Origin of the sequence: Lentzea atacamensis (assembly GCF_003269295.1) — a bacterium.
Classification (GTDB): domain Bacteria; phylum Actinomycetota; class Actinomycetes; order Mycobacteriales; family Pseudonocardiaceae; genus Lentzea; species Lentzea atacamensis.
Window position 1 is genome coordinate 222,214 of sequence record NZ_QLTT01000008.1, and the last position, 44,913, is coordinate 267,126.

The 44,913-nt window shown below is 69.2% G+C and carries 42 protein-coding genes and 1 riboswitch (1 of these 43 only partly in view); of the genes, 19 read left to right on the top strand and 23 right to left on the bottom strand.

The genetic code is table 11. The features are described from left to right. Positions 1–724, bottom strand: partial view of a flavin-containing monooxygenase gene (locus C8D87_RS32190; protein WP_233442396.1) — the 5' portion only. It extends 695 nt beyond the left edge of the window; the window shows 724 of its 1,419 coding nt (coding positions 1–724); the start codon lies at positions 722–724; the stop codon falls past the left edge of the window. A 52-nt stretch (positions 725–776) separates the two neighbouring features. On the opposite strand from C8D87_RS32190, the gene C8D87_RS32195 reads away from it, so the two are divergent. Beyond that, entirely contained in the window at positions 777–1,379 is a 603-nt protein-coding gene (locus C8D87_RS32195) for a TetR/AcrR family transcriptional regulator (protein WP_112229501.1), read from the top strand. On the opposite strand, the gene ctaD is transcribed toward C8D87_RS32195, so the two are convergent. Genes ctaD through C8D87_RS32220 form a run of 5 tightly spaced genes read right to left on the bottom strand, consistent with a single transcriptional unit; the run spans position 1,350 to position 13,568 of the window. Beyond that, positions 1,350–3,113, bottom strand: a complete 1,764-nt coding sequence (gene ctaD / locus C8D87_RS32200) for an aa3-type cytochrome oxidase subunit I (RefSeq protein WP_109640271.1) — start codon at positions 3,111–3,113, stop codon at positions 1,350–1,352. The genes C8D87_RS32195 and ctaD overlap by 30 nt on opposite strands. Positions 3,114–3,150: 37 nt before the next feature. Further along, positions 3,151–4,476 carry an esterase/lipase family protein gene (locus C8D87_RS32205; protein ID WP_112229502.1) on the bottom strand — a complete coding sequence of 442 codons (1,326 nt, stop codon included), beginning with the start codon at positions 4,474–4,476 and terminating at the stop codon, positions 3,151–3,153. After that, a complete protein-coding gene (locus C8D87_RS32210) occupies positions 4,477–8,403 on the bottom strand; it encodes an AAA family ATPase (protein ID WP_112229503.1) in 3,927 nt (1,308 codons plus the stop codon). A 57-nt stretch (positions 8,404–8,460) separates the two neighbouring features. Next, the gene (locus C8D87_RS32215; RefSeq protein ID WP_112229504.1) at positions 8,461–9,258 is read right to left on the bottom strand and encodes a slipin family protein; all 798 of its coding nucleotides are present in this window, start codon (positions 9,256–9,258) and stop codon (positions 8,461–8,463) included. A gap of 47 nt (positions 9,259–9,305) precedes the next feature. Beyond that, positions 9,306–13,568 (bottom strand): glycoside hydrolase family 2 TIM barrel-domain containing protein, encoded by a 4,263-nt coding sequence (locus tag C8D87_RS32220; protein ID WP_112229505.1) that lies wholly within the window; start codon positions 13,566–13,568, stop codon positions 9,306–9,308. 134 nt (positions 13,569–13,702) lie between these two features. Between C8D87_RS32220 and mshC the strand changes: the two genes are divergently transcribed. Beyond that, a complete protein-coding gene (gene mshC / locus C8D87_RS32225; RefSeq protein WP_112229506.1) occupies positions 13,703–14,941 on the top strand; it encodes a cysteine--1-D-myo-inosityl 2-amino-2-deoxy-alpha-D-glucopyranoside ligase in 1,239 nt (412 codons plus the stop codon). A gap of 35 nt (positions 14,942–14,976) precedes the next feature. On the opposite strand, the gene C8D87_RS32230 is transcribed toward mshC, so the two are convergent. Further along, positions 14,977–15,648, bottom strand: coding sequence for an isopentenyl transferase family protein (locus C8D87_RS32230; RefSeq protein WP_112229507.1), 672 nt, complete (start codon positions 15,646–15,648; stop codon positions 14,977–14,979). 164 nt (positions 15,649–15,812) lie between these two features. Here C8D87_RS32230 and C8D87_RS32235 point away from each other — a divergent pair, with 164 nt between their 5' ends. Beyond that, on the top strand, positions 15,813–16,388 hold the full coding sequence (locus tag C8D87_RS32235) for an LOG family protein (RefSeq protein ID WP_112229508.1): 576 nt from the start codon (positions 15,813–15,815) through the stop codon (positions 16,386–16,388). Positions 16,389–16,394: 6 nt separating this feature from the next. Here the strand turns inward: C8D87_RS32235 and C8D87_RS32240 are convergent, their stop codons facing one another. Both C8D87_RS32240 and C8D87_RS32245 read right to left on the bottom strand, forming a co-directional pair. Then, the gene (locus tag C8D87_RS32240) at positions 16,395–16,904 is read right to left on the bottom strand and encodes a hypothetical protein (RefSeq protein ID WP_112229509.1); all 510 of its coding nucleotides are present in this window, start codon (positions 16,902–16,904) and stop codon (positions 16,395–16,397) included. Then, positions 16,901–17,080 carry an ATP-dependent Clp protease adaptor ClpS gene (locus C8D87_RS32245; RefSeq protein WP_170166658.1) on the bottom strand — a complete coding sequence of 60 codons (180 nt, stop codon included), beginning with the start codon at positions 17,078–17,080 and terminating at the stop codon, positions 16,901–16,903. Before C8D87_RS32245 ends, C8D87_RS32240 begins: the two co-directional genes overlap by 4 nt. A gap of 98 nt (positions 17,081–17,178) precedes the next feature. Between C8D87_RS32245 and C8D87_RS32250 the strand changes: the two genes are divergently transcribed. Continuing rightward, complete coding sequence (locus C8D87_RS32250) at positions 17,179–18,216, top strand: hypothetical protein (RefSeq protein ID WP_112229511.1); 1,038 nt, start codon at positions 17,179–17,181, stop codon at positions 18,214–18,216. A 61-nt stretch (positions 18,217–18,277) separates the two neighbouring features. Here the strand turns inward: C8D87_RS32250 and C8D87_RS32255 are convergent, their stop codons facing one another. Continuing rightward, positions 18,278–19,981 carry a S8 family peptidase gene (locus C8D87_RS32255; RefSeq protein ID WP_325049737.1) on the bottom strand — a complete coding sequence of 568 codons (1,704 nt, stop codon included), beginning with the start codon at positions 19,979–19,981 and terminating at the stop codon, positions 18,278–18,280. Between the two features lie 498 nt (positions 19,982–20,479). On the opposite strand from C8D87_RS32255, the gene C8D87_RS32260 reads away from it, so the two are divergent. After that, entirely contained in the window at positions 20,480–21,589 is a 1,110-nt protein-coding gene (locus tag C8D87_RS32260) for a S1 family peptidase (RefSeq protein WP_112229513.1), read from the top strand. 46 nt (positions 21,590–21,635) lie between these two features. Beyond that, the gene (locus tag C8D87_RS46300) at positions 21,636–21,887 is read left to right on the top strand and encodes a hypothetical protein (RefSeq protein ID WP_170166659.1); all 252 of its coding nucleotides are present in this window, start codon (positions 21,636–21,638) and stop codon (positions 21,885–21,887) included. 108 nt (positions 21,888–21,995) lie between these two features. Here C8D87_RS46300 and C8D87_RS32270 read toward each other — a convergent pair whose 3' ends face one another. After that, positions 21,996–22,493 (bottom strand): GbsR/MarR family transcriptional regulator, encoded by a 498-nt coding sequence (locus C8D87_RS32270; RefSeq protein WP_233440082.1) that lies wholly within the window; start codon positions 22,491–22,493, stop codon positions 21,996–21,998. 83 nt (positions 22,494–22,576) lie between these two features. Between C8D87_RS32270 and C8D87_RS32275 the strand changes: the two genes are divergently transcribed. Then, positions 22,577–23,464, top strand: coding sequence for an ABC transporter ATP-binding protein (locus C8D87_RS32275; protein WP_112229514.1), 888 nt, complete (start codon positions 22,577–22,579; stop codon positions 23,462–23,464). After that, a complete protein-coding gene (locus tag C8D87_RS32280; RefSeq protein WP_112229515.1) occupies positions 23,461–25,059 on the top strand; it encodes an ABC transporter permease in 1,599 nt (532 codons plus the stop codon). The genes C8D87_RS32275 and C8D87_RS32280 overlap by 4 nt, the downstream gene beginning before the upstream one ends. On the opposite strand, the gene C8D87_RS32285 is transcribed toward C8D87_RS32280, so the two are convergent. Further along, positions 24,989–26,161, bottom strand: a complete 1,173-nt coding sequence (locus C8D87_RS32285; protein WP_109640256.1) for an MFS transporter — start codon at positions 26,159–26,161, stop codon at positions 24,989–24,991. The two genes, C8D87_RS32280 and C8D87_RS32285, sit on opposite strands and share 71 nt — an antisense overlap. Positions 26,162–26,799: 638 nt before the next feature. Here C8D87_RS32285 and C8D87_RS32290 point away from each other — a divergent pair. Next, positions 26,800–27,111 carry a hypothetical protein gene (locus C8D87_RS32290; protein ID WP_211337618.1) on the top strand — a complete coding sequence of 104 codons (312 nt, stop codon included), beginning with the start codon at positions 26,800–26,802 and terminating at the stop codon, positions 27,109–27,111. Between the two features lies 1 nt (position 27,112). Here the strand turns inward: C8D87_RS32290 and C8D87_RS32295 are convergent, their stop codons facing one another. Then, entirely contained in the window at positions 27,113–28,012 is a 900-nt protein-coding gene (locus tag C8D87_RS32295; RefSeq protein ID WP_112229516.1) for a PAC2 family protein, read from the bottom strand. Between the two features lie 48 nt (positions 28,013–28,060). Here C8D87_RS32295 and metH point away from each other — a divergent pair, with 48 nt between their 5' ends. Continuing rightward, positions 28,061–31,600 carry a methionine synthase gene (metH, locus tag C8D87_RS32300; protein ID WP_112229517.1) on the top strand — a complete coding sequence of 1,180 codons (3,540 nt, stop codon included), beginning with the start codon at positions 28,061–28,063 and terminating at the stop codon, positions 31,598–31,600. Further along, positions 31,593–32,249: an HAD family hydrolase gene (locus C8D87_RS32305; protein WP_112229518.1), complete on the top strand. Its 657-nt coding sequence runs from the start codon at positions 31,593–31,595 to the stop codon at positions 32,247–32,249. Before metH ends, C8D87_RS32305 begins: the two co-directional genes overlap by 8 nt. A 47-nt stretch (positions 32,250–32,296) precedes the next feature. Here C8D87_RS32305 and C8D87_RS32310 read toward each other — a convergent pair whose 3' ends face one another. From C8D87_RS32310 to C8D87_RS32325, 4 genes are all read right to left on the bottom strand, one after another. Next, the gene (locus tag C8D87_RS32310; protein WP_112229519.1) at positions 32,297–32,881 is read right to left on the bottom strand and encodes an RICIN domain-containing protein; all 585 of its coding nucleotides are present in this window, start codon (positions 32,879–32,881) and stop codon (positions 32,297–32,299) included. A 168-nt stretch (positions 32,882–33,049) separates the two neighbouring features. Next, on the bottom strand, positions 33,050–33,805 hold the full coding sequence (locus C8D87_RS32315; protein ID WP_112229520.1) for a CbtA family protein: 756 nt from the start codon (positions 33,803–33,805) through the stop codon (positions 33,050–33,052). A 21-nt stretch (positions 33,806–33,826) separates the two neighbouring features. Further along, entirely contained in the window at positions 33,827–34,015 is a 189-nt protein-coding gene (locus C8D87_RS32320; RefSeq protein ID WP_109640378.1) for a CbtB domain-containing protein, read from the bottom strand. Between the two features lie 33 nt (positions 34,016–34,048). After that, a riboswitch (cobalamin riboswitch) is annotated at positions 34,049–34,225 on the bottom strand. A gap of 48 nt (positions 34,226–34,273) precedes the next feature. Further along, the gene (locus C8D87_RS32325; RefSeq protein ID WP_112229649.1) at positions 34,274–34,924 is read right to left on the bottom strand and encodes a (2Fe-2S)-binding protein; all 651 of its coding nucleotides are present in this window, start codon (positions 34,922–34,924) and stop codon (positions 34,274–34,276) included. A gap of 107 nt (positions 34,925–35,031) precedes the next feature. Between C8D87_RS32325 and C8D87_RS32330 the strand changes: the two genes are divergently transcribed. The 3 genes from C8D87_RS32330 to C8D87_RS32340 are packed head-to-tail and all read left to right on the top strand — an operon-like array spanning position 35,032 to position 36,477. Beyond that, positions 35,032–35,295, top strand: coding sequence for a phosphoribosyl-ATP diphosphatase (locus C8D87_RS32330; RefSeq protein WP_109640251.1), 264 nt, complete (start codon positions 35,032–35,034; stop codon positions 35,293–35,295). A gap of 13 nt (positions 35,296–35,308) precedes the next feature. After that, entirely contained in the window at positions 35,309–36,169 is an 861-nt protein-coding gene (gene hisG, locus C8D87_RS32335; protein WP_109640250.1) for an ATP phosphoribosyltransferase, read from the top strand. Further along, positions 36,166–36,477: an antibiotic biosynthesis monooxygenase family protein gene (locus tag C8D87_RS32340; protein WP_109640249.1), complete on the top strand. Its 312-nt coding sequence runs from the start codon at positions 36,166–36,168 to the stop codon at positions 36,475–36,477. The genes hisG and C8D87_RS32340 overlap by 4 nt, the downstream gene beginning before the upstream one ends. Here C8D87_RS32340 and C8D87_RS32345 read toward each other — a convergent pair. Both C8D87_RS32345 and C8D87_RS32350 read right to left on the bottom strand, forming a co-directional pair. Next, a complete protein-coding gene (locus C8D87_RS32345; protein ID WP_112229521.1) occupies positions 36,438–37,055 on the bottom strand; it encodes a phosphoribosyltransferase in 618 nt (205 codons plus the stop codon). The two genes, C8D87_RS32340 and C8D87_RS32345, sit on opposite strands and share 40 nt — an antisense overlap. Then, positions 37,052–37,465 carry a DUF4345 domain-containing protein gene (locus C8D87_RS32350; RefSeq protein ID WP_112229522.1) on the bottom strand — a complete coding sequence of 138 codons (414 nt, stop codon included), beginning with the start codon at positions 37,463–37,465 and terminating at the stop codon, positions 37,052–37,054. Before C8D87_RS32350 ends, C8D87_RS32345 begins: the two co-directional genes overlap by 4 nt. A gap of 42 nt (positions 37,466–37,507) precedes the next feature. Here C8D87_RS32350 and C8D87_RS32355 point away from each other — a divergent pair, with 42 nt between their 5' ends. The 3 genes from C8D87_RS32355 to C8D87_RS32365 all read left to right on the top strand — a co-directional run bounded on the left by C8D87_RS32355 (position 37,508) and on the right by C8D87_RS32365 (position 39,638). Next, a complete protein-coding gene (locus C8D87_RS32355) occupies positions 37,508–38,077 on the top strand; it encodes a TetR/AcrR family transcriptional regulator (protein WP_112229523.1) in 570 nt (189 codons plus the stop codon). Between the two features lie 62 nt (positions 38,078–38,139). Then, on the top strand, positions 38,140–38,805 hold the full coding sequence (locus C8D87_RS32360) for a hypothetical protein (RefSeq protein WP_146771934.1): 666 nt from the start codon (positions 38,140–38,142) through the stop codon (positions 38,803–38,805). Then, positions 38,802–39,638 carry a hypothetical protein gene (locus C8D87_RS32365; protein ID WP_112229525.1) on the top strand — a complete coding sequence of 279 codons (837 nt, stop codon included), beginning with the start codon at positions 38,802–38,804 and terminating at the stop codon, positions 39,636–39,638. Before C8D87_RS32360 ends, C8D87_RS32365 begins: the two co-directional genes overlap by 4 nt. Before the next feature lies 1 nt (position 39,639). On the opposite strand, the gene C8D87_RS32370 is transcribed toward C8D87_RS32365, so the two are convergent. Next, positions 39,640–40,404 carry a thioesterase family protein gene (locus tag C8D87_RS32370; protein ID WP_170166671.1) on the bottom strand — a complete coding sequence of 255 codons (765 nt, stop codon included), beginning with the start codon at positions 40,402–40,404 and terminating at the stop codon, positions 39,640–39,642. Further along, positions 40,401–41,246: a RecB family exonuclease gene (locus C8D87_RS32375; protein WP_109640242.1), complete on the bottom strand. Its 846-nt coding sequence runs from the start codon at positions 41,244–41,246 to the stop codon at positions 40,401–40,403. The genes C8D87_RS32370 and C8D87_RS32375 overlap by 4 nt, the downstream gene beginning before the upstream one ends. Positions 41,247–41,328: 82 nt before the next feature. Here C8D87_RS32375 and C8D87_RS32380 point away from each other — a divergent pair, with 82 nt between their 5' ends. Together C8D87_RS32380 and C8D87_RS32385 are read left to right on the top strand one after the other, a co-directional pair. After that, the gene (locus C8D87_RS32380; protein WP_233440081.1) at positions 41,329–42,447 is read left to right on the top strand and encodes a site-2 protease family protein; all 1,119 of its coding nucleotides are present in this window, start codon (positions 41,329–41,331) and stop codon (positions 42,445–42,447) included. A gap of 15 nt (positions 42,448–42,462) precedes the next feature. Then, the gene (locus tag C8D87_RS32385; RefSeq protein WP_211337626.1) at positions 42,463–43,287 is read left to right on the top strand and encodes a tRNA (adenine-N1)-methyltransferase; all 825 of its coding nucleotides are present in this window, start codon (positions 42,463–42,465) and stop codon (positions 43,285–43,287) included. A 60-nt stretch (positions 43,288–43,347) separates the two neighbouring features. Here C8D87_RS32385 and C8D87_RS47175 read toward each other — a convergent pair whose 3' ends face one another. Both C8D87_RS47175 and C8D87_RS48105 read right to left on the bottom strand, forming a co-directional pair. After that, the gene (locus C8D87_RS47175) at positions 43,348–44,211 is read right to left on the bottom strand and encodes a hypothetical protein (protein ID WP_112229527.1); all 864 of its coding nucleotides are present in this window, start codon (positions 44,209–44,211) and stop codon (positions 43,348–43,350) included. 69 nt (positions 44,212–44,280) lie between these two features. After that, on the bottom strand, positions 44,281–44,913 hold a 633-nt coding region (locus C8D87_RS48105), incomplete at its 5' end, for an Rv0361 family membrane protein (protein WP_233442398.1).

Consider the following 44,913-nt stretch of genomic DNA (forward strand, 5'->3'; position numbering starts at 1 on the left):
AACGCAGAGCGCGATCCCGGATCGCTCGCCGCAGGTGCAGCAACCCGAGCCGCTGCACCACCTTCATCACCGCCGGGTGCCGGAACCCGAAGCTGAACAGCTCCAGGAACCCGAACACGACCGACCGCGGCAGCTTCAGCGACGGCTTCGGCAACACCCAGGGAGCCGTGCGCTGGAACAGGAACAGCTGATCGACGCGTGGCTGGATCTCCGGCACGAACTGCACCGCCGACGCGCCCGTGCCGACCACCGCGACCCGGCTCCCGGAGAAGTCGCGCCACCGCGCGGAGTGGAACACCTCGCCCTGGAACACCGACGCGTCCAGGGGGATCTTCGGCTCGTGCCACGGCCCGGTGGCCGACACCAGCACACGCGCGGAGATGACTCCTGAGGTCGTGGTGACCTGCCAGCGCGACCCGTCCCAGACCGCGTCCAGCATCTCCGTGTCGTACTGCGGCTCAATCCCGAAGGACGCAGCCGTCTCGCGCAGATAAGCCAGGATCTCCGGCTGTCCCGAGAACGCCGCGCTCCACCGCCGTGGCGCGAACGAGTACGAGTACAGCGCCGACGGGATGTCGCACGCGCACCCCGGATAGACGTTGTCCCGCCACGTCCCGCCCAGGGACGACGCCTTCTCGATCACGTGCGCGTCGAATCCCAGTTCGCGCAGCCTGATGGCCGCACCGATGCCCGCTGGTCCCGCTCCGATGACGAGTACGTCCACAGATACCGACGGTATTTCGATTCCAATGGCATGTCAACGTATGCTCCCAGGCATGGCACGGTTGACCCGCGCGGAGAGCCAGGCGCGCACCAGGACGTTGCTGAGCGGGACGGCCCAGAAGCTGTTCCTGCGCGACGGCTACCACGCCACGTCGCTCGAGAAGGTCGCCGACACGGCCGGCTTCTCCAAGGGCGCGGTGTACTCGAACTTCGGCAGCAAGGACGAGCTCTGCCTGGTGGTCCTCGACGCCCTCTACGCCGAGCGCATCACGCGGATCGCCGAGGTCTTCACGACCGGCACCACCATCGAAGAACGCCTCCAGGCCTTCGAGGCCTACGCCGAGACCATGATCGGCGACGCGCCGCGCACGCGGTTCGAGGTCGAGTTCGCCCTGCAGGCGCGCAAGGACCCCGAGCTGCGCCAGGAGCTCGCGCGGCGTGCCAACTCGGTCGTGGACGCGCTGAGGGGCCTCATCGACCACCAGGCCGAGGAGCTCGGCCTGCGGCCCGTGCTGCCCACCGAGAACGTCGCCCGCGCGCTGCTCAGCCTCGGCGTCGGGCTGGGCGTGCAGCGGTTCGTCGACGGTGAGCCCTCGATCAGCGTGCTCACCGACACCATGCGGGTGCTACTCGGTGTCCATCTCCCGATGCGTTGAGGCCAGCGCCTTCTCGGTCGGCTCGTCCTTGCCGACCTCGCGCCTTCCGGGATGCAGCAGGGAGAAGTGCGACTCCTCGCGCATCCGCTCGACCATGTGCGGGTAGTGCAGCTCGAACGCCGGGCGCTCCGACCGGATCCGCGGCAGCTCCTTGAAGTTGTGCCGCGGCGGTGGAGACGTGGTCGCCCACTCCAGCGAGTTGCCGTAGCCCCACGGGTCGTCCTGCGGTGCCGGATCGCCGTAGCGGTAGGACTTGAAGACGTTGTAGACGAACGGCAGCACGGAGGCGCCGAGCAGGAATGAGCCGATCGTGGAGATGGTGTTCAGCGTCGTGAAGCCGTCCGACTCCAGATAGTCGGCGTAGCGGCGCGGCATGCCCTCGTTGCCCAGCCAGTGCTGGACGAGGAACGTGCCGTGGAAGCCGAAGAACGTGGTCCAGAAGTGCAGCTTGCCCAGCGGCTCGTTGAGCATGCGGCCCGTCATCTTCGGGAACCAGAAGTAGATGCCGGCGTAGGTCGCGAACACGATCGTGCCGAACAGCACGTAGTGGAAGTGCGCCACCACGAAGTACGTGTCCGACACGTGGAAGTCGACCGGCGGTGACGCCAGCAGGATGCCGGTCAGGCCGCCGAAGAGGAACGTGATCAGGAAGCCGACGCTGAACAGCATCGGCGTCTCGAACGTCAGCTGTCCCTTCCACATCGTGCCGATCCAGTTGAAGAACTTGATCCCGGTCGGCACGGCGATGAGGAACGTCATCAGTGCGAAGAACGGCAGCAGGATCGCGCCCGTGGCGTACATGTGGTGCGCCCACACTGCCACGGACAGCATCGCGATCGCCAGCGTCGCGAACACCAGTCCTTTGTAGCCGAACAGCGGTTTGCGGCTGAACACCGGGAAGATCTCCGTCACGATCCCGAAGAACGGCAACGCGACGATGTACACCTCGGGGTGGCCGAAGAACCAGAACAGGTGCTGCCACAGGATCACGCCGCCGTTGGCCGGGTCGAACACGTGCGCCCCGAGGTGCCGGTCCGCCGCGAGGCCCATGAGCGCCGCGGTCAGGATCGGGAAGGCCAGCAGGATCAGCACGGACGTCACCAGGATGTTCCAGGTGAAGATCGGCATCCGGAACATCGTCATGCCCGGCGCCCGCAGCGTCACGACCGTCGTCGTCATGTTGACCGCGCCGAGGATCGTGCCCAGACCGGACACCGCGAGGCCCATGATCCACAGGTCCGCGCCGACACCTGGCGAGTGCACCGCGGAGGACAGCGGTGTGTAGGCGAACCAGCCGAAGTCGGCCGCGCCACCCGGCGTCACGAACCCGGCGACGACGGTGATGCCGCCGAACAGGTACAGCCAGTAGGAGAAGGCGTTGAGGCGGGGGAACGCGACGTCCGGCGAGCCGATCTGCAGCGGCAGGATGAAGTTCGCGAACCCGAACAGGATCGGCGTCGCGTAGAGCAACAGCATGATCGTGCCGTGCATGGTGAACAGCTGGTTGAACTGCTCGTTCGACAGGTACTGCAGACCCGGCCGCGCCAGCTCGCCGCGCATCAGCAGCGCCATCACGCCGCCGATCATGAAGAACGCGAACGACGTGGTCAGGTACATGATCCCGATCTGCTTGGGATCTGTCGTCTTGAACAGCGAGAGGAAGTACGACCCCTTCGGCCGTGCGCGCGCAGCCCCGGGATGAGGTACCACCGGCGTTGGCTTGATCGTGGTCATCTCGCCTCCTCGCGTGCCAGGAGCATCGTCCTCCCGGTCAGACGCCGGGGCAATCCATGACCAGCGCCGCCGAGGTCACCGGCACCACCGGAGCACCCGCCGAGATGCCGCTGACCTGCACGTAGTAGGCGCCAGGAGGCAATCCGCCGAATTTGATCGTCATGGTCTCGGAGATCGCCGGGCTGCGTGATTCGACCTGTTTGCCGTTCTCGTCGAGCAGCGCGACCTTCAACGCCCGGCGCGTGGTGTCCTTCAGCTCGATGACGACGTCCAGGTCCTCGCCGGTCATGACCAGGTCGGGCACGATGACCTGCGGTTCCGTGTTCGTGACGTTCCTGGGGACGATCTCCTTCGCGGTCAGGAACGACTCGACGGCGTCCAGGACGGCGGCGTTGTCCTGCAGGGACGTGTGCTGCTCTGTGACCCGGTGCAGCGTGTTCGACGACAACGCGAGTCCACGGCGCGCGGCCCCGACCATCGGCACCGTCGCGTCGCCGTACAGCTCCTCGCCCTCGTACGTGCGGTAGCAGGTCACCCCGCCGTCGGCGATGCGCGCGGTCGTGGCGGTCGGCTGCTTGCCACCGAGGATCGCGTAGGTCCGGTCGGCGAACGAGTCGTTCAACGCGCCGTGGAACGCCATCGCGTCCTCGACCATCTTCGTGTCCAGCTCGGGCAACGTCGTCTCGGTCGTCTTGACCAGGCCGGACGGGCTCTCGATGCACGCGTACTCGGGCAGCAGCTGGTGCAGCGACGGCATCGACCTCGCGAACTCGGTCAGGTCGATCGCGAGCGGCCCGAGTCCTTTGCGGACGCCGTTGACCAGCTGGTCCAGCGCTGCCGCCGCACCGCGGAACGGCGTGCCCATGGTGATCAGCTTGTCGGTGCGCTCGGCCATTCCGCACTGCTCGACGCACCACCGCGCGACGAGGCCGCCCATGGAGTGGCACACGAAGCTGACTTTGGCGTCCGGGCCGAGCTTGTCCAGCGCCTCGTCGACGCGCTTGGCCAGCAGCGCGCCGTTGTAGCGGTTGGACAGGCGCCAGTCGTAGGCGAAGAGCAGCAGGTTGCCCTTCTCGACGGTGTAGCCGAGCGAGTTCAGCCGGCGAGTCACCCGGTCGTAGCCCTTCAGGGGCGTCCAGATGCCGGGGATGATGTGCAGGTCCGACATCAGCGCCACGGGTTCGATGCCGTCACCGGGGTGCTCGTCCCCGATGCCCGGCGGCAGCTTGAGCCGCTGCAGGCTGCGGCCGAGGGTCAGCACGGCGCGCAGGGCGGCCTTGCCGGACACCTCCCAGACCATGCCGTCGGGACCCCTGAGCGTGCTGCCGAGAATGCCGGGCAGGACGACGACCAGATCGCTCATCTAAGACTCCGCTCCCTGAGATCCTTCGGCGAGCTTGCGGATGAGGGTGAGCAGCGTGAGGTTCGCCGGCACCAGGTAGGTCAGCTCGTGGATCCACGCCAGGCGCTGCCCAGCCGCGGGCAACGCGAGCCGCACGTCACCGGCCCTCGCCCTGGCGACCACCTTGTACAGCGCGGCCAGCGGGTGCGGCTCCAGCGCCGTCACGGCCTGGGAGAGCGCCTGCGGGGACGCCCCCGCCGCCAGGCCGCGCAGGATCTCCGCGGTGCGGTCGGGGTTCTCCAGCGCGTCCAGCACGAGGTCGAGCACGTCCGAGTCCTCGTCGGCCAGCAGCAGCAACGCGTGCACCGGCCGGTTGTCCCGGACGTTCTTCAGGACTTCCTTGTCCAGCAGCTCTTCCCGGCGCGTCGCCAGCAGCTCGCGGCGGCGGGCGGGCGCGGCGTCGACGAACTCGTCCGCGAGGCTCGCCAGCAGCCACGGCCGGTAGGCGTGCACCACGCCCTGCTGCTGGGCGGCCGCGCGGCGCGACTGGATGTTCTGGGCCTCGATCAGGCTCGTCCCGTACAGCACCTCGGTGATCGCCACGTCGGCGTCGGTCGACAGCAGCTCAGGGTGGTCGACCAGGACAGCGCGCTCCTCGACGTACGAGCGGGCGAACACCCACTTGCGCGCGGTCTTCAGCAACGTCCGGTCCACCGTCAGCCAGTCCGGTGTGGTGTCCCACGGCCAGGGGCGGCCGGAGTCGTAGTGGCGGCGGGCGATGTCGTGCACGTCGTGGATCGCCTGCCGGGACTGCCCGACGTGCGTGAGCGCCTGGCAGAGCCACCTGCCCGCCGCCGGGTCACCGGGTGACGTCGCCGCGGCCCGCAGCATCAGCAGGGTCGCCAGGTGGGGCCCGGTGAAGTGAGCGGTCACCCGTTCCCACGTCTCGTCGACGATCTCGGGCTGGCCGAGGCCGGCGCAGATCGTGTCGAGCGTGAACAGCGCGGCCGCCAGCGTCGACAACCGGTGCGAGTGCTCCTGCAGCAGGCACACCTCGACCGCTCTCAGCCCGGTCACGAGCGCGTCCGCGGGCTTGCCCGCGTCCCGCTGCCGCCGCATCAGGTTGTGCAGCGCCAGGCCGTGGATCCGCAGGCCGTCCGCGAGGTCCGCCGCCTGCCGCGCGGTGTCGAGCGCCTCGGCCCTGCGGCTGACCATGCTGTAGGCGACGCTCAGGCTCAGCGCCGCGTCCGCGAGCTGCGGGCGGAACGCGGCGTGCCGGCCGAGCGCGCCGCTGATGTCCGCGGCCTGCTGCGTGGTGCGGGCGGCCTCGGCCAGCCTGCCGAGCGTGAGGTGGTCGCGGCTCAGCTCGACGAGTGCGCTGACCAGGTGCGCGAGGAACACGGGGTTCGTCTGCGCGAGGGCGTAGTACAGCTCGACGGCCTGCTTGGAGCGTTGCATCGCCTCGTAGCGCCGGCCGGTTTCGCTGCACCGCGCCGCAAGGCACGTCATCGCGCGGGCGAGCGGAGCGTCGGAGTCGACCGCGGCCACCGCGTCCCTCGCCGTGGACAGCGCCTCGTGCCTGCGCCCCAGCATCGCGTAGACCTCGCTCAGGTCCACCAGCGCGCCGCTCAAGTGCGCCGCGTACGTCGGGTTGTCGGCGCCATGCGTGGTCGTCTTCGCGATGCGTTGCGCGAGTCGCTTGTGTGTGAGGGTCTCCGCTGTCGTCGGTGTCGACGCGACCAGCTCCCGGTACCGCACCACGGCTTCCTCCGCGGGCGCCACCGCTTGCTGGAGCCGTCCGGCCTCGCGGAACCGCTGACCGAGCCGGTTGAGCACGAAAGCCAGGTCCGCCAGGTACATCCGGGTGGTCGGCACGAGCGTGCGGAAGTGGTCGGCGGCCTCCTCCAGCGGTGGGATGGCCTCGTCGCCGCGGCCCCAGTGCGTGAGCTCGCCGGCCGCCGTCGTCGCCGCGAGTGCGATGTCCGGCAACAGCATCCGGTTCAGCATCGCCAGCTCGCGCAGACCGTCCAGCGCACGGGTGCCCGCGTGCCCGCAGTGCCGCCACGCGTACTTCCACAGGTAGCCCGGCACGTCGGGCGGCACCCCGGCGTCGATCCGCTGCCGGTACAGCTCGATCAGCGCGCACGCCACCTTCTCCGCGTCCGGCGCGAACACCGCTTCCCTGCTCGGCGCGAACGGCGGCCGCAGGTGGTCGGCGAACGTCTGGTGCGTCAGCTTGAAGACCGCCGTGCCCTCCTCACCGTCCTGCACGACGTGACGGCCCAGTTCGGTGAGCACGGCGGTGATCTCGTCCCGCCCGAACTCCGTACCGGACAACGCCTTCGCGACCGCGATCCACTCGGTCTCGGGGAAGCCCGCGCCGTAGCTCCACGTCAACGCCGTCAGCAACGCACGTGCGGAAGGCACCTTCGCGAGCTCACGGTCGAACGCCGCGTCCAGCGAGAGCTTCAAGTCGGCGTTGAACTGCCCCCTGGCGTCGGCCAGCACCTGGTCGGTGATCATCCACGCGGTCAGGAACGGCAGCTTCGCCAGTTCGTCCACAGTGGACTGCGGTGCGTCCGGGCCGAGCCGCGCGAGCACGTACTCGCGGACGTCTGTCTCGCTGCCGGCCTCGTCGAGGTTCAGCACCTCGACCGGCGACAGCTCGGTGAGCAGCGGTGCACCACCGGCCACCCGGTGGGCCTGCCGGGTCGAGACGATCACGACGGCGCAGCTCGCGAGCTTGGTCAGCAGCGAGGTGGCGATCGAGAACGACTCACCGCGCGCCTCGTCCAGGCCGTCGACCACCAGCACCGGCGGCGTGGTGAGCGTGCTGACCACGCCGACCAGTTCGGCGGCACCCCGGCGCGGCCCTTCCGGCTCGGGAATCAGGCCCGCGCCCACGAGCTGGCGGCTGAGCAGGTCGGCGACGCGGTCGGCGTCCATCGCGCGGGCGTGCACGGCCGCGTGCACCGAGTCAGGGCCGGGGTCGGCGTGCCGGAACGGCGGTCCCGCGGTCAGCAGCAGGTCCCGTTCGGCCGAGTTGGACAGGCTCACGACCCGGCCGACGACAGCGGACTTGCCGGTACCGGGCGAGCCGGTGACGACCCGCAGGCCGGGGACCCCCGACTTCACCCAGCCCACCACGCGGTCGACCTGGGCGGTGCGGCCGGTGAACCACGACCGGTTGTCCGCCGAGTCGCCACCACGAGCGGCCAGCAACAGGTGCTTCACGACGGTGTTCGCGGCGTAGAGGGGGTTCGGCAGCATCGGCTGAGCGGAGCCGTACTGCATGAAGCGCGGCCGTTGGACGTCGCTGTCCCACGCGTTCAGCAGCGCCGTCCCGACCGCGCCACCGTCGACCAACGCGGTGCGGTCGCTCCAGCGCCGTGCGTCCTCATCGGCCGTGGGGCCGGTACGCAGCAGCTTGCGCAGCTTGCCGCCGAACAGGCCGTCACGGGCTGTCTCGATGCTCGAACACGACACCAGCACGCCCGCCCAGTGCACCTGGCCCGCGAGCAGTTCCTCCTGGACGGCCGCGATCGTGCGGACGGCCTCGTCGAGCTGGGCACCGGAATAGCAGGCGTCGACGATGATGAGCACCTGGTGCGCGCCCGAGGCGGCACACCACAGCGCGAACTCGTGCAGCATGATGCCGTCGACGGCGCCGTCGTTGTCCCTGGCGAGGAGCCGGAGGTTGCCCGCGACCGGGACGGCGTGCCCGCTCCACAACGCCACGAGCGCGCCACCGTCCTGCGGCTGCTGGCGCAACGCCTTCATGTGCGCGCGGATGTCGGCCTCTGCCGGGTCGGCCAGCGGTTCGCCCTCGTACCCCTTGAGCAGGGCGTGCAGTTCCCGCACGTCGCTCACGGCGTGCTGCAGCGGCTGCACCAGCTCGTAGGAGCCGACGCCGATGCCGACGAACCTGCCTCTGACCCTTTCCCGCATGCGTCACAACCCCCTGCCCGGACGTCGTTTCCCGGCAGCGGGCGTTACTCCGTTAACTCACTCGGTCGAATCACGCTCCGTAGTCGGAGGTGACGGTAGTTCGACGTTGGTGTTCTTCTCCAGGAACCTCAGAAGCTCCACCGGGAACGGCAGCACGAGCGTCGAGTTCTTCTCCGCGGCCACCTCCACGATGGTCTGCAGGAGCCGCAGCTGCAGCGCGCCCGGCGTCGCCTCCATGGTTCCCGCCGCCTCGGAGAGCTTCTTGGACGCCTGCAGCTCGCCGTCCGCGGTGATGATGCGGGCGCGGCGTTCGCGTTCGGCCTCCGCCTGTCGCGACATCGAGCGCTTCATGCTCTCCGGCAGCGCCACGTCCTTGATCTCGACCCGGTCGATGTCGATGCCCCACTGCAGCGCGGGCGTGTCGATCATCAGCTCCAGGCCCTGGTTGAGGCGCTCGCGGTTGGACAGCAGGTCGTCCAGCTCGCTCTTGCCGATGATCGACCGCAGCGACGTCTGTGCCACCTGCAGCATCGCGAACCGGTAGTCCTCGACGTTGATGATGGCCTTCGCCGGGTCCTGCACCTTGAAGTACACGACGGCGTCCACGCGCACGGTGACGTTGTCGCGCGTGATGCCGTCCTGCGCCGGCACGGGCAGGGTGACGATCTGCATGTTGACCTTCCGCAGCGTGTCCACGCCCGGAACGATGACCGTCAGCCCCGGCCCGCGCACGGCCTGCTGCAGCTTGCCGAACCGGAACACGAGGCCCTGTTCGAACTGTTTGATCACTCGGGCGCTCATCGCGAGACCGAGGCCCGCGAAGGCGACCACTCCGCCGAGGATTTCCACGACCATGAGACCCCGCCCTTCACCGGCGAATTCCCTTGATCCCACGGTACCTCTCAATTGCAGCTCAGCACCGGGTTCGCCCAGTCCGCGTGGTCCCAGGCGTTGCCGTCACCCCCGTCTGCGATGCGGAACGTCAGCACCGTTGCTCCACTCGTGTCCACGGTGAGCGGGAGCGCCGCGCTCTGCCCGGTCAGGGTGGGGCTCAGGTAGGCCCGCTGACCGTCTTTCAGGACCTCGAACTGGACGCTGCCGCTGCCGTTCGTCTCGTCGTCGACGCCGATCGTGGCGGTCAGCGTCGTGCACTTCCCGCCCGTGTAGACCTGGAACTCGGACTCGGCGTGCGCGCCGACGCCCCTGTCGAACTTCGCTCCCCGGATGCTGATCGGGTTGCCGTCGCCACCGGCGTTCTCGCCGTTGCTGCGGTCGCGTTCGAGCGGGCCCCAGCCGTTGCGCTCGCCGAGGAACTCCAGCGCGGACACCGGGGCCTCTCCCTGCGGCGGGCGCGGCGTGGCGGTGAAGTCCTTCGTCAGGGTCGTGGTCGCCTTGCCCGTGCCGACCTCGACGAACACCGGCCGCGTACCGGTTTCCCCGCCGTCACGCTCGATCGTCACCTTCGCGGAGCCGCCCGTGAGGTCGACGGTCCCGGGGGAGACCGACCAGTGTTCGGGCGCGGTCAGCCTGGCCGTGGTGGTTCCGGGGCACGGACTCGTGACGACCAGCTCGGCCTCCACCTGCTCACCCGGCTCCAGCGCGGTGTCGGTGGCTTTCAGCTCGACGGCGGGCGCGCAGTCGACCCTGTTGCCGAGCTTGCCCGTCGCTGCCTCCTGCGGCGTGAGCGGACGCAGCAGCACGGAGTACGCGTACTCGTTGCCCGCCTCTACCTGGTACTGCGGCAACGGCTCGTGGAACGTCTCGCTGACACCTGAGACGCGGTGGGCCGCGTGCAGGGTCGTCCAGCCGTCGTTCTTCTTGAGCGCGAACGGGTACGGCGCGCGGTCCAGGTCGTCGTACCGCGACACCCGCACGTCGAGGTCACCCGCGACGAGCAGGCCCGCGCGGCCGTCGGACAGCGTCGCCCAGCGCGTGTCCGCGTGGTTGCCGAAGTCCTGCGGCTTGTAGTAGTCGTTGAACTCACGGTCCACAGTGGACTGGTAGACGCCGACCGGGTTGCCTGCCTTGCGGTCGTCGTAGTTCTCGCCGGGCCCGCGGCCGTACCAGGTGAACCTGCCGAAGCTGTCCGGCACCTTGAGCGTGAAGCCGATGCCGGGCAGGTACGCCAGGTCGCGCATCCTGTCCTTCGCCGCGACCCGGTGGCCGACGTGGATCTCGCCGTCGCCGGTGATCCGGTAGGTGAAGGTCTGGCCGAACGACGCGTTCTGCACCGCCTGTGCGGTCGACTTGGCCGTGATGATGGTGTCGGGGCCGTTCTGCGTGACGGTGACGCTCGACGGCGTGGTCCTGAGCCGGTCGAGGCCGTTGTGGTACCAGGAGTTGTCCTCGCTCATGAACTCGTTGGACAGCGAGGCACGCCAGGCGTCCAGTTCCGGGCCGGTCCTCAGCAGTTCGGTGCCGCGCACGCGCATCGACGTGAGCGTGCCGGACCTCTTGCTGACGACGTAGCGGAAGTCCTTGCCGGACACCACGATCTCGGTGTCGTTCTGGGTGGTCGTGAGCTTGCCGCCGGAGCCGGGGGCGTGCAGGCCGGCGATCTGCGCGCCGCCCACCGGGAACTGGGCGATGCCGACGTCGTTCCCCCGCTTGTCGGTCGCGCGAACGGTCAGCCGGCGTTCGGTCTGCGCCTTGAAGTCCGGCAACGTGATCGTGCCCGGCTGGAGCCGGCCGCGGTGCTGGGCGATCGTGCGGCCGTTGTCCTGCACCTGCCAGCGCAGTTCGAGATCGTCGGTGCCGGTGAACTGGCGCTCGCTGGCGATGGTGAGTTTGTTGCCCTGGAAGGAGAAGCGGATGGGGAAGTGGACGGCCATCAGCTCGGTGGTCTCCGGCTGCGGCCTGCGGTCGGCCCACACCACGCCATCGACGCCGCCGGTGCCCGCGCCGTAGGACTCCTTGCGGCCCCTGTCCTCCAGCTTCTCGAAGTCGAGTGCCAGGACGGCGGTCTTCTTCGGGTCCTGCGCGAGCTCGGCGTCGGTCAGGGCGCGGTGGTAGACGCGGACCTGGTCGATCACGCCGTGCGCCATGCGGGTCTGGACGTTCTCCTGCATGGTCTCGGCGTTGCGGCCGATGTTGACCGGCCAGTGCGACCAGTCGATGGTGCCGGTGTGGTTCGTGGTCGCGACCTCCTTGCCGTCGATCAGCAGCCGCAACCTGGTGCCGTCGAACGTGCCCGTGACGCGGTGCCAGTTGTCGTAGAAGTCGGCGGGAACCCGGGCCTCGACCGTGCGCCAGGTGCCGCTGTGGATGAAGAACTGCAGCGTGGTCCGGTTCGCCATCTTCAGCGCGTACTGGTGGTCGCCCTTCGAGATCACGGTGAAGTCACCGGTCCACGCGGCGGGCTTGACCTGGGCGTCGAGCGTGAGGCCGGTGCTGACCTCGTCGAGCCTGCGGTCGCGGTAGACCTCCACGAAGTCGTCGAGTCCGCTGAGCCGCAACGCTTTGCCGTGCGGTCCGTCCACCTGCGACGGTTTGCCGGACAGCCACGTCATGATGCCGTTGGCGTCGTCGGGTGTGGTGTAGAGGGGCAGCGCGATGTTCTGCTCGGCCCAGTCCCAGATGAAGCCGCCCTGCACCTGCGGGTAGGCGCGCACGACGTCCCAGAACTCCTTGAAGTTGCCGAGACTGTTGCCCATCGCGTGCGCGTACTCGCCCATGATGATCGGCTTGGTCGTCGTCCTCGCCTTGGCTTCGAGACTCGCGGGCGAGGGGTAGCGCGGGCCGGCGACGTCCGCGAACGGCGCGTCGCCGTCCGGCACGTTCGGCTGGTGGTAGAGCGGGCGGGTGTCGTTCTTCCGCGCGTACTCGGCCATCGTGTAGTGCGCCTTGCCGAGGCCCGCCTCGTTGCCGGTGTCCCACATGATCACGCTGGGGTGGTTCTTGTCGCGCTGAATCATCGCGACGAACCGGTCCTGGAAAGCGTCCTGCCACTCCGGGCGCTCGGCGAGGCAGTTGTTCGGGCAGCCGTCGTGGTGGTGGGTCTCGACGTCGACCTCGTCGGCGATCATCAGGCCGTTGCGGTCGGCCAGCTCGTAGAAGTACGGGTCGCTCGGGTAGTGCGACGTGCGGACCGCGTTGATGTTGAACCGCTTCATCAGCTCGACGTCTTTTTCCTGGTCAGCGCGGGTGACGTAGCGGCTGCCGTGCGCCGACGTCTCGGCCCGGTTGGTGCCGCGGAACAGCACGCGCTTACCGTTGATCTTGAGCTGCTTGTCGATGATTTCGATCTTGCGGAACCCGACGGGCTGCCTGCCGGTCTGGACGACCTTGCCTCCGTGCAGGAGCTCGATCCGGAGCTCGTAGACGTTCGGGGTCTCGTCGGTCCACTTCAGCGGGTTGCTCACCTTGCCGTCCTGCACGGGCACCTCGCGGCCCTGCGGGTCGAAGAGCCTGGTGCGGACGGTGTGGCCCTCCTGCGGGCCGCCGATCTTGACGTCGGCGGTGAGCGCGGCGTCGCGGTACCGGGCGTCCAGGTCGGTCTTGATCGTGACGTCCGCGAGGTAGGTCCTGGGCGTCGAGTAGAGCCAGACCTCGCGGAAGATGCCGGAGAACCGCCACTGGTCGAAGTCCTCCAGGTGGGAGCCGGAGCCCCAGCGGTGGACCTGGACCCGCAGCGTGTTGCGGCCGGCCTTCAGCCTGCTCGTGATGTCGAACTCGGCGGGCGTGTAGCCGCCCTGGTCGTAGCCGACGTACGCGCCGTTGACCCAGACGAAGTATCCGCTGGTCACGCCCTCGAACCTCACGAGCGTGCGGTCCCAGTCCGCCGGCAGGCCGAAAGTCTTCTCGTAGACACCGGTGGGGTTGACGTCGCGGGGGATCGCCGGCGGGTTGTCCGGGTACATCTCGGTGGGGATGTTGCGGAACATCGGATGGTCGAGGAAGTCGGTCTGCCACGTGTGCGGCACCCGGACCGTGCGCCAGCCGTCCGGCGTCTCTCTGACGTCCTCGGGCTTGTCGAACATCCGGAGGCGCCACTCGCCGTTGAGGCTCAGGCGCCGTTCGGGCTTCAGGTCGGGGTGCGGAGGCTCCTGGTTCTCCCCTGTCATCCTCGGGTTCTCCAGGTACGCCAACGCGTCGAGCGGTTCGGCTTGCGCGGTTGCGGGGGAGAGTGAGAGCGCTACCACCGTGGCTACGACGACACGAAGCATGCCCCTGGACGCTAGGGAGGTGATGACAACGTCGTCAACGAATGTCCGATCTTTCTGTCCGGGTCCGTTCGGGGTGGTCGTCCCAACAGCCGGAAAGTGCACTCCGTCCGGTGGCACGCGTTAGTGTCGGATGTATGCAGACCTGGTCATCAATTCCTGTGCCGCGGGTTCCGGGGGACCCCCGCCCGCTGCGGCTGTTCGACACGGCTACGGGCGAAGTGCGCCCCACGGCGCCGGGAGACACCGCCAGGTTGTACGTCTGCGGCATCACGCCGTACGACGCGACGCACCTCGGCCACGCCGCCACCTATCTGGCCTTCGACCTCGTGCACCGCGTGTGGCTCGACAACGGCCACAACGTGCACTACGTCCAGAACGTCACCGATGTCGACGACCCGCTCCTGGAACGCGCCGAGCGCGACCAGGACGACTGGGTCGTGCTCGCGATGCGCGAGACCGCCCTCTTCCGCGAGGACATGGAGGCCCTGCGCGTCCTGCCGCCCCAGGACTTCGTGGGCATCGTCGAGGCGATCCCCGAGATCGTCGAGGTCGTCGCCAAGCTCCTGGGTGACGGTGTCGCGTACCGCGCCGACGATGCCGAGTACCCGGACATCTACTACTCGCACGACGCCACGGGCCGCTTCGGCTACGAGTCGAACTACTCCTCCGAGGAGATGCTGCGCCTGTTCGCCGAGCGCGGCGGCGACCCGGACCGTCCCGGCAAGCGTCACCCGCTCGACGCGCTGCTGTGGCGGATGAAGCGTCCCGGCGAGCCGTCGTGGCCGTCCGAGCTCGGCGACGGCCGTCCCGGCTGGCACATCGAGTGCAGCGCCATCGCCCACAACCGCCTCGGCATGGGCTTCGACGTGCAGGGCGGCGGCTCCGACCTGATCTTCCCGCACCACGAGTACTCGGCGGCGCACGCCGAGGCGCAGACCGGCCAGCACCCGTTCGCGCGCCACTACGTGCACGCGGGCATGATCGGCCTCGACGGCGAGAAGATGTCGAAGTCGCGCGGCAACCTGGTCTTCGTCTCCAAGCTGCGCTCGCAGAAGGTCGACCCGAACGCGATCCGGCTCGCGCTCCTGGCGGGCCACTACCGCGCGGACCGCCCGTGGACCCGGTCGCTGCTGGACGACGCGCTGGAGCGGCTGGCGAAGTGGCGGCGCGCGGCCGGCCTGCCGTCCGGGCCGTCCGCCGCGGACACCGTCGCCCGGCTGCGTGACCACCTGGGCAACGACCTCGACACGCCCAAGGCCCTCGTGGCGATCGACGCGTGGGCGGACGAGGCGCTGTCGCACGGCGGCTCGGACTCGCACGGTCCGTCGCAGATCCGCACCGCCGTGGACGCGCTCCTGGGCGTGGAGCTCTAACCGGGGCAGACCCGGCTCCGCTCATCGGAGCCGGGTCACTCGTGGTTCCAGCCGAACAGCCGGGTGAACACCTCGTGCTGTTCGAGGCTGTGCTCGTGGTGCACCAGCGCGACGAGCTCGGCCAGCTCGGCCATCCCGGCGTCGTCGACACCGGGGAGGTCCTCGGGGTCGACGCGGTGCTGCTCGCACCACCGCAGCACGGCCTCCGGCCCGTTCACCGACGCGACGAACGCGCGCTGCTCCCTGTGCTGCCAGGCCTTCGCGATCTCGTCGAGCATGCCGTCGGCGATCATCCGCGCGGCCCGTGTGCGCAACCGGTCGAGGTGCGCCCGTTCATCGGTGAGCGGCAGCACGGTTGACGTGAGCTGGAACGGGAACCGCCCGCGGCAGTCGGCGAACCTGCGCAGCAACGAGATGGACCCGCCCTCCACCACCACGTGCTCGTGCGTGCGGCTCAGTGTCTCGACCTTCCGCAGCAGCGCCCACGCGGCCTCGTGCACCGGGTAGTCGCCGTCCGGCACGGCCCGGCGGGCCAGGTGCAGGCGGCCGGGCCCGTCGAGCCGGGCACTGGTGACCGGCAGGTCGAGATAGCACTGGATCCGGTCGGCCACGACGATCGGTGCATTGTTGTGCACATCGGCGATTTTCATTGCGACGTCCGATTTGCCCGCACCGGTGGGACCGACGACGAGATGTACGCAATTCATTGCCCGCTCCTTTGTGGTGGATCTCCCTCCACTTTCACCCGCTGCCGCTGGAGCGCCGCGGAAGTTCAGGCTTTTTCAGAAAAAGTTCAGCGATACTGTCGGGTTCCGCAAGTGATGTCCGTTTTTGCGCATCGTTCCGCTCGGCCTGGTTATAGTGTGGCGTCATGAGAATGTGCGTTTTCTGCGGTTCGTCGGCCGGCCGTGTGCGGCACATGGAGACCGCTGCCGGCGTCGGCAGGGTGCTCGCGGAGCGGGGGATCGAGGTCGTCTACGGCGGCGGCAGGATCGGCACGATGGGGGCCGTGGCCGACGGCGCGCTGAACGCGGGCGGGTCGGTCATCGGGGTGATCCCGCAGCACATGATCGAGTGGGAGATCGCCCACGACGGACTGGCCGAGCTGCACGTCGTCGACACGATGCACCAGCGGAAAGCGCTGATGGCGGACCTGTCGGACGCGTTCGTGGCGCTACCGGGCGGCGCGGGCACGATGGACGAGCTCTTCGAGATCTGGACGTGGGCGCAGCTCGGTCTGCACGCCAAGCCGATCGGTCTGCTCAACACCGGAGGGTTCTACGACCACCTGATCGCGCTGATCGACCACATGGTCGCTGAAGGTTTCCTGAAAGCGCCCTATCGCGAGATGGTTCTGGTTGACGACGAAATCGGGCGGCTGGTAGATCGGATGGCGGAGTACGAGCCGCCGGCGTACGAGTGGGTGGAGGACGCGCCTGTCCAATAAATAGCTTCACTGCCGAGATGTGTCGGTCACGTTAATTTCCGGGAAAGCCGGGCACTCCTGAACCAGGAGTGCTTTCACGAGCTGGCACTGCACCGTCGAGAAAGCCATGACGTACTCGTGATCGGCCTTCCAGAACAGCCGGTAAAGTGACCGGGCCTGACCCATCACGACAATCCACTCGTCGGCCTCGGCGAAGGTGAGCACCCTCGGCCCGGGGCCGGCGCAGCGTGCCCTCACCCGATCGACGGGTGCGGGATCGGCGAGCTCCTCGCGGTACCGCCTCCGGAAGCCCGCCGACAGCCACCATGACGCACCGGCCTGCGGGAGCATCCGGCGTAGCAGCGAAGACCTCCGCACGGCCCCCCACGGATGGCGGAGCCGGAACGTCGCACTGCCCGGCGTGTAGACCTGCACCAGCAGATCGAGCGCCGCCATGAGGCCGGTGACGAACTCCTCGGTCATCTCCACCAGCACGCCGCCGTCGACGGGTTCGGCGCTGAAGGTGCTCTTGCTCACCGAGCTCTCCCGAAGGTCGCGTGCAGACCGGACCGCGTCAGCCGGAACGTGACTTCCTCCGCCGTCTTGCGGTCGTAGGTCCCGACCACCGCGCTACCACTCTCGTGGATCGCCAGCGTCTGGCGTTGTGCCTGTTCCGCGTCGTGGCCACAGGCCTTGCGCAGCAGGTGTTGCACGACGAGAACACGTTGACGTCGTCGTTGTGCACGACGACCTGCCATCTGTCCCCGGAACTCACCGGCAGAGTATGCGCGAAGGCCACAATGGACCGGTGATGGAGGCGGCGAGACGCGATCTGGCGCGCATGCGGGAGTCAGCGGAGGCGTGGCAGGACCTGCGCTACGAGCGCGCCGCGGACGGCCGTGACGCGAACGAGGTGCCGCGCGCGAGGGTGTTGTGGGCGCTGCAGTACGACCGCCGCCCCGGCGACCTGCCGCTGCTGCGGTTCCTGGCCGAGCAGGAAGCCTTGTGCCGCAGGCATTCGCCGTATCAGGGACTCGGGGAGCAGGCCGCGCTGGCCGGTTTCCTGCTCGCCGAGCACCGGCAGGCCGAGGACGTGTGGCGGCAGTGGGAGATCAAGCGCGCCAACTTCGACACCCTGCTCGGCTACGACGTCGAGCACGTGTTCGCCGCCGGGGTGCGTGCCACGATCGACCACCTGCGTGTCGTCGACCACCCCGATCGTGACAAGGCGCTGGAGTACCTGCTCGGCACGGGAGTCGACGAGGAACGCGTGGAGGAGTGGGCGCGGGACAAGCGGGAGTGGTTCCCGGAGGACCCCGCCGACGAGGACCCGCTGACCTGGTTCGACCGGGCGATGCTGGTGGGGGAGAAGGAACTGGCGCGCGCCGAGCTGGACCGGTGGGCGAGTGGCCGCGAGCGGGACGGCAGGACGCTGCGGACGCTCTGCTTCCACCTGATGGAGCTCGATGAGTTCGCTGAAGCGGCGCGCGTGCAACGGGAAAGCCTCGCGTTCGCGGACAACGACTGGGACCGCGCGTCGGCGTGGCAGACGCTGGCCGGTCTCGAACGCCGGGCAGGAGACCACGGTGCCGCGTGGGAGGCGTTGTGTGAGTGCCGCAGAGCGCTCGAGCACGTCGACGGCTGGCGCGAGGCCGGCCTGGGCCGCCAGTTCGTGGAGGAGCTCTTCCTGCTGGCGGGGCAGGCGGAGGGCGAGCTGGCGAAGGAGGCGTTCGCCGAGGCCGAACGGCAGGCGCGCGAGGTGCCGGGGTTGCCACCGGTCGTGTTCGAGGCCGCCGCCGAGGCAGCGCTGAACATCGGTGGCGAGGCCGCGCTGGGGCGGTACCTGTGAAGGAAACCGCCCCCGGGGCGGAAGCACCGGGGGCGGTCTCGTTCAGTCACAACCGGTCGGCTCAGACGTCGAGCGTCCAGTTGTTCAACGTGCCGCTGTCCAGGAACGCCGCGTCGCGCACGCGCAGCGTCCAGGTGCCGTTGGCAGCCTCACCGGAGAGGTTCTTGGTGTAGGTCTCGTTGATGTTGTCGGCCGAACCGCCGGAACGGTTGTGCAGGTTCACGACCGTGCCGTCGGGCGCGACCAGGTCCACCACGAGGTCGCCCTTGTAGGTGTGCGTGATCGAGACCTTGACCGTCGCCGTGGCCGACGCGTTGCCCGCGCAGCCGGAGATGACGATCGTGCTGGTCACGGTCTGCAGGTCGCCGATGGTGACCGGGGTGGAGTTGGTCTTGGCGTCACAGCCGCCACCAACGGCGTTGACCGTCCACGTGAAGGTCGCGGAACCGGTCTTGCCCGCCGAGTCGGTCACCGTGGCGGTCACCGTGGAGGTGCCCGCCGTGGTCGGCGTGCCGGAGATCGCGCCGGAGGCGCTCGCCGACAGACCGGCCGGGAGACCGGAGACGGACCAGGTGTACGGCGCGGTGCCGCCGGACGCCGAGAGCTGGAGCGACACCGGAGAGCCGACCGTGGAGGTCTGGTTACCGGGGTTGGTCACCGACGGGTTGCCCGGCTGTCCACCGAAGAGGGTGTAGAGCAGCTTGTTCGGGGAACCGGTGCCGGGGCTCGTGATCTTGTTCGGGGTCGACGCGCCGTTCAGGCCCGCCCAGACAGCGGCAGGGCTGTCGCTCGGGTGCGTGGCCAGCCACAGCGCCGCGGCGCCCGCGACGTGCGGGGTGGCCATCGACGTGCCGGAGATGTTGTTCGTGGCGGTGTCGTTGGTGTTCCACGCCGAGACGATGTTCGAGCCCGGCGCGAAGATGTCCGTGCAGGTGCCGTAGTTCGAGAACGACGAACGCGCGTCGGTGTTGGTCGACGAGTTCACCGTGATCGCCTCGGCGACGCGGGCCGGGGACGTCGAACACGCGTCGGTGTTCGAGTTGCCGGACGCGATCGCGTAGGTGACACCGGACGAGATGGAGTTGCGGACGGCCGTGTCGAGCGCGGCGGCAGCGCCACCACCCAGCGACATGTTCGCGACCGCCGGCTTCACCGCGTTCGCGGTCACCCAGTCGACGCCGTCGACGACGCCCTGGATGGAGCCGGAGCCCTGGCAGTTCAGGACCTTCACCGCGACGACCTTGGCCGCCTTGGCGAGGCCGTACTGCGAGCCCGCGATGGTGCCGGCGACGTGCGTGCCGTGGCCGTTGCAGTCGGTGTTGTTGCCGTCGCCGGAGGTGTTGGTGCCCCACGTCGCACGGCCGCCGAACGTCTGGTGCGTGGTGCGCACACCGGTGTCGATGACGTAGGCGGTCACGTTGGACGCGGTCGTGTCGTACTGGTAGCTGTTGCTCAGCGGCAGATCCCGCTGGTCAACGCGGTCCAGACCCCACGAAGGCGGGTTCTGCTGGACGTCCATGATCTTGATCTGGGCGTCCTGCTCGACGAACGCGACCTGCGGGTCCGCGGCGAGACGGGCGGCCTGCTTGGCCGTCATCTTCACCGAGAACCCGTTGAGCGCGTGCTGCCAGACCTTGCCGACCTGGCCGCCGTACTTGCTCGCCAAGCCCGGTGCGGCGGCCCTCGACGCCGTTCCGGCCTTGAGCGAGACGATGTAGCTGTCCTTCACGACATCGGCGCGGTCCGCGCCGAGAATCGTCCCCACGTTTTCTTGAGCTGAAGCAGCGGGCACCACAGCGGCGGCCAACGATAAGGCAGCGGCGGCGGCGAGTCCCGTACCCAAGACTCTTCGCATGGCAGGGTTCTCCCTCGTGCAGGGAACAGGGTGTCCTGCACGCTAGCCCTAAACCGCAGGTCAGAGGGATACGCCGACAAGTGCGAACTGTTGACAGATTTGCCTTCGCGTGTCAAAGCGAATGTCGCTCTCCGTCACGGAAATAGACTGAGAGAAGGCATTTGGATTCCTTATACCAACTCTGATGCCGGAAGGTCCACCCTTCGATCGGCCCTATCGTCCGGTAGGCAGCACAACATAGCGTCACCCACACGGAGGAACGAACTGATCGGGCAGTTCGACCGCCTGGGGACGCCATTGCTTCCGGTGTCGTGCGGGCTGTGTTGCAGCACAGCCGATCTCCTCATCGCGGTTGCCCGGTCCGGCGTTACACCGGCCCTGCAAACCGAACATTGAGGAGAAATGCCTATGAAGCGCATGGCTGTCGCGGCTGTGGCCGTACTGGCGGGTGCCCTCGCGACGACGGTCTCCCCTGCCGCCGTCGCCGCACCGGAGCCATCGGCTGACGTGCTCGCCGCGATGCAGCGCGACCTCGGTCTGAACGCCCAGCAGGCGGCGGAACGGCTGCGTCAGGAAAGCGCGGCCGCGGTCCTGCAGCACGTCGCGAAGGGGTTCGCGGGTGACGAGTTCGGTGGCGCGTGGTTCGACGCGTCCATCGGCAAGCTCGTCGTCGGTGTGACCGAGGGCGTCACCGGCGCCAAGGCCGACCGCATCAAGCAGCTCGGCGCGGAACCCCGCACGGTCGCTCACAAGGAGAAGGACCTCGACGCGGCCAAGACCAGGCTGGACGCCGAGAAGGCTCCCGCGGAGGTCACCGGCTGGTTCGTGGACCCGCAGGCCAACGCCGTGACGATCACCGTCAAGCGCGGTCAGGCCGAGGTGGCGAAGTCGTTCGCGGAGAAGGCGGGCACGCTCGCGAAGGTCGTCGAGACCGACGAGGCGCCCCGTCTGCTCAAGGACATCCGCGGCGGCGACGCCTACTACATCAACAACGCGGGCCGCTGCTCGGTCGGCTTCGCGGTGCAGGGCGGGTTCGTCACCGCCGGGCACTGCGGCTCCAAGGGCGACACGGTGGCCGGCGTCGACCGTTCGGCTCTGGGCGCGTTCGAGGGCTCGTCCTTCCCGGGCAACGACTACGGGTGGGTCAAGGCCAACTCGGCGTGGACGCCCACGGCCAAGGTGAACCGCTACGGCGGCGCTGACGTCGTCGTCTCCGGTCACACCGAGGCTGCGGTCGGCGCGTCGATCTGCCGTTCCGGCTCGACCACGGGCTGGCACTGCGGTGTCGTCCAGGCCAAGAGCCAGACGGTGAACTACCAGGAGGGCTCGGTCAGCGGCCTGACGCGCACGGACGTGTGCGCGGAACCCGGTGACTCGGGCGGCTCGTGGGTCAGCGGCACGCAGGCGCAGGGCGTCACCTCTGGTGGCTCCGGCAACTGCACCAGCGGCGGCACGACTTACTTCCAGCCGGTCAACGAGATCCTCTCGGCATACAACCTGACGCTCATCACGGGCTGACGGACGACCTTGCCCGGTGGGCGGTGACCAGGACTGACACGGTCACTTGCCTGCCGGGCAAGCCGTCGAGCGCCGAGCGTGGGCCCTGGCCGCCGAGCAGGCCGCGCGATCCGACGTGCCGAGTCCCGGTCCGCGGGCTCCCGGCAGGTGGTCGAGCACCCGCCCGGACCACGGCCGGGTCATCACCGCTCGTGACACGGGTGTCGGCCAGGAGACTGACGTAGCCGTGCCGGCCGATGTCGAAGGTGTGGCCCGCGGCGCGGCTCAGCGCGTGACGGGCGGGAGACAGGCGGCCTGATGAGGGCGCACCGAAGAGGGCGACGCCGTCGGCATCGCCCTCGAGCCTTCCGATCACAGGAAGAAGTGGTGCGCGCTGCTCGCGAACTTCATGCGGAACCCCTATGGCTCAGGCTTTCCGTTGTTCCAGCCATTTCTCGCGGTGCGTGCGCCATCGGTCGAGCAGTGTGCCGAGCTCGAGGTGGCAGAAGCGGAAGAACTCGCGCGTCTCGTCCAGGCGCGCTCCCGCCTCGGTGTCCTCCCCGAGCGTGTCCACGCCCTCGGTCAGCACCTCGTCGATCACCTGCAGCATCTGGTCCCTGCGGAACGTCGCCTCGTACCAGACGTTGTCGCGCATCCGGTAGATGTCGCGGCGCGATCCCGGCTCCCGTTCGCGGCTGACGATCTGGATCGTGGTCAGGTAGCGCACCGCGCCCGACACCGCCGCCGGGCTGATCTGCAGCAGATCGGCGATCTCGGCCGCAGTGAGCCGCCCTGAGTCCGTCGTCAGCAGCGCCGCGAGGATGCGCGCCGGCATGCGCGGCATGCCGGCGTCCGCCAGAATTCCGCCGAACCGCTCGACGAACTGGCTTACCGCCTGCGTGTCACGCTGTGTAGCTCCCGTCACCGCGGCATCATCCCCTTCCGTCAGTCGATCGGGCAAAATTTACGGCCTTCACGAACTTGTGAAAGAAGCGTAGCTTACCGGCCATGACATCTGCGATATCCGTGTCGGGCCTGGTGAAGACCTTCGGCCCGACGCGTGCACTGGACGATCTCGACCTGAACGTCCAGACCGGTGAGGTGCACGGCTTCCTCGGCCCGAACGGCGCGGGCAAGTCGACGACGATCCGGATCCTCCTCGGCCTGCTGCGTGCCGACTCCGGCACCGCGCGGCTGCTCGGCGGCGACCCGTGGAAGGACACCGCTGCCCTGCACCGCCGCCTCGCCTACGTCCCCGGCGACGTGAACCTCTGGCCCAACCTGACCGGCGGCGAGGTCATCGACCTGCTCGGACGGCTGCGCGGCGGCCTGCGCAAGCAGCGCCGTGAAGAGCTCCTGGAGCGCTTCGAACTGGACCCGCGCAAGAAGGGCCGCACCTACTCCAAGGGCAACCGGCAGAAGGTCGCCCTCGTCGCCGCCCTGTCGAGCGACGTCGAGCTGCTCATCCTCGACGAGCCGACGTCTGGCCTCGACCCGTTGATGGAGGCCGTCTTCCAGGACTGCATCAACGACGAACGCGAGCGTGGCCGCACCGTGCTGCTGTCGAGCCACATCCTCGCCGAGGTCGAGGCCCTGTGCGACCGGGTCAGCATCATCCGCAACGGCCACTGCGTCGAGACCGGCACGCTCGCCGACCTGCGGCACCTGACCCGCACGTCGATCTCCGCCGAGCTGGCCGGGCCGCCGAACGGGCTCGCGAACCTCGACGGCGTGCACGACCTCGTGGCCGAGGGCAACCGCGTCAAGTTCGAGGTCGACTCGGACAAGCTCGACCTCGCGCTGAAGCAGCTCGTGTCGTCGGGTGTGCGCACGCTGACCTCGCAGCCACCGACGCTGGAAGAGCTCTTCCTGCGGCACTACGAGGACGCGAAATGATCGGCACGGCCCTCATCGGTACTGGGCATCTGGTCCGGCTGGCGCTGCGCCGCGACCGGATCCTGCTGCCGATCTGGATCCTGTTCCTGGTCGGCATCACGTACTCGACGACGACCGCCCTGGAAGAGCTGTACAAAACGCCCGAGTCGCGGGCGCTGCTCGGGGTCACCGCCAACGCCAACTCCGCGTTCCTCGCGATGCTCGGCCCGCTGCACGACACGTCGTCGCTGGGCGGCCTGGTGGCCTGGCGCTGGGGCGTCTTCTCCGGGCTGTTCATCGCGATCATGGCCATGCTCGTCGTCACCCGGCACACGCGCGCGGAAGAAGAAGCCGGCCGCACCGAGCTCATCAGCGCGACAGTTGTCGGACGGCACGCACCGCTTGCCGCCGCGGTGATCGTCGCGGGCGGCACGAGCCTGCTGATCGGCGTGCTGCAGGCGCTGGCGCTGATCGGCAAGGATCTGGACGCCACCGGCGCGTTCGCGTTCGGCCTGTCCACGGCGAGCGTCGGCCTGGTCTTCACCGGGGTCAGCGCGTTCACCGCCCAGCTGTCGGAGAACTCGCGCGTGTCCAACGCGATCGCGGGCGGCTTCCTCGGTGTGACCTACCTGTTCCGCGCCGCGGGCGACGCGGCGGGGGAGTCGGGGCCGCAGTGGCTCACCTGGTTCTCGCCGATCGGCTGGACCGAGCACGTGCGGTCGTTCGGTGACGACAGGTTCTGGGTGCTCGGCATCTCGCTGGCCGCGTTCGTGCTGCTGGTGGGCGTCTCGGCCTACGTCGTGACGCGCAGGGACGTCGGCCTCGGTCTGCTGGCGACCAGGCTCGGTCCGGCCGGCGGCACGATCGGCACCCCGTTCGGCCTGGCGTGGCGGCTGCAGAAGGGCTCGCTGATCGGCTGGTCGCTGGCGTTGCTCGTGGTCGGCACGATCTACGGCAGCGTCGCGCAGGCGGTCGGGCAGATGGTGCAGGACAACCCGGCGCTCGGCCAGATCGTGCAGCAGATCGGCGGCGCGGACGCGATGGTGGACGCGTTCTTCGCCACCATCACGCAGATGCTGGGCCTGATCACGTCGATCTACCTCGTGCAGGCGGTGCTGCGGCTGCGGTCGGAGGAGACGTCGTTCCGCGCCGAGCCGCTGCTCGCGACCCCGGTCTCGCGCTGGGGCTGGGTGGCGTCGCACGCGGTGTTCGCCCTGGCCGGCGGCGCGGTGGTGCTGGCTTCCGCCGGTCTCGGCCTCGGTCTCGTGCACGGCCTGCGCACCGATGACCTCGGCACGGTGCTCCCGCAGATGCTCGGCGCAGCGCTCGTCCAGCTCCCGGCGGCCTGGGTGATCGCGGGCGTGGCGCTGGCGTTGTTCGGGCTGTTCCCGCAGTTCACCGGCGTGAGCTGGGCGGTGGTGTCGGTGTCGCTGGTGATCACGCTGCTCGGCCCCGCCCTGCAGCTGGATCAGTGGATCATCGACGTCGCGCCGTTCACGCACGTGCCGAAGTACCCGGACATCGTCGCCGGGCCGCTGCTGTGGCTCACCGGAGTGGCGGCGGTGCTTCTGGCTGCGGGGTTCGCCGGGTTCCGGCGCCGCGACCTGACCACGTGACGACCGCGGGCACGGTGATCAGCAGACCGGCCGGGACGAGGAAACCCAGCAACGGGTGGGCCTGATACAGCGGAACGAACGCCAGCGGGGCCGCGGCGGCGCCCATGAAGCGCAGTGACTGCACGACACTGACGCTGCCGCCCCTGTTGGCGTTCTCGCTCTGCAGCACCAACGCGTTGATGCTCACCAGCACACCCTGAGCGGCCGCCCCGGTCAGCGCCCACGCGAGGACCACGATCGCGACGACCGGGGTCGTGCCCGCCGCCGCGATGAGGCCCGCGCCCAGCGTCGCGCCCACGACGACCGTGGTCGCGGCACCGAACCTGTCGATCGCCTTGCCGACCTGCCGCGCGGTCAGGAAACCGACGATCCCGAACCCGGTGAGCAGCAACCCGCGTTCACCGGCGCCGAGGCCGAACACGTCGTCCAGCCGGAACGCCACGAGGAACGACAGCCCGCCCAGGCAGCCCCAGCCGACGAACGCGACGACGGCGGGCCTGATCGTGCTCGGCACGAAAGCGCTGCGCAGGCTCGCGTTGCGCTCCGGCTCGGCGTCCGTCTGCGGCACGCCCAGCACCGCCAGCCCGACGGCCACCACGGAGATCACCACGAACGCCAGCCGCCAGTCGATCTCGGCGGTGAGGCCGCCGACGAGCGGGGCCGAGGTCTGCCCGGCCGCCTGCGTCGACCCGAACAGCCCCAGCGCGCGGCCGAGCTTCTCCTTCGGCGTCGAGGCGGCGATCACGGCCAGCAGCACCGGCGTGGTGAACGAGTTCGCGGCGCCCTGCAGCGCGCGTGCGGCCAGCAGCACCTCGAACGTCCAGGCGCTCGCGGCCAGCGCGGAGGTGACGGCGTAGGCGATGTACGCGATCCGGACGGTCCGTTGTGGACCCCAGCGTTGGGCGAACGTGCCGGACACGAGCATCAACACGGCGAACGGCACGAGGTAGAACGTGAGCGTCGACGCCGCGGAGCCCGCCGACCGGCCGAAGCTCGCCCCGATCTCGGGCAGGATCGACGTGGTGATGGCGCCGCCGAACGGCCCGATCAATGCGCCGGCGTACAACCCGGCGCGTGCCAAGCGGCCCACAGGAACCTCCACCGTCCAACCCTAGTGCGGGGGACGGCACGACCGCGCTGTGATTGTTGTCGTAGCTAAATTCTTCACCGGCCTCCCTGCGTCGGCTGACTGGCGCTGCGGCTGGTGTTGAACGAATTCCGGTGGATGCGGGTCGCAGTGCAAATCTGTTTGACATTCGCGGACAGGCGGCCCTACGGTGCTGGTGAAGCGCTTCGATTCGACAGTGAGGGTCAATTCTCATCCGTCCTCGGTGTGCGAAACCTGCTGGTAGCAGGCCTGGGGGCATGCTTCCTTTCGCTCGGCCTGATTGTTCATCTCGCACGGTTTGCATTAATCGACGATTGTGGTGAGGGTCGATGATTTGCAACGCGCTCCGTGAGCGTGTTCTGCTGCTGCGCTCACTGGCCGCGGCCGGGCGAGGTCTGCTGGTGGGGATTGTCGCGATGACCGGCATCGCGAGCTCATGCCGGCCGTCTCCGCGATCGCGCTGGCCACGCTGGTGGACAGGGCGGCAGGCGGGCCGGACGCGGATGTTCTGGCCAGGGCTCTGGTGCCGCTGGCGGTCTTCGGTGCCGCCTTGCTGCTCGGGCACGTGCTGGAGGTGGTGGAAGAGCCGTTGTTCTTCCTCGCCACCGCGCGGATCGACGGCGCGCACCGCCATGCGCCCCACGCCGCTGCTGTTCGTCCTCGACGAGCCGACCGCCTCACTGGACGCCCCCAGCGAGCACGCCATCTTCACCCGGTACATGGCACGCGCTCGCGAACTGGCGGCACGGACCGGCGCGGTGACCGTCGTGGTGTCGCACCGGTTCTCCACCGTGGCCGACGCGGACCAGATCCTGGTGCTCGACAACGGCGAGCTGGTCCAGGCCGGCCCACACGACGAACTGCTCGCCGGTGGGGGTCGTTACGCCGACCTGTACCGCGCTCAGGCCGACGCCTACGCCGCGCCCGGCTACATGAACGGGTGATTCAGCGGGGGCCGGTCGACGGCCAGCCCGGTCCCCGCCCCCGACGGCGCAGGTACCGCTCGAACTCCGCCGCGATGTCGTCACCGGAGGCCTCGGTGATCTGGATGGCCGCGTCCCCGCGTTCCTCCAGCGCGCGCACGTAGTTGCGCACGTCCTCGTCCTCGTCGGCCATCTCGGTGACCGTGCGCTCCCACTCCTCGGCCTGCTCCGGCAGCGCGCCGAGCGGGACCTCGATGTCGAGGACCTCCTCCACCCGGTGCAGCAGGGCCAGCGTGGCCTTGGGGGACGGCGGCTGCGACACGTAGTGCGGCACCGCGGCCCAGAACGAGATCGCCGGGACGCCCGCCTGCACGCACGCGTCCTGGAAGACGCCGACGATGCCGGTGGGGCCTTCGTACTTCGAGTGCTCCAGCCCGAACTTCGCGGCGGCCTCCGGGTCGTACGCGGTGCCGGTGACCGGCACGGGCCTGGTGTGGGGCGTGTCCATGAGCAGCGCGCCCAGCGTCACCACGGTCGTCACCCCGAGAGCTTCGATGTGTCCCAGCAGCTCGGCGGCGAACTTGCGCCACCGCATGTTCGGCTCGATGCCGTGCACGAGGATCACGTCGACCGACGAGCCGGGAGGCCGGCACACCGAGAGCCGCGTCGTCGGCCAGTCGACCCTCCTGGTGACACCGTCCACCATGCGGACTGTGGGTCGCGTCACCTGGAAGTCGTAGTAGTCGTCCGGGTCGATCTCGGCGAGCGGGGTGGCGTCCCAGGTGAGTTGCAGGTGCTCGATGGCGGTGCTCGCGGCATCGCCCGCGTCGTTCCACCCTTCGAAAGCACAGACCATGATCGGACTCGTGAGCGGTTTGCGCGGGTTCGAGGGGGTCGGGGATTCCTGGGACGGATCGTTCACGGCGCCAGACTACGGCCTCACCTGTTCAACTCATCGTAGGCTTGGCCCATGCGTGATCGCGGAGAGTCGCCGTTCCTGGAAGCGCTGGTGAACCGTGTTGTCGTCGCTGACGGCGCCATGGGCACCATGCTTCAGGCTGCTGACCTCTCTCTGGACGACTTCAACGGTCTGGAGGGGTGCAACGAGATCCTCAACGTGACACGGCCAGATGTGGTGAAGGCCGTGCACCGCGGTTATCTCGAGGTGGGCGTGGACGCCGTTGAGACGAACACGTTCGGCGCGAACCTCGCGAACCTGGCCGAGTACGACATCCCGGACCAGATCTTCCACCTGTCCGAACGGGGTGCCGCGCTGGCCCGTGAGGTCGCGGACGAGTTCAGCACGTCCGACCAACCGCGGTTCGTGCTGGGAAGCGTTGGTCCCGGCACGAAGCTGCCGACGCTGGGCCACGCGCCGTACGCCACGTTGCGCGACGCATACCAGGAGCAGTGCAAGGGCCTGCTGGTCGGCGGTGTGGACGCGATCATCGTGGAGACCTCGCAGGACCTGCTGCAGACCAAGGCGTCGATCATCGGCGCCAAGCGCGCGATGGCGGCGGAGGGCCGGGTCGTCCCGATCATCGCCCAGGTGACCGTCGAGACGACCGGCACGATGCTGCTCGGCTCGGAGATCGGCGCCGCGCTGACCGCGCTGGAGCCGCTGGGCATCGACCTGATCGGCCTCAACTGCGCCACCGGTCCCGCCGAGATGAGCGAGCACCTGCGGACGTTGTCCAAGCACGCCCGCATCCCGCTGTCGGTGATGCCGAACGCCGGTCTCCCTGAGCTCGGCCCGAACGGCGCGGTCTACCCGTTGTCGCCGGAGGAGCTGGCGCAGGCGCTGGCCGGGTTCGTGCAGGAGTTCGGCACGCGGCTCGTCGGCGGCTGCTGCGGCACGACGGCCGAGCACCTGCGGCAGGTGGCCGAGGCGGTGCGCGATCTCGGGCCGTCCCGGCGCAGGCCGCGTCCAGAGCCCGGTGTGTCCTCTTTGTACCAGGCCGTTCCGTTCAAGCAGGACGCCTCGGTGCTGATGATCGGCGAACGCACGAACGCCAACGGCTCCAAGGCATTTCGCGAGGCGATGCTGGCCGGGAAGTGGGAGGACTGCATCGAGATCGCGCGCGACCAGACGCGCGAGGGCGCCCACCTGATCGACCTCTGCGTCGACTACGTGGGCCGCGACGGCGAGGCGGACATGCGCGCGCTGGCCTCGCGGCTGGCGACCGCGTCGACGTTGCCGATCATGCTGGACTCGACCGAGCCCGCGGTGCTGCAGGCGGGCCTGGAGTGTCTCGGCGGCCGTTGCGCCGTCAACTCGGTGAACTACGAGGACGGCGACGGCCCGGACTCCCGCTTCCAGAAGATCATGCGGCTCGCCTCGGAGCACGGCGCGGCGGTCGTGGCGCTGTGCATCGACGAGGAAGGTCAGGCCCGCACCAAGGAGTGGAAGGTCCGCGTCGCCGTCCGGCTGATCGAGGACCTGACGAAGAACTGGGGCATGCGGGTCAACGACATCATCGTCGACTGCCTGACGTTCCCGATCTCCACCGGCCAGGAGGAGGTCCGCCGCGACGCCGTCGAGACCATCGAGGCGATCCGCGAGCTCAAGCGCCGTTATCCGGACGTGCAAACGACTCTGGGCCTGTCGAACGTCTCCTTCGGACTCAACCCGGCCGCGCGCCAGGTGCTGAACTCCGTGTTCCTGCACGAGTGTGTCCAGGCCGGCCTGGACACCGCGATCGTGCACGCGTCCAAGATCGTGCCGATGGCCCGCATCCCCGACGAGCAGCGCGCCGTGGCGCTGGACCTCGTCTACGACCGCCGCCGCGAGGGCTACGACCCGCTGCAGAAGCTCATGGAGCTCTTCGAGGGCGTCACGACGAAGTCGAACTCCGCCTCGCGCGCAGAGGAACTGGCCGCGCTGCCGTTGTTCGAACGGCTGGAGCGCCGGATCGTCGACGGCGAGCGCAACGGCCTGGAAGCGGATCTCGACGCCGCGCTGGAGCAGCGCCCGGCGTTGCAGATCATCAACGACACGTTGCTCGCGGGCATGAAGACGGTCGGCGAGCTGTTCGGCTCCGGCCAGATGCAGCTGCCGTTCGTGCTGCAGTCCGCCGAGGTCATGAAGGCCGCGGTCGCCCACCTCGAACCGCACATGGAGCGCTCCGACGACGGCGGCAAGGGCCGGATCGTGCTCGCCACGGTCAAGGGCGACGTCCACGACATCGGCAAGAACCTCGTCGACATCATCCTGTCCAACAACGGCTACGAGGTCGTGAACATCGGCATCAAGCAGCCGATCAACGCGATCCTCGAAGCCGCGGAGGAACACCGCGCGGACGCGATCGGCATGTCCGGCCTGCTGGTCAAGTCGACCGTGATCATGAAGGAGAACCTCGAGGAGATGAACTCCCGGGGTGTCGCCGCGCGGTGGCCGGTGCTGCTGGGCGGCGCGGCGCTGACCCGCGCGTACGTCGAGAACGACCTGACCGAGATGTACCTCGGCGACGTCCGCTACGCCCGCGACGCCTTCGAGGGCCTGCGGCTGATGGACGCGATCATGGCGGCCAAGCGCGGCGAGGCGCCGCTGGTCGACCCGGAGGCTCGGGCCAAGGCCGCGGAACGCAAGGCACGCCGCGAACGTTCGCTGCGCATCGCGGCCGCGCGCAAGGCCGCCGCCGAGCCGGAGGAGTCGTTCCCGGGCCGCTCGGACGTGGCGTCCGACAACCCGATCCCGACGCCGCCGTTCTGGGGCAGCCGCGTCGTGAAGGGCATCCCGGTCGCGGACTACTCGGCACTGCTGGACGAGCGTGCGACGTTCATGGGCCAATGGGGCCTCAAGGGCACGCGCGGCGGCGGCCCGACCTACGAGGAACTGGTCGAGACCGAAGGCCGCCCGCGTCTGCGCTACTGGATGGAACGCCTTGCCACAGAAGGGGTTCTGGCCCACGCGGCGGTCGTCTACGGCTACTTCCCGTGCGTCTCCGACGGCGACGACCTGGTGATCCTGCAAGAGCCCGCTGCCGATTCCCCCGAGCGGTTCCGGTTCACGTTCCCGCGCCAGAAGCGGGATCGCCGGCTGTGCCTGTCGGACTTCTGGCGTTCGAAGGAGGCCGGTGAGGTCGACGTCATCGCGTTCCACCTCGTGACGATGGGCCAGCCGATCGCCGACTACGCCAACGAGCTGTTCGGCAAGAACGCCTACCGCGAGTACCTGGAGGTCCACGGCCTCGGCGTCCAGCTGACCGAAGCGCTGGCCGAGTACTGGCACAAGCGCGTCCGCGAGGAGCTCGTGTGGCCGTCCGGCGAGTCAGTGGCCGCCGAGGACCCCTCCGACGTCGAGGAGTTCTTCCGCCTGGGCTACCGCGGCGCTCGCTACTCGTTCGGCTACGGCGCCTGCCCCGAGATGGAAGACCGCAGGCGCATCGTCGAACTGCTGGAGCCCTCGCGGATCGGCGTCTCGCTGTCCGAGGAACTCCAGTTGCACCCTGAACAGTCCACCGACGCCTTCGTGGCGCACCACCCGGAGGCGAAGTACTTCAATGTCTGACCTGCAAGCTGTGCTGTGGGACATGGACGGCACGCTGCTGGACTCCGAGAAGCTCTGGGACATCCCGCTCTACGAGTACGCCGAGAAGCTCGGCGGGGTGCTCTCGCTGGAGACCCGTGAACGCATGGTCGGCACCAACGTGCCCACGACGATGCGCCTGCTGTTCGCCGACGTCGGCATCGAGCCTTCCGCGGCCGACCTGGCCGACGGCGCCGCCTGGATCTCGCGCCGCACCGAGGAGGTGTTCCGGGCTGGTCTGCCCTGGCGTCCGGGCGCTGCCGACGCTTTGCGGGCGGTGCGGTCGTCGGGCGTGCCGATGGCGTTGGTGACGTCGACCGAGCGTTCGCTGACCGAGGTCGCGCTGGACACGATCGGGCGGGACCTGTTCGACGTCACGGTGTGCGGGGACGAGGTGGACGGGCTGAACAAGCCTCTGCCCGAGCCGTACCTGAAGGCTGCGCGCCTGCTGGGCGTTGATCCGGTCCGCTGCGTGGCGATCGAGGACTCGCCGACGGGCGTGGCCGCCGCCGTGGCTGCCGGCTGCACCGTGCTGGTGGTGCCGTGCGATGTCGAGGTGGGGTCGGGGGAGCGGCGGATCTTCCGCGACTCCTTGGTGGGCGTGGACCTGGACGTGCTGAAGGCGCTCTGACCGGTCCGGTGGCTCAGAGATCCCCTGAGCCACCGGACTCGCTCGTCTCAGCCGACGGCTTCCACGTACCAGTCCTGGTTGGCACGTCCATGGGTGTTCATCAGGTGAAGCCGGTAGCCGAGCCCGGCGGTGTAGTAGAGCTGCTGGTCCAGCACCTTGTCACACAGATGCGCACGCCACATGCAGACGACGCCGTGCGAAGGCGGTACGGAGAACGCCCACGCCTGGTTGGGGCTCTTGTTGCAGTCGTAGAGGTGGATGATGTTGCCGTGCACCACTCCGCCGCGGTCGTGCGCGTCCAGGCACCTGCCGGCGGCGTTGCGGACCTCGTTGAAACCGGACGGGAAGCTCGGGTTGGCCGACCCGAAGAGCCACCTCTGATAAATGCTGTCGCTGCAGGGCACCATCGCCATCGCCGTACCGATCGCCGGCGCGGTTCTCGGGTCCGCCTGGAGGCACTCACCGGGCCGTTCCATGTTCCTGATCCGATACGTGCCGACCGGTACGGCCGCCGGCGCCACGGCGGACGACGCATCAGCCGCCGCAAGGCCGGGGCTGCTCGCCACGACCAGCCCGCTCACCGACATGAGCAGAGTGGCGGCGACTGCCGCCAGCCGCTGTCGAACTGACATGGAGGACTCCTTCACCGGACCAGTGGAATCAGGCCACCTCGGCGAGGTCGCCGACGCCTCCATGCTGGCAATCGCAACTGGACAACCATTGGACGGCGACGGTCGCCCCACTGGTCCAGCCACTCGGAGCCGGTGAGGGTGGCCGCGCGCACGGCCACCCCCAGGCCATCAGGCGATGGCCGCCTTCTCGGCGGCCCTGGCCCTGCGCGTGGCCGGATCGATCAGCAGGCCGAACACCACGCCGAGACCGACGTAGAGCGTGGCGAGCTGGGCCAGTGAGCTGAGGCGGAACTGCCACAGCACGTTCACCGGCATGTCCGAGGGAATCGTGTCCGGCGGCGCGGGGAACGCGAGCAGCACCACCGCGACGGCCGCGACCACCGCGAGCAGCACCGCGGTGACCCGCACCGGCTGCGTCCGCGTCCGCAGCCGCTCGGCGAGCCAGCTCGCACCCCACACGATCACCAGACCGGCCGCCACCACACCGAGGTAGAGCGCGGTCCGGTAGTTGACCGTCTCCGGGTCGCCCACGGCAGGCGGGTTGGCCGGGTACTTGATCCACGGCAGCAACGCCACCGCGCCGAACACCGCGGCACCGAACGCGAAGCTGCGGCTGAACGGCGTGCGGTCGACGAACCACCGCTTCGACAGCGCGTAGGCCGTGGCGAACACCAGGCCGACCGCGATGCCGACGATGACCACGCCGAGCATGCCGCCCACGACCTGGGCGCCCCTGCTGACCAGCTCTTCCTCGCCGTGCGAGTGGGCGTGGCCGTCACCGGAGGGTTCCCGGGCCTCCTCGACCGCGAGCGCGGCCCGAATCGGAATCTCGGTCACCAGCAGTTGCACGAGCGCGGAGGCGACACCGGCGATGCCGCCCGCCGCGATTCCGCGCAGCGCAAGGGACTTGTACGTCGTCGTCATGTGCTTGAACTGGAGATCAGATCAGTGGCACGGGACGCCGAGCGCGTGACGGCCGTCGTGGAAGAACTCGTGCAGCAGCTCCGAGCTCGCACCGAGCGCGAGGCCGTTCTCCTGCAGGACCAGGTAGGTGACGATCAGGCCGAGCAAAGCGACGGCGAAGGCCCATTTGGGCACGCGGACGGCGGACAGATGTGCTGCGGGGCTCGTCATGACGGGCTCCTCCATACCTCGTGGAAGGTCAACTCTCCTTGCGGCGCCGCAGCCGGTCTCCTGACTCCCGGATCAACGCTGCCCCCGCGTCTTCCCAGCGCCCTCTCGGGTACCAGTGACGTTCTCGGCGGGGATCGCTTCCCGGTCACAGTGGCGAGGACCGCGCCGGATTTTCACCGGCTTCCCGTCACTGCGGCGCGTGCACCGTAATTTGAGCCGGCGCTCAAGCACAACCGGCCATTGGAGTTGTTGCGTTCCTCACTTCACGAGTGGGCAGTCGCCACACTTTCCACCAGCGGCGACGCGGTAGTAAAGGCAGCAGGACCGACGCCGGAACGTGACCTCACCGGGGAAGCTCAGAAATTCCCCCGCCTGTTCGAACGGCGGCGCGCTCATCAGTCGTTCGCCGCGTTCTTCCGCTTCCTCGGCGGTGAGCATGCGTGCGCGGACAACCATTTTGAGCGCGCCCGCGATGTTCGACATCGCGTTGCCCCACAACAATCCGCGCGCCACCGGAGTCACCCCCTGGATCGCCTCCACGACGGGTTCGAGCGCCTGCGCGGCGGGCGGGCCGAGACGGGGTTCGTCGATGCGGACGCTCAGGCCGTTCGTGATGTCGTGGTGCCACCACAGGTTTTCCGGCCTGATGTCGATCGGGATGTTCGCGGCCGTGAGCGGGCTCAGCAGCCGCGCGGTGTAGCTGAGGAAGAACAGGCTCGCCGCGACGCGTGGTTCCTCCGCGTTGTACCGGGTCGCGATGGCGTCGATCGTGGTTCTGAGCGCGGGGCCTTCGAGCAGCGCCGTGCCCGGCAGCCACGTCTCGTCCGGGCGGCCCACGTCGAGGGCGAAGAACGGGTTGATGCCGCGCACCCGGCGCAGTGATTCGAGCACTTCGGCGAACTCCGACACGAAGTTCACGCTACTGGGTGTCCATGCAGGACAGATCACGTCCACGGCGTGGGACAGATGTGACCGTGGTGTGGACCCGTGTCCGGGAGATGGGAGGATATCCTCCCGTGAAGACCTTCGACTCCCTGTTCGCCGAACTGACCGAACGAGCCGCCACCAAGCCGGAGGGTTCCGGCACCGTCGCAGCGCTCGAGGCCGGCGTCCATGCGCAGGGCAAGAAGGTGCTGGAGGAGGCGGGCGAGGTCTGGATCGCCGCCGAGTACGAGTCCGACGAGAAGCTCGCAGAGGAGATCTCGCAGCTGCTGTACCGCCTCCAGGTGCTCATGCTGGGCCGCGGCCTGACCCTCGACGACGTTTACAAGTACCTCTGACGGAGACCCTCACATGCTGCGCGTTGCAGTCCCGAACAAGGGCGCGCTCACCGAACGCGCCTCCGCGATGCTGACCGAGGCCGGCTACCGCCAGCGGCACGAGTCCCGCGACCTGACCGTGCTCGACCCCAACAACGACGTCGAGTTCTTCTTCTTGCGTCCCAAGGACATCGCGATCTACGTGGCGTCCGGCGACCTCGACCTCGGCATCACCGGCCGCGACCTCGCCGCCGACTCGGGTGCCGACGACAACGGCTCCTCGGTCGAGGAGCTGCTGGCGCTGGGCTTCGGCGGGTCGACCTTCCGCTACGCGGGGCCCAAGGGCAAGGACTGGAAGGTCGAGGACCTGGAGGGCAAGCGGCTCGCCACCGCGTACCCGAAGCTGGTCAACCGCGACCTCAAGGCCCGCGGCATCAGCGCGAAGGTGATCCGTCTCGACGGTGCCGTGGAGATCTCGATCCAGCTCGGCGTGGCCGACCTGATCGCGGACGTCGTGGGCTCCGGCCGGACGCTGCGCCAGCACGACCTGGTGCCGTTCGGCGAGCCGATCTGCGAGTCCGAGGCCGTGCTGGTGCACCGCGCGGGCTCCGAGCTGACGGCGGCCAAGAAGCAGCTGACGGCCCGCCTGCAGGGTGTCGTGTTCGCGCAGCAGTACCTGATGCTCGACTACGACTGCCCGCGGTCGCTCCTGGACGACGCCGTCGCACTCACCCCTGGCCTCGAGTCTCCGACGGTAGCCCCGCTGGCCGACGAGAACTGGGTGGCCGTGCGGGCGATGGTGTCGCGCCGCGACGCCAACCGGGTGATGGACGAGCTCGCCGCGATCGGCGCCAAGGCCGTGCTGGCGTCGGACATCAGGTTCTGCCGCCTGTGATCCTGGAGCACGCCGTCCTGGACGTGGTGCCGGGGCAGGAGACCGACTTCGAGTGGGCGTTCGGCGAGGCGCGGGAGCTGATCTCCGCCTCGCCGGGCTTCCTCGGTCTCGAGCTGCTGCGGTGCCTGGAGACGCCGTCGCGGTACCTGCTGCTGGTGCGGTGGGAGTCGGTTGAGGCGCACACCGTGGGCTTCCGCCAGGGGCCGTCGTACGAGCGCTGGTCGTCGTTGCTGCACCGGTTCTACTCGCCGTTCCCGGTGGTGGAGCACTACGCGAGCGCGCTGAGCACCTCGGCGTCCGTCGTCTGATCGAACCTGTCGTACCACCGGCTGACCGCGCCGAAGTTCCGCGGGACGAGGACCGCCACCACGGGGGTGTCGAACGTCGTCATCGACTCCCTCGCGGCGACCGGGACCGCGAGGACGAGGTGCTGCGGCGCGTGCAGGGCGACCCAGTGCAGCGCCGCTCTGGCCGTGACGCCCGTCGCCAGCCCGTCGTCGACGACGATCACGTCGCGGTCGCTGATGTGCGGCGGCGGCCTGTCCCCGCGGTAGAGGGCGGTGCGCCTGGCGGCCTCCTGGCGTTCCTCGTCGCAGGTGCGCGACAGCTGTTCCTCGGTGAGGTTCAGCGCCCGCAGGACGGCCGGGTCGTAGATGGGTTCGCTGTTCGCCGTGACCGCGCCGACCCCGTACTCGGGATGACCGGGCGCCCCGATCTTGCGCGCCACCACCACGTCCAGCTCCGCGTCGAGCTGGTCCGCGACCTCCTTGGCGACCGGGACCCCGCCGCGCGGCAGGCCCAGCACCAGCGGGTCGCGCCAGGCGTGGTCCGCGAGTCGCGCCGCCAGGGCGCGGCCCGCCTCCTGCCGGTTCGCGAACCTCTTCACAGTGCCGTTGACGGTACGCCTCGGCCGCGCCGGCGGTGCACCTTCTCGTCGGCCGCCGCCAGCCAGAAGAACAGCGGTGGCAGCACCACCTCGAGCACGGTGAGCGGGATCTGGAACCGGTGTGGCTGCCCGTGCACCGCCATCGACAGCAGCCGGCCGAACGCCCCGATCGCGAACACGGCGAGCCACCTGATCGCGTTCGCCGGGATCGGCGACTGGCGGGCGGCCCAGATCCACGCCGGGCCGTAGCCGAGGAAGATCGCGTTGTAGAAGCGCTCGCGACTGTCGACCGTCGCCCCGGCTCCCGCCTCACCCGGTACCGAGTCGATGCCCAACAAGACGTGGTACGCCCCGATCAACACACACGCCACGCCCATTGCCCACGAGAGCCATCGCAGCGTTGCGGCCATTGAGTCGCCCTTTAGTTGACACGTGTCAACTAAGCTCTCCGTGTGAGACTCACTCCGGCCGCCCGCCGCGACCAGCTCCTCGACGTCGGCGCCGCGCTGTTCGCGGCGAAGCCCTACGACGAGGTGCTCATGGAGGAGGTCGCCGAGCGCGCGGGCATCTCGCGCGCCTTGCTGTACCGGCACTTCTCCAGCAAGCGCGACCTCTTCGCGGCCGTCCACCAGCGAGCGGCGGACCAGCTCCTGGTCGAGGTCGGCGACCTCGGTGCCGGACCGCTGGCCGAGCAGGTCGCGGCCGGCCTCGACGCCCACTTCGAGCACTTCCTGGCGAACCGCAACCTCGTGCTAGCCGCGAACCGAGTGCTGGCGAACGACCCGGTGGTGCAGGCCGTGATCACCGGCGAGTTCGCCGTGCTGCAACGCCGCCTGCTCGACGCGGCAGGGGTGGACGGGCCGCTCGCGTCCGCCGCCGTCATGGCGTGGCTGGGCTTCGTGCGCGTGATGTGTGTGGAGTGGCTGGAGCACGACGTTTTCGACCGGGTCGAGTTGCGCGATTTGTGCGTCCGCGCATTGCTCGGGGCACTCGCTGTTCCGTCAATCCCTCATTCGGCCTAGCGAATTGGTGTATCCGGCGGGCGCATCCTTGCCTCATAGATTGCACTACCGAGGAAAGGGTGGTGGCTGCGATGGACGGCTGCCGCGGGATCGTTCCGTTAGCGCTCGCGTTGGTTCTGGCCGGATGTGGCAGCGGAGCCCTGTCCGGGCCCGGTGACACTTTCGTCGAAACCACCACGACCACGACTGAGACGACTCAGGAAACCACGACCACCACGCCTCCGAAGAAGACAACTACCACCACGCCGAAACGGCAGTACGGCTGGAACCTGCCGTCGGGTCCGAGGTCGCCGACCACCAACGAGGACGTGATCTACACGCGGCTGGTGGAGAAGGCCTGCGATCAGGCGCAGCAGGAACTGGACCGCACCTGGAGCGGCCTGCAGACACCGCGCAACGCCCCGCTGTACCAGGCGGCGGTCGACCTCTGCGGTGGCAAGGCCTCCGCTGCCCGGTCGATGTTCGCCAAGGCGGCCAAGCTGGGGCTCGCGATGCATCAGGGTGACGGTGGCTCGGCCGAGTGCGATTGCGCCGTCCTGAAGGCCGTGCGCAGCGTGCTCGATCAGGTGCCGCAGGACTCCGTGCGCTGCACCCCCGGCACGCCGCCGCGCTGGCCCACCAACGACCCGTTCGCCAAGGACGATCCACGCACGGACGTCGTCGAAGGCAGGACCACCACCACGACCAAGACGACGACCAGCACTACGACGACCACGAGCTCGTCGTGAAGACGCCCAAACACCTGCCGCCCAGGCAGAAGCGGCCCGAGCCGGTGGACCAGGGCGAGGTGCTGCGCAAGGTCGGCGCGGTGCTGGCCAACGTCACGGTGATCACCGGCCTGCTGGTGGCGTTCGGCTGGAAGCGCAGCGACACGCAGTCCCGCGCGCTCGGCATCGAGAGCAACATCCTCGGCATGTCCACAGCGGACTACATGCTGCGCAGCATCACGCCGGTGTTCGTGTTGCTGGCCGTTGTCGTGGTGTCCGGGCTGGTGTGGTTGTGGCTGGAGCCGCGCCTGCGGTCCGCCCTGCTGGCGTCCAAGCCGTTGCGGACAGCGCTGGCGTGGGCGTGGGTGCAGCTGCCACTGGTGGTGGTCGGCCTGGGGTACGTGTGGCCGGTGGCGAGCTTCTACACGTTTCCGCTGGCGGTCGGTGGCGGAATCCTCCTGTCCTGCTACGTGATCCGTCTGCGCGCCGGGCGCGACTGGAACTGGCCGAGGATCAGGTTGTTCGCCGCGGCCGCCGGGGTGCTGTGCCTGTTCTGGGCCGCGCTGAACTACGCGCAGGTGGACGGGCAGCGGATGGCCGACGAGTTCGCGGCGCACGCGGCGCCCTCGGTGACCGTCTACAGCCAGGAGCGCCTGCACATCTCGGCTCCCGGGGTCCGGGAACAAGCGCTCGACGGGGAGAAGTCGAGGTACCGGTACCGGTACGTGGGGCTGCGGTTGCTGGAGAACACGGGCGGCAAGTACTTCCTCGTGTCCGACGAGTGGACCAGGAACAGCGGGGTCGTCGTGGTGCTCAGGGACGAGCCCGCCACCCGGCTCGAGTTCTCCCGCTGAGTCAGCGCTCGCGCACGAACAACGCCTGTGCCGTCGTCCCCACCGGCCCTTCGACGTCGTGCACCGTGCTGGTCGCCAGCCCGGTCCCGTCCGGGCCGATGGTCGTCCGCGCGTCCATCCCGACCCATTCGCCGACGGGTTGCCGGTGCAAGTGGACGGTCAGGTCGGTGTTGATCGCGTACCACTTGCGAATGTCCACACGGGACGAGACACCGCTGGCCGAGTCGACCACGGAGAACAGGCGCTCCAGCGGAGAAGGCTCGAACCCGTCCACCACGGCGACCCGCGGGCGGGCCCACACCTGCGCGTCGCCCGGCGTGAAGATCCCGCCCGACACCGACAGCCACTCGACGGCGGCCAGGTAGCCGCCGGACCAGAAGTCCGGGATCTCCATCGGCACCGCGGAGGACGGCGGCGCCATCCCGGTCACGTCCCCGCCCGCGACGGCCGTGGTGTCCGAACCGACGATGTGCCAGGCCCGCGCGGTCAGCACCACGCGGCCCTCGTGCGACAGCGACGCGGACAGCAGTTCCACCGAGCGGCCGGGACGTTCGACCGAAGTGGACACCGTCAGCTCCGCCACGGGCACCGGGCCGAGCACCTCGAACGTCACGCGCGCGAAGGTCGGCCGCCGTGCCATCAGCGCGCGCACCAGCAACGCCGACGGCGGGCCGAGGTGCTGGCTGTCCGGGCCCCACGGGCCGACGGTGTGTTCGGTCGAGCGGAACGTGTCCTCGCCCAGCGGGCGGTAGAAGGCGGTCATCAGTCGCGGTCCTGGAGGGGCTCGGTGTCGTCCGGCTCCGGCCAGCCGGGATAGGGAGGCGGGGTGCCGTCGAACGCCGGGCAGAACGCCTTGTGGTCGCAGTAGTCGCACAGACGGCTGGGCGACGGGCGGAAGTCGCCGGTCGGGGCCGCGCGCATGATCGCCTGCCAGATGGCTTCGAGGGTGCGCTCGAAGCGGGACAGCTCGGACTCGTCCGGCGTGTAGGCCAGCGCCTGGCGGTCGGCGAGGTACATCAGGCGCAGCTGGCGGGGGACGACGCCGCGCAGGCGCCACAGCACGAGCGCGTAGAACTTCATCTGGAACAACGCCTTCGCCTCGCCCACCTCGCGGGGCGCGGCGCCGGTCTTGTAGTCCACCACGCGGATCTCACCCGTCGGGGCGACGTCCACCCGGTCGATGTAGCCGCGCAGCAGGACGCCGGACGGGAGCTCGGACTCCACCAGCAGCTCGCGCGACTCCGGTTCGAGGCGGCGCGGGTCCTCCAGTCCGAAGTAGCCGTCCAGCAGCGCGGAGGCCGACTCCAGCCACTGCGCTTCCTCGTCGGTGCCCGCCTGCTCGAACAACGAGGAGAACTCGGGGCGTTCCGCCTTCACGCGCTCCCAGGCGGGCGCGATCATCGAACGGGCGCGGTCCGGGACGCGTTCCGCGGCGGGCAGGGCGAAGAGATCCTCCAGCACCGCGTGCACCACGGTGCCGCGCACCTGCGCCTTGGTCGGCTTCTCCGGCAGGCGGTCGACCGCGCGGAACCGGTAGAGCAGCGGGCACTGCTTGAAGTCCCCGGCCCGGGACGGGGACAGGGCCGGCCGTCGCAACGTGGTGCTCATGATTGGCACCCTAGGACAGAGGTCCGACAATTCCCGGAAGCGGTACACCGCGAGATCACACCGGCGGCTCTACAGTGCACCCGTGGCCGCGCGGATCAGTGAGCGAGAGGGCGGCCTGCTGCTGTTCCGGGTGGCGGGCATCCCCGTGGTGCTCGCGCCGTCGTGGTGGATCGGCTCGGCGATCGTGGTGGCCTTCTACGCGCCGCTCGTCGACGACCTCGCGCCCGGCACGCCGCCCGGCGTCGGCCTTCTCCTCGCGGCGCTCTTCGCGGTGTTCCTGGGGCTCAGCGTCCTCGCGCACGAGCTCGGCCACTGCGTCGCGGCGCTGCGGCTCGGCCTGCCGGTGCGCAGACTTCGCCTGTACCTGCTGGGCGGGCTGTCCGAGATCATGCGCACGCCCGGCAAACCCAGCCACGAGGGCGTGGTCGCGGGCGCCGGACCCGTCGTGTCCGTGGCGCTCGCGGCGATCTTCGGCATCGGCGCGTTCGTGATGGAACCGGGCGACGTGGTGTGGGTGCTCGTCTTCCAGATCGCCGCGGCGAACGTCGCGGTGGCCATCTTCAACCTCCTGCCGGGACTCCCGCTGGACGGCGGCAGGATCGTCAGAGCAGGCGTGTGGGCTGCGACCGGGCAACGGGCGACGGGCACGCGTGTCGCCGTGGTCGGCGGTTTCGCCGTCGCCATCGCACTGGTGGCGTGGGCGCTCTACGGCGTCGCTCAAGGCGCGGAAGACCGTTGGCTGCGCTTCGGTGTGTGCGCGCTCACGGCGTGGGTCGTCGTCGCCGGTGCGAAGAGCGAGCTCGCCAGCGAACGACGCCGCACCTGGCCCGCCGGTCTCACCCTGGCCGACCTCATCCGCCCGGTGCTCCAGCTGCCCGCGGAAAGCCCCGTGGCGGACGCGCTGAGCACCTCGGCGGGGCGCGGCGTGGTGCTCGTCAGGGCGGACGGCGTCGCGGCAGGTCTGCTCGACACCGAGGCGGCCGAGAGGCTCGCCGCGGCAAGCCCGTTCGCGCCGGCGGAACAGGCCGCCGAACCGATCCTGCCCGAGACCGTGCTGCTCGCCGACGAGTCCGGCGAGGAGATCGTGGAACGCGTCCAGGGCACGGCGGCGTGGCAGTTCCTCGTCGTGGATCTGGAAGGCCGTCCGGCGGGCGTGCTGCGCAGGGAGGACCTGCGTGCGGCCATCGAGAAGGGCGTTTGACACCATTGCGCGGTGATTAGCGCAAGTGGCCCGTTCCGTCCGGGCGACCGGGTTCAGCTGACCGACCCCAAAGGGCGGCACTACACCGTCGTCCTCGAACCCGGCAAGGAGTACCACACCCACCGCGGCGCCATCCCGCACGACTCGCTGATCGGACAGCCGGAGGGCTCGGTCGTGGCCTCCGTGGGCGGCACGAACTTCCTGGCCCTGCGCCCGCTGCTGCCGGACTACGTGCTGTCGATGCCGCGCGGCGCGCAGGTCATCTACCCGAAGGACGCCGCGCAGATCGTCATGTACGGGGACATCTTCCCGGGCGCGCGCGTTCTGGAAGCCGGCGCGGGTTCCGGTGCGCTGTCGTGCTCGCTGCTGCGCGCGGTGGGGGAGAAGGGCAGCGTCCAGTCCTACGAGGTGCGCGACGACCACGCGGTCCACGCGATCCGCAACGTGGAGACGTTCTTCGGCGAGCGCCCCGGCAACTGGTCGATCACCGTCGACGACGTGAAGAACCACGAGGGCGAGGTCGACCGGGTCATCCTCGACATGCTCTCGCCGTGGGAGGTTCTGCCCACGATCGCGAAGAACCTCATCCCCGGCGGCGTCCTGGTCGTGTACGTCGCCACCACGACGCAGCTCTCCACGGTCACGGAGGCGCTGCGGGAGATGACGTGCTGGACCGAGCCCCACGCGTGGGAGACGCTCGTCCGCCCGTGGCACGTCGTCGGTCTCGCGGTGCGCCCGGAGCACCGGATGATCGCGCACACGGCGTTCCTGCTGACCACGCGCAAGCTCGCGGACGGGGTGACGGCACCGAAGCCGCAGCGCCGTCCCAGCAAGGGCTGACCTCGCCCTGGTGACGCGAAAGGGCCCCACTTCACCGAAGTGCGGGCCCTTGGCGTCAGGTCAGTTGGACTCGATCTTGTCGACGCCGCAGACCTTCCAGTCGCTGCCCTCCTTGGACAGCTTGTAGATGATGCTGCCCGAGGTGGTCTTGCCCGGCTCGGCCGGATTGACGAGCCCGGTGAGCTTCTGCGTGAACGTGCCGCTGCTGCCCGACGTCTTGACGTCGGCCACCGTGGCCGACGCCCCCGGTTGCGGTTGGCCGGACTGGGTCTTCAGCTTGGGGAACTCCGCGGCGCACACGAGGGCCTTGACGTCGTTCGGGTTGCTGTTGCCCGCGCGGACGCCCTTCAGGACGATCTTGGTGAACTCCTCGGCGACCTCCTTGGCGTCGGAGTCACCGCCGCTCGACGAGCTCTTCGACGACGGCGTGGTCGGCTTGTTGCTGCCGTTCGTCGGCTGGTTCGTGTCCGTCGACGCCGAGTTGGAGTTGCTCTTCGAGTCGTTGCCGGAGAGCAGCACCGCCGCGGTGATGCCACCGCCGACCAGCACGAGGACTCCGATGACGACGCCGATGATCATGCCGGTGTTGCTCTTCTTGGGCGGGGGGCCGCCGAACCCGCCGTAGCCGGGCTGCTGGCCGTAGGGACCGGGCTGGCCGTAGCCCTGCTGCGGGAAACCACCGCTCTGCGGCCCCTGCTGACCGAAGGGATCTTGCTGGGGCTGGCCGTACGGACCCGGCTGCTGGCCGTAACCCGGTGGCGGCTGCTGGCCGTATCCGGGTGGCGGCTGCTGGCCGTACCCGGGCTGCTGGCCGTAGCCCGGTTGCTGGCCGTAGCCCGGCTGCTGGCCAGGACCCGGTTGCTGCTGGCCGTACGGATTGGGTGGCTGCCCGTGCGGGCCGGGCTGCTGCGGCGGGTACGTCATCGAAATTCCCCCGATGTGGAAGTCGTGCTCATTCAGCTGAAATTCTGGTGGTTCGCACTCAAATGGCCGTTAGCGGGTCGTCGGGACCTTGATGTCCTTCTGGAGAGTGCAGAACTTCCAGTCGCCGGAGACCTTCTTGAACTTCCACTCGGAGTCCGCGGTCTGGTTCTGGCCGCCGTAGTTCGCGCTGACTTCGATCTTGACGGTCGCGGTGTCGCCGGAGACGGTCGCGCCCTTGTACGTCATCTTGGGCGCCGGCATCTTCTTCAGCTCCTCGGCCAGCTTCTTCTGCTCTGGCGTGGCGTTCTTCTCGAGCTCCGCGGCCTCGTCGAGCATCTCCTTGCAGGCCAGCGACTTGGCCTTGCTCTCGTTCTTGGCCGCGGCCGCGGCGATGTAGGCCTCCGCGGCCTTCTTCACGTCGGCGGTGTCGTCACCGCCGCTCGTGTCGCTGCCGCCGTTGTTCGAGTTGCCGGAGGAGCTGGAGTTGCTCTTCGAGTCGTTGCCGGAGAGCAGCACCGCCGCGGTGATACCGCCGCCGACCAGCACGAGGACTCCGATGACGACGCCGATGATCATGCCGGTGTTGCTCTTCTTGGGCGGGGGGCCGCCGAACCCGCCGTAGCCGGGCTGCTGGCCGTAGGGACCGGGCTGGCCGTAGCCCTGCTGCGGGAAACCACCGCTCTGCGGCCCCTGCTGACCGAA

Excerpts from the sequence above, each read along its gene's own strand:
- mshC (WP_112229506.1), top strand. The coding sequence starts at position 13,703 with ATGCAGACCTGGTCATCAATTCCTGTGCCGCGGGTTCCGGGGGACCCC.
- C8D87_RS32195 (WP_112229501.1), top strand. The coding sequence starts at position 777 with ATGGCACGGTTGACCCGCGCGGAGAGCCAGGCGCGCACCAGGACGTTG.
- C8D87_RS32320 (WP_109640378.1), bottom strand. The coding sequence starts at position 34,015 with ATGACGAGCCCCGCAGCACATCTGTCCGCCGTCCGCGTGCCCAAATGG.
- C8D87_RS32250 (WP_112229511.1), top strand. The coding sequence starts at position 17,179 with ATGGAGGCGGCGAGACGCGATCTGGCGCGCATGCGGGAGTCAGCGGAG.
- C8D87_RS32290 (WP_211337618.1), top strand. The coding sequence starts at position 26,800 with ATGCGCCCCACGCCGCTGCTGTTCGTCCTCGACGAGCCGACCGCCTCA.
- C8D87_RS32305 (WP_112229518.1), top strand. The coding sequence starts at position 31,593 with ATGTCTGACCTGCAAGCTGTGCTGTGGGACATGGACGGCACGCTGCTG.
- C8D87_RS32210 (WP_112229503.1), bottom strand. The coding sequence starts at position 8,403 with ATGCGGGAAAGGGTCAGAGGCAGGTTCGTCGGCATCGGCGTCGGCTCC.
- C8D87_RS32220 (WP_112229505.1), bottom strand. The coding sequence starts at position 13,568 with ATGCTTCGTGTCGTCGTAGCCACGGTGGTAGCGCTCTCACTCTCCCCC.
- C8D87_RS32275 (WP_112229514.1), top strand. The coding sequence starts at position 22,577 with ATGACATCTGCGATATCCGTGTCGGGCCTGGTGAAGACCTTCGGCCCG.
- C8D87_RS32260 (WP_112229513.1), top strand. The coding sequence starts at position 20,480 with ATGAAGCGCATGGCTGTCGCGGCTGTGGCCGTACTGGCGGGTGCCCTC.
- C8D87_RS32205 (WP_112229502.1), bottom strand. The coding sequence starts at position 4,476 with ATGAGCGATCTGGTCGTCGTCCTGCCCGGCATTCTCGGCAGCACGCTC.
- C8D87_RS32350 (WP_112229522.1), bottom strand. The coding sequence starts at position 37,465 with ATGGCCGCAACGCTGCGATGGCTCTCGTGGGCAATGGGCGTGGCGTGT.
- C8D87_RS47175 (WP_112229527.1), bottom strand. The coding sequence starts at position 44,211 with ATGACGTACCCGCCGCAGCAGCCCGGCCCGCACGGGCAGCCACCCAAT.
- C8D87_RS32235 (WP_112229508.1), top strand. The coding sequence starts at position 15,813 with ATGAGAATGTGCGTTTTCTGCGGTTCGTCGGCCGGCCGTGTGCGGCAC.
- C8D87_RS32315 (WP_112229520.1), bottom strand. The coding sequence starts at position 33,805 with ATGACGACGACGTACAAGTCCCTTGCGCTGCGCGGAATCGCGGCGGGC.
- C8D87_RS32230 (WP_112229507.1), bottom strand. The coding sequence starts at position 15,648 with ATGAATTGCGTACATCTCGTCGTCGGTCCCACCGGTGCGGGCAAATCG.
- C8D87_RS32310 (WP_112229519.1), bottom strand. The coding sequence starts at position 32,881 with ATGTCAGTTCGACAGCGGCTGGCGGCAGTCGCCGCCACTCTGCTCATG.
- C8D87_RS32215 (WP_112229504.1), bottom strand. The coding sequence starts at position 9,258 with ATGGTCGTGGAAATCCTCGGCGGAGTGGTCGCCTTCGCGGGCCTCGGT.
- C8D87_RS32280 (WP_112229515.1), top strand. The coding sequence starts at position 23,461 with ATGATCGGCACGGCCCTCATCGGTACTGGGCATCTGGTCCGGCTGGCG.
- ctaD (WP_109640271.1), bottom strand. The coding sequence starts at position 3,113 with ATGACCACGATCAAGCCAACGCCGGTGGTACCTCATCCCGGGGCTGCG.
- metH (WP_112229517.1), top strand. The coding sequence starts at position 28,061 with ATGCGTGATCGCGGAGAGTCGCCGTTCCTGGAAGCGCTGGTGAACCGT.
- hisG (WP_109640250.1), top strand. The coding sequence starts at position 35,309 with ATGCTGCGCGTTGCAGTCCCGAACAAGGGCGCGCTCACCGAACGCGCC.
- C8D87_RS32375 (WP_109640242.1), bottom strand. The coding sequence starts at position 41,246 with ATGAGCACCACGTTGCGACGGCCGGCCCTGTCCCCGTCCCGGGCCGGG.